General features: G+C 34.2%; 41 protein-coding genes. 5 read left to right on the forward strand and 36 right to left on the reverse strand.

The annotated features are described in order from the left end of the window. The first annotated feature begins 740 nt into the window (after positions 1-740). Entirely contained in the window at positions 741-1625 is an 885-nt protein-coding gene (locus tag JC605_RS16430) for an AraC family transcriptional regulator (protein ID WP_198857237.1), read from the forward strand. Positions 1626-1745: 120 nt separating this feature from the next. Here the strand turns inward: JC605_RS16430 and JC605_RS16435 are convergent, their stop codons facing one another. The 13 genes from JC605_RS16435 to ureA form a co-directional block, all read right to left on the reverse strand. Then, positions 1746-2972, reverse strand: a complete 1227-nt coding sequence (locus tag JC605_RS16435; RefSeq protein ID WP_233074140.1) for a RidA family protein — start codon at positions 2970-2972, stop codon at positions 1746-1748. A gap of 62 nt (positions 2973-3034) precedes the next feature. After that, entirely contained in the window at positions 3035-3841 is an 807-nt protein-coding gene (locus JC605_RS16440) for a DUF2490 domain-containing protein (protein ID WP_198857238.1), read from the reverse strand. Positions 3842-3853: 12 nt separating this feature from the next. Next, positions 3854-5911 (reverse strand): TonB-dependent receptor, encoded by a 2058-nt coding sequence (locus tag JC605_RS16445; protein ID WP_198857239.1) that lies wholly within the window; start codon positions 5909-5911, stop codon positions 3854-3856. A 5-nt stretch (positions 5912-5916) separates the two neighbouring features. After that, a complete protein-coding gene (locus tag JC605_RS16450; protein WP_198857240.1) occupies positions 5917-6801 on the reverse strand; it encodes an urea transporter in 885 nt (294 codons plus the stop codon). 34 nt (positions 6802-6835) lie between these two features. Continuing rightward, on the reverse strand, positions 6836-7534 hold the full coding sequence (locus tag JC605_RS16455; RefSeq protein WP_111424813.1) for a hypothetical protein: 699 nt from the start codon (positions 7532-7534) through the stop codon (positions 6836-6838). 7 nt (positions 7535-7541) lie between these two features. Next, a complete protein-coding gene (locus JC605_RS16460) occupies positions 7542-8339 on the reverse strand; it encodes an urease accessory protein UreD (protein WP_198857241.1) in 798 nt (265 codons plus the stop codon). A gap of 4 nt (positions 8340-8343) precedes the next feature. Further along, positions 8344-8982: an urease accessory protein UreG gene (gene ureG, locus JC605_RS16465; protein WP_144213159.1), complete on the reverse strand. Its 639-nt coding sequence runs from the start codon at positions 8980-8982 to the stop codon at positions 8344-8346. A gap of 20 nt (positions 8983-9002) precedes the next feature. Next, a complete protein-coding gene (locus JC605_RS16470; protein ID WP_198857483.1) occupies positions 9003-9692 on the reverse strand; it encodes an urease accessory protein UreF in 690 nt (229 codons plus the stop codon). Position 9693: 1 nt separating this feature from the next. Next, positions 9694-10197 carry an urease accessory protein UreE gene (gene ureE, locus JC605_RS16475; protein ID WP_198857242.1) on the reverse strand — a complete coding sequence of 168 codons (504 nt, stop codon included), beginning with the start codon at positions 10195-10197 and terminating at the stop codon, positions 9694-9696. Beyond that, positions 10197-10784, reverse strand: coding sequence for a hypothetical protein (locus JC605_RS16480; protein WP_198857243.1), 588 nt, complete (start codon positions 10782-10784; stop codon positions 10197-10199). The genes ureE and JC605_RS16480 overlap by 1 nt, the downstream gene beginning before the upstream one ends. Before the next feature lie 80 nt (positions 10785-10864). After that, positions 10865-12586 carry an urease subunit alpha gene (gene ureC / locus JC605_RS16485; RefSeq protein WP_198857244.1) on the reverse strand — a complete coding sequence of 574 codons (1722 nt, stop codon included), beginning with the start codon at positions 12584-12586 and terminating at the stop codon, positions 10865-10867. Further along, positions 12583-12954, reverse strand: a complete 372-nt coding sequence (gene ureB, locus JC605_RS16490; RefSeq protein ID WP_198857245.1) for an urease subunit beta — start codon at positions 12952-12954, stop codon at positions 12583-12585. Before ureB ends, ureC begins: the two co-directional genes overlap by 4 nt. A gap of 18 nt (positions 12955-12972) precedes the next feature. Further along, positions 12973-13275 carry an urease subunit gamma gene (ureA, locus tag JC605_RS16495; protein WP_198857246.1) on the reverse strand — a complete coding sequence of 101 codons (303 nt, stop codon included), beginning with the start codon at positions 13273-13275 and terminating at the stop codon, positions 12973-12975. Between the two features lie 1429 nt (positions 13276-14704). On the opposite strand from ureA, the gene JC605_RS16500 reads away from it, so the two are divergent. Then, positions 14705-15298, forward strand: a complete 594-nt coding sequence (locus tag JC605_RS16500) for an NAD(P)-binding domain-containing protein (protein ID WP_198857247.1) — start codon at positions 14705-14707, stop codon at positions 15296-15298. Between the two features lie 77 nt (positions 15299-15375). On the opposite strand, the gene JC605_RS16505 is transcribed toward JC605_RS16500, so the two are convergent. The 7 genes from JC605_RS16505 to JC605_RS16535 form a co-directional block, all read right to left on the reverse strand. Continuing rightward, complete coding sequence (locus JC605_RS16505; RefSeq protein ID WP_198857248.1) at positions 15376-16032, reverse strand: outer membrane beta-barrel protein; 657 nt, start codon at positions 16030-16032, stop codon at positions 15376-15378. A 387-nt stretch (positions 16033-16419) separates the two neighbouring features. Next, positions 16420-18798 carry a DUF4982 domain-containing protein gene (locus JC605_RS16510; protein ID WP_233074142.1) on the reverse strand — a complete coding sequence of 793 codons (2379 nt, stop codon included), beginning with the start codon at positions 18796-18798 and terminating at the stop codon, positions 16420-16422. A 139-nt stretch (positions 18799-18937) separates the two neighbouring features. Then, the gene (locus JC605_RS16515) at positions 18938-19969 is read right to left on the reverse strand and encodes an arabinogalactan endo-1,4-beta-galactosidase (RefSeq protein ID WP_233074143.1); all 1032 of its coding nucleotides are present in this window, start codon (positions 19967-19969) and stop codon (positions 18938-18940) included. A 3-nt stretch (positions 19970-19972) separates the two neighbouring features. Continuing rightward, positions 19973-21070, reverse strand: coding sequence for a glycosyl hydrolase 53 family protein (locus JC605_RS16520; protein WP_198857250.1), 1098 nt, complete (start codon positions 21068-21070; stop codon positions 19973-19975). Between the two features lie 92 nt (positions 21071-21162). Further along, complete coding sequence (locus JC605_RS16525) at positions 21163-22230, reverse strand: SusE domain-containing protein (RefSeq protein WP_198857251.1); 1068 nt, start codon at positions 22228-22230, stop codon at positions 21163-21165. A 26-nt stretch (positions 22231-22256) separates the two neighbouring features. Next, on the reverse strand, positions 22257-23864 hold the full coding sequence (locus JC605_RS16530) for a RagB/SusD family nutrient uptake outer membrane protein (protein WP_198857252.1): 1608 nt from the start codon (positions 23862-23864) through the stop codon (positions 22257-22259). A gap of 10 nt (positions 23865-23874) precedes the next feature. Then, positions 23875-26817: a SusC/RagA family TonB-linked outer membrane protein gene (locus JC605_RS16535; protein ID WP_198857253.1), complete on the reverse strand. Its 2943-nt coding sequence runs from the start codon at positions 26815-26817 to the stop codon at positions 23875-23877. 760 nt (positions 26818-27577) lie between these two features. On the opposite strand from JC605_RS16535, the gene JC605_RS16540 reads away from it, so the two are divergent. Continuing rightward, positions 27578-31639 (forward strand): two-component regulator propeller domain-containing protein, encoded by a 4062-nt coding sequence (locus tag JC605_RS16540; RefSeq protein ID WP_198857254.1) that lies wholly within the window; start codon positions 27578-27580, stop codon positions 31637-31639. 8 nt (positions 31640-31647) lie between these two features. Here the strand turns inward: JC605_RS16540 and JC605_RS16545 are convergent, their stop codons facing one another. The 7 genes from JC605_RS16545 to JC605_RS16575 all read right to left on the reverse strand — a co-directional run bounded on the left by JC605_RS16545 (position 31648) and on the right by JC605_RS16575 (position 37651). Beyond that, positions 31648-32163: a molybdopterin-dependent oxidoreductase gene (locus JC605_RS16545; protein WP_198857255.1), complete on the reverse strand. Its 516-nt coding sequence runs from the start codon at positions 32161-32163 to the stop codon at positions 31648-31650. A 17-nt stretch (positions 32164-32180) separates the two neighbouring features. After that, complete coding sequence (locus JC605_RS16550; protein ID WP_198857256.1) at positions 32181-33287, reverse strand: cytochrome-c peroxidase; 1107 nt, start codon at positions 33285-33287, stop codon at positions 32181-32183. Between the two features lie 160 nt (positions 33288-33447). Then, on the reverse strand, positions 33448-34323 hold the full coding sequence (locus JC605_RS16555; protein ID WP_198857257.1) for an ABC transporter ATP-binding protein: 876 nt from the start codon (positions 34321-34323) through the stop codon (positions 33448-33450). Then, the gene (modB, locus tag JC605_RS16560) at positions 34323-34997 is read right to left on the reverse strand and encodes a molybdate ABC transporter permease subunit (protein ID WP_198857258.1); all 675 of its coding nucleotides are present in this window, start codon (positions 34995-34997) and stop codon (positions 34323-34325) included. Before modB ends, JC605_RS16555 begins: the two co-directional genes overlap by 1 nt. Next, a complete protein-coding gene (locus tag JC605_RS16565) occupies positions 34990-35385 on the reverse strand; it encodes a TOBE domain-containing protein (protein WP_198857259.1) in 396 nt (131 codons plus the stop codon). The genes modB and JC605_RS16565 overlap by 8 nt, the downstream gene beginning before the upstream one ends. Further along, positions 35382-36092 (reverse strand): molybdate ABC transporter substrate-binding protein, encoded by a 711-nt coding sequence (gene modA, locus JC605_RS16570; RefSeq protein WP_198857260.1) that lies wholly within the window; start codon positions 36090-36092, stop codon positions 35382-35384. The genes JC605_RS16565 and modA overlap by 4 nt, the downstream gene beginning before the upstream one ends. Positions 36093-36361: 269 nt before the next feature. After that, a complete protein-coding gene (locus tag JC605_RS16575) occupies positions 36362-37651 on the reverse strand; it encodes a S28 family serine protease (protein WP_198857261.1) in 1290 nt (429 codons plus the stop codon). A 186-nt stretch (positions 37652-37837) separates the two neighbouring features. On the opposite strand from JC605_RS16575, the gene JC605_RS16580 reads away from it, so the two are divergent. Beyond that, entirely contained in the window at positions 37838-39049 is a 1212-nt protein-coding gene (locus tag JC605_RS16580; protein ID WP_198857262.1) for a Xaa-Pro peptidase family protein, read from the forward strand. 77 nt (positions 39050-39126) lie between these two features. Here JC605_RS16580 and JC605_RS16585 read toward each other — a convergent pair whose 3' ends face one another. The 9 genes from JC605_RS16585 to JC605_RS16625 form a co-directional block, all read right to left on the reverse strand. After that, positions 39127-42972, reverse strand: a complete 3846-nt coding sequence (locus JC605_RS16585) for a M43 family zinc metalloprotease (RefSeq protein WP_198857263.1) — start codon at positions 42970-42972, stop codon at positions 39127-39129. 257 nt (positions 42973-43229) lie between these two features. Next, positions 43230-44687: a SusD/RagB family nutrient-binding outer membrane lipoprotein gene (locus JC605_RS16590; protein WP_198857264.1), complete on the reverse strand. Its 1458-nt coding sequence runs from the start codon at positions 44685-44687 to the stop codon at positions 43230-43232. 12 nt (positions 44688-44699) lie between these two features. After that, entirely contained in the window at positions 44700-47906 is a 3207-nt protein-coding gene (locus JC605_RS16595; RefSeq protein ID WP_198857265.1) for a SusC/RagA family TonB-linked outer membrane protein, read from the reverse strand. 275 nt (positions 47907-48181) lie between these two features. Next, positions 48182-50341, reverse strand: a complete 2160-nt coding sequence (locus JC605_RS16600) for a DPP IV N-terminal domain-containing protein (protein WP_198857266.1) — start codon at positions 50339-50341, stop codon at positions 48182-48184. Between the two features lie 4 nt (positions 50342-50345). Continuing rightward, positions 50346-51644, reverse strand: coding sequence for an aminopeptidase P family protein (locus JC605_RS16605; protein WP_198857267.1), 1299 nt, complete (start codon positions 51642-51644; stop codon positions 50346-50348). Positions 51645-51647: 3 nt separating this feature from the next. Beyond that, positions 51648-52883 (reverse strand): FAD-binding oxidoreductase, encoded by a 1236-nt coding sequence (locus JC605_RS16610; protein ID WP_198857268.1) that lies wholly within the window; start codon positions 52881-52883, stop codon positions 51648-51650. 55 nt (positions 52884-52938) lie between these two features. After that, on the reverse strand, positions 52939-53949 hold the full coding sequence (locus tag JC605_RS16615) for a 4-hydroxyproline epimerase (RefSeq protein ID WP_198857269.1): 1011 nt from the start codon (positions 53947-53949) through the stop codon (positions 52939-52941). A gap of 1 nt (position 53950) precedes the next feature. Beyond that, entirely contained in the window at positions 53951-55534 is a 1584-nt protein-coding gene (locus JC605_RS16620) for an aldehyde dehydrogenase (NADP(+)) (RefSeq protein ID WP_198857270.1), read from the reverse strand. Positions 55535-55656: 122 nt separating this feature from the next. Next, entirely contained in the window at positions 55657-56571 is a 915-nt protein-coding gene (locus JC605_RS16625; protein WP_198857271.1) for a dihydrodipicolinate synthase family protein, read from the reverse strand. 179 nt (positions 56572-56750) lie between these two features. On the opposite strand from JC605_RS16625, the gene JC605_RS16630 reads away from it, so the two are divergent. Then, the gene (locus JC605_RS16630; protein ID WP_198857272.1) at positions 56751-57596 is read left to right on the forward strand and encodes an AraC family transcriptional regulator; all 846 of its coding nucleotides are present in this window, start codon (positions 56751-56753) and stop codon (positions 57594-57596) included. Positions 57597-57671: the final 75 nt, after the last annotated feature.

Genomic DNA, 57671 nt, shown 5'->3' on the forward strand with positions numbered 1-57671 from the left:
GTCTACGAACGTGTCTTTATTTCTTCATCGCTTGTGTTTCAAAGCGGGTGCAAAAGTAGGACCTTTTTCCGCTTATGCAAGCTTTTTTTCAAAGTATTTTCAATATTTTTTAAAACTTTTTCTTAACTAACTGATAACATATAATTTAAATTCCAAAAAAAAATACAGATAATAAGGATTTTTCTTACTTTTATAAATTTAAGGCTAAATACCATCTATAAGAAATTATCTTTTGTTGAAGCAAAATCTGGATAGAACACCTTAATAAGTCAATTAACCATGAAACTATCAAGCTTTTTTAACAAAATTTAAAGTTCTTGCAAAACAATCGAATTAGCTAAGGCTTTACAACTTTAAAAATAAAGCTTAATGTTGCTGCCCCCAATGCTTCTTAATATATTTAAAACCTAAATTTCATTGTATCTATTACTATAACCGTGTAAATTCATTATATCAATTTATAAAATAAAATAACCCAAAATATATTTTATCATATCTTAATAATATATAAGTACATATAATTTTTAAATGAAAACACTTTATCAAACCCAAAAAGCAGATGAAGTCTTTAAGAAGACACTATATATAATTAAAGAGAGTATCATAATTATAGATAAATATAACTTAACTTAGTACTTAATTTTGAGTCCTATTATTTCAGTTTTAAAAATCAACCTCTCATCTCAGATTACAATCAAATATATAATGCTTTTACATCTGTGTTACAAAATCAAGTTTGAATGAAAAACAATCCCAAACTAATTAGCAATTATGAATACAAGAAGTTCTTTCTTCCCGATATAACCACTCACAATCTTTTTAATAATTCTAACGTACAGTTATACCGCATTGAAAACTATTTAAGGAAAATTGTAATACCAGTTAATCCGTATCAAACCACTTTCAACTTTCTAATTTTTGTTACAAAAGGATTTGTAAAACAGCAACTCGAAACATCTGTTTTTGAAATTAATGCTAACCAAGCGCTTAGTATTAAACAGGGAAATTTTACGGCAACCTTAGAATTATCAGATGATGTTGAAGGATTTTTTGTTATCTATGAAAACGAGGTCATCACTGAAATTGCGTTGACTACAAGTGATCTAAACTTTTTTTACACTTCACCTTTCTCTATTTTAAACCCTAACCAAATCAATTGGCTTATCCGTTTATTTGAATTACTGGAAGAGGAATTGAATCAAACCGAACATATTAATGCAATCACTACAGCTCTTCTTCAATCTGCATTATTAAAAATTATACGAACAGAAAACACAGACAATAAATCACTTAGCCGTGCAAGTTTTATCTCTTTTCAATTTAGGGAACTGGTTCAGAAAAACCATATTCAACATAAAAACATCGATTATTACTCCAATCTATTAAAAATATCAGATAATTATTTGAACAAATGCGTTAAAGAAACTACTGGAAAGGCACCAAAACAATGGATAAACGAAATTACAATTCAACACAGCCAAATTCTTTTGCAAGATAATTCTAAAGAAATAGCAGAAATAGCATTTGAGCTGCATTTTCAATCGCCTTCTTATTTTTCACGTATGTTTAAAAAAGTGACAGGAGAGTCTCCTTCTGATTATCGAACACAGTTTCTAAAACATTAAAATTCAAAATTCATTCATAAAAAAAAGAAAACGCTTAAACAGGATGTTTAAAAATCCTGTTATAAGCGTTTTTTGTCTAAAAAAGACTCTACTTAAAAAATATAAATTTTAGCTTATAAATTAAGCTGGTGTACCTTCACTATTAGAAACAACAGCATCAACTTGGATCAAAGCATCCACAGGAATTGCCGAAACTCCAATTATCGTTCTTGCAGGCAAATCTCCGCTGAAAAATGAAGTATAAATTTCGTTGACAGCATCAAGGTCTTCAATATTTTTTAATTGAATATTTATTTTAACAATGTCATCCATTTTATGGTCGATACTTTCTACAATTGCTTTGATATTGTTTAAACATTGTGTAGCCTGTTCTTTAATTCCGCTTCCAACTATTTGATTGTTTTCTGGAACCAAAGGCAATTGACCTGAAATATGATTGTAATGTGAATAAGCAACTGTGTGCGAATACGGAACTTTTGGTGCGTTTTCTGTGTTATTTGCTTCAATAACTAAAAAACGTGCATCTTCTGGAAGTTGCGGAGGAGTTCCGTCACCATGTGATACAGCAGTATCAATCTGCACCAAAGCATCCATTGGCAAAGCAGAAGCACTAACAATTGTTCTAGCTGGAACATAGTTTGGGAAAAATTTTGCTAAAACTTCGTTTACAACTTCAGCATCTGAAATGTCTTTAAGAAAAACGGTCGTTTTAACCACATCATTCATAACGTGTCCAATGCTTTCTAAAATAGCTTTAATATTTTCTAAACATTGTTCAGTCTGTTCTTTTACACCGCCAGCTACAATTTTACCAGATTGTGGATCGATAGGCAATTGTGCTGAAATATTGCTATAGTGAGAAAACGCTACGTTATGCGCATGTATGCTCTTAGGTGCATTTTCTGCATTTCTGGTCACTTTAACAAGATCTAAAGCTTTTTGCGGAGTTGTCCCCTCACCGTTTGAAATAAGAGTATCTATCTGAATTAAAGCGCCATCTAATGGCAGAGCTTCTACAGCAACCGTTGTACGAGTTGGAAGATTGCTTTTGAAGAATGTTTTATACACTTCGTCTACTGCTTCTATATCAGAAATATTCTTTAAGAAAACAGTTAGTTTTACTGCATCATCCATAACATGGCCAATGCTTTCTACAATTGCTTGGATATTTGTCAAGCATTGTTTTGCCTGCTCTTTAATACCGCCACTAACAATTTCTCCCGTTTTAGGATCGATAGGCAATTGCGCCGAAAAATTGTTGTAATGAGAAAACGCTACTGTTTGCGTTGAAAATGGGCTTTTTGGCGCATTTTCTGTGTTTCTCGAGTTCTTTTTAATTTCGCTCATAATTTATTTGTTTTTCTGTTTTAATTATTTCTCTTTTATGGACTAGTCTTGCTAATAACTTATCATGCCCCAAAAGGATTTTTCCAAATTATATCTAAGGCCAGATAATTCACGTCTGAAATATCAGATCCTTTACCAATGAGGTTATACATATAGCCTACATCGAAAATAAATGGAATTTCATGTGGAGTAAGTGAGTAGTAGAGAGTGAGTCTACTTTCTTTATAATCAAATTTTGACCATTCCTTCTCGGGTTCATTTTCTTTGCTTATTGCAAAAAGAACTTCGGCACCTCCTATAATATGATGTGTTTTAGTGCTTCCTAAATCTAGGCTTAACTGTGTTTTAAGACGAGTACGCAACTGAAAATTCTCTTCGGTATTACTAAAATCAGGATTGAAAAATTTCCTAAACTCTTGTCTTATCGTATTTTTCCATTTCAGCCCGTTGCCTTCTGTGATATAAGAATAACGGCCGTATACTCTAAATTCCTGTTCAATTGCAGGATTTAATTCTTCATAAGGCGCTTCAGAGTTATAATTATTAGATCTTCTGTAGCTAAGTGCATACGAGTATTCCCAATTTTTACTGTAACGGTTGGAAATTTCCTCGTTGATTACCAAAATTGCCATTTTAGAAAATGGATTATTCTCATCTGGACTGCTCTTTAATCCATAGCCTACATAAGTTGTCGATTCTTTTTGTTTAAGTGAATCTAAAGACTGCCTAACGCCAAAGGCAAACCAAGCTGCGTTTTTTCCTTCTCCTAAACCTGGTGGACTTAACTGTGCGTATGATTTATTACTAAATGTGACCACAAAAATGACCACTGCCAATAGCAATTTGCTTTTTGCAGACACGTTTTTCATATTTTCTAAATTTTAAAATTTGTAGCTTATTCCTGCTTTTACAGCGAACGGAGTTCCGGGAGTAAAACATAATTCTGATACTGAACTAGCCTCGTCTCTAAGTCTGGTTTCTGTTTCAAATTGCGCTTCATTCCATTTGGTATTAAAGATGTTTTGAAACTGCATATTTACTTCCCAGTTTCTTTTTCCATAAGCCAAGACAAGATCATTAACAAAATAGCCTCGCGTTCTTACCGAATTGTCTTCTATGGCAGGTCGCGAATCCATATAACGGTATCTTAAATTTGCCGAGAAACCCGAAGGTAGTTTTACCGCTACACCTCCAGTGCTTGTAAATGTTGGAACCAACGGAATATAATCTTCTCCTTTTGGCTCATCAATAAAACGGGCATGTGCATAATTAAGATCTCCGTCTAAATAAAGCCAAGAAATCGGTTGGTATCTCAAACTCAAATCAAAACCTAAACGACGTGTTTTTCCTGACGGTTCTACCACAGCTTCGTCTCCAACATATACAAATTCTTGCTGCAAATACATGTGCCAGATCGCTGGCTGAATAATCATATTGGCTGTTGGACGCAGAATAACACCAAAATCACTTCCAAAAGAATAAGGAAGAATGTCTTTTCCATCTTGTGCTACTACAACCCTTACGTCGTTTGAGTGAAATCCAAAACCAGACTTAATATACCATTGCACATTTTGGTTCTGTGTATACGAAATATTCAATTTTGGACTTACTCTAGCAGCCGAAGCTTCTTTCGCCGCAGGTAAACTAGCAAGACGATCATGAAGACTAAAGGTAAAATAGTCTAACCTAGCTGATGGATTGATTAGCCATTTCCCAACTCTATAATCGATTGAGGTATAGCCGTGAACATTGACTTCTGTAGCAGATCCATCAGATAATCTATTTAATAATAAATCGCGCTGATAGACATGATTTAATTGTAAGTCCTTGATATCATCAAAACGAAATCCTGCTCCCGATGTCCAAGTCATGTTGCTATTTTCAAATGCAAATCTTCGGACATACTTATTTTCAAGACCATAAATAGAACGATTGTCCGTTTGCTGAATCTCATCTCCGTAAACAGGATCGTTTAGAAAAAAAGTAAAATTCGAAAACAGATTAAAATTATATTTAGAATAGAATAAATTGCTCGAAAACTCTTCATTCTCATTGGCTAAGTATTTATAATTTACAGCAAGGTTTGTTCTCGAAGTCCTTCCGCCTTCAGTTGGATCTATAGATCCCCATCTGCTTATAATTCCTTCTTCTACAGCTCTTTCAGGAATTTGTCCCGAAGCATTCCAGTTTGAAGAAAAGGTAGATCCTAAAATAGAGATATATTGTTTTTCATCAATCCATTGGCTGTACTTCGCTAAAAAATTAACGCGTGTAAAATCCTGTTTGACATCAAACGGTCCATCGGTATAATTGAATTCGCCTGCTACATAGAAACTTTTGTCTTTGTCATTTTTATTTAAAAGATTAAGCATTGTAACGGCGCGCATCGTATTAAACGAACCACCTTCAATTTTAAAAAGGTTGTTTTCTAATTTGTCATACGTACTAAAATTTACATAGCCCGAGGTATTAAAATCTCCTTTGTCGGCATAATAAGATCCTTTACCAAAATCGATATCTTTGATTGTTTCCGGAATCAGAAAATGCAAATCGGCATATCCCTGTCCATGTGCATGTGAGACTATGTTTACTGGCATTCCGTCAGCCATAACACTGATATCGGTTCCATGATCATTATCAAAACCTCGCAAAAATATTTGTTCTGCTTTACCGCCTCCAGCATGCTGGGCAATAAAAAGTCCAGGAACTTTTCGCAATAGATCCTGTGCAGAATTTACCGGAGCCATTTTTAAATCGACTTTCATTATTTGTTTTCTGAAGTCGATATTACTAATTACTATTTTACTCAGATGCACTGTATCTGCTTCTGATTTGTTTACTTCTATTTTTTTTGCTTCTGGCTTATTTACTTCTTGAGCAAATCCATTCTGCACCGCTAACAATACTATTACAATTGCTGTAAAAAGTTTGTTTCTCATTATTATTAATTTTCTTCTACAATTGCCGTTTTATTTTCAAAACGGCCTACTATTTTTTTTAGGAATACAATTACCCACATCGATAAAACAAATGGAAACGTAAGTGTAATCCATCCGTTATGCATCATAAAAATGTCAAAGTATGTTGCTATGATTACTGATAGCAATACATATAATCCATCTCTTGGTTTTGTTCCGCTGCATGCAATTCCGCATAAAACAGCGTTGAAACTAAACATTCCATCTTCTATTAATTTTACAGAATCCTGATCAAAATGTGCAATTGCCGCTGCAATTACCGCCGCTAGGAATCCGTATAAAGCTGCTGTGGGATTATTGAGAAAAACCCCTATAAAGAAGAGCAAACCTGCAGCAATAGTTCCCTGAAAAATCACTTCACTATAAGCATGCGCTGCTACTGCGAAATCTTCAAGTTCCTTCATTTCTACATTAACTACAGGAATTCTTGCAACCGCTAGTCCAAAATGCTGGATACTCAAAACAGCAATTACCGTAATAACAATAAAAGGAAAGGTGAAAAAGGGAATCTTTTTACGAATGGAAAACTCCATTAGCAATGTGCTTAATACAGATCCTAAAACAAGTAAAAACCATATTAACGGACTGGTTTCAAAGAAGAAAACTAATCCTACTCCAACTAACGTTGCGTTAAATCCGTATAAACCTGCCTTTATATTTTCATCACTGAAGTTGCAAATTTTTGCTGTCGCAGTACCGATTATAGAACTCAGCAAAGCTGCAACTCCCATCAGGATCGAGTCATAAGATATCGCAATTAAAAATAATAATCCTGTCCAAGCACTTTCTTGAAGCATGATTTGTCCAATGCCTTTAAGCACTGTTTCTACTATTGATTTTATTTTTTTCATTTGTGTATACTTCTAGAAATAAAAATTATTTGAATTACCAGCCTAAAAAGACCATCCCGACACCACATGCTAAAACTACTGCACCGCTAATTGCTGGGGTATAACGTTCAAGTTTTTCTGTTTTGAAAAAAGAATATCCATATACTCCTAAAAGCACCATACCAAGCATCGTCAAAACAGTACTGAGAGTAAAAACACCAATAATTGTAGAAATTTCACCAACAGAACGTTTCAATCCAGAATAGAATAATAAAGGAATTAGCGGTTCACTTGGCCCCATTACGAAAATGGCAAACAAAACTAAAGGCGTTACTTTAACTCTATTCGTGGGCATAACCACTTCTCCATGTTTATGCGAAAACACAAATACATCTTCTCCCATTACGTCAAAATGTTTGTGCGCTTTGTTCTTGTATGCAGCCCAAAGCCCGTAAATAAGATAAATTGCACCAAATAACAGCAGTGCCCAGCTTGCAACATTGCCTCTAAAATCTTGGAAAAATGTTATTTTATTGATTTGCCATCCTAAAAAAACTCCAATAAATCCTAAAACTACCGAACTCAGAATATGTCCGAAACCGCAAACTATTGTAAGCATAATTGTCTTGGACATACTCCATTTGCGAGATCTTGACAAAACAATAAATGGCAAATAATGATCAGGTCCCGAAGCCGTATGAAAAAAGCTGATGCTGATCGCTGTAATTGATAATGCTATTAAATTTGAATCCATAATCTGCTTAAATTTGTATTACTGCTTTTTCTTCCCAAAGCACATCCTGCACTTTTCTAAAAAAATCAAACATTTGCTCTCCTCCATTTCCTAGAATTCTAATCACAAAACCATTTGCTTCTAGTTTACTAATTCCGAATGATACATTTTCTAGTCCTTCTAGTTCTTTAAAAAAGTATTCTATACGATCTTCTAAGTCGTCATTTTTTGTATTGAGATATACAAAAGTTCCTTGATGGGTAAAGCCTTCCAGCAAACCCATCGCGGCTAAGGGCATAATATCTGGTCTTAAGAGAACATTGTCTTTTAAGACCAGTCTATCGTGATGAAAAACCTCTAGAAGATTTTGAAAATGAGCATACTTAAAAGTTTCTCCGTGATGTTTACGTCCACAAGTAATGATTTCGCTTATCGTCAAATCACAATCATCTTCGATGTAAATCTTATTATGACTTTTAAATGTTGAATCTTCATGAGGCACCACAGGGTGAGGAACATACGAGAAAGATGTTCCTTTTTCCATTTTGACATTCATGATTTGCGAAGCACTCCCATCCATATTAAACAATCGCTGATAGGATTGTGACTGCAATTGCAAACGAGCATTTTCTTTTACATTCACCTGTATATCGTAAACGTCACCGCTTAAAATTCCAGGTGATGAACTCATGATCATCAAATACGAAGCTCCATCAGATTTGTACTGCCCAACAGGCATAATCCTGAAGGGCTGTGTCACGTATGCATCTCTTAAAAATGATTCGCCATCCCTTTCTTCTACTTCTATTTTTAGAGTACTTAGCATTTGATTAACGAACTAAATTTGGTTCTTCAATATCTTCTAGCAATGCATATTTCTTGATCCAACCAATAACTTCATCAATTCCTTCAGTAGATCTAAGGTTTGAGAATACAAATGGCGCGCCTTTTCTCATTCTACGCGCATCGTTCTCCATCACTTCTAAACTTGCTCCAACGTAAGGCGCTAAGTCAATTTTATTTATCAAAAGCAAATCTGATCTTGTAATACCAGGTCCACCTTTACGAGGGATTTTCTCTCCTTCTGCCACATCAATTACGAAAATCGTCACATCGGCTAAATCTGGTGAAAAAGTTGCTGAAAGGTTATCTCCACCACTTTCAATTAAAATTAATTCGATATCAGGAAAGCGCGAAACCAATTCATCTACAGCTTCCAAATTCATACTAGCATCTTCACGAATCGCTGTGTGAGGACATCCTCCAGTTTCTACTCCAATGATTTTTTCTTTTGGCAGCAAACTGTTTTTTACCATAAATTCGGCATCTTCTTTTGTATAGATGTCATTGGTGATTACGCCTAAATTATAATCGTTTAGCATTTTTCGGCTTAAACGTTCTAATAATGCAGTTTTTCCTGATCCTACAGGCCCTGCAACTCCTACTTTTACATATTTTCTAGTTTCCATTTCTTTATTTTTTTATTTTTTTACGACATGTACAATCTTGAATAAAGTCTCTCATGTTGCATACATCGAATATCAAACGCAATGCTGCAAAGACCAACAAGTTCTCTGTCGATTGTTAAGGTTTCTTTTGCTAATTTTTTAATCAGCGGTTGCAATTCGAATAAAACATCTTGTCCATCTAGTTGCCCTAACGGAACTAGCTTAACCGAATTGGTAATCATTCCGATTGTGGCATTGTAGTAGAATGCAAATAAGGCTTCATCTAGTGGAATTTCTAATAGCTGTGCATAGATTCCAAAAGCGATGCAATAATGTGCTGTTGCTTCTTTATTGGCAATTGCTTGTTCATAATCGCTAATAAGATCAAAAGCTTTTTGTCTTCTAAAAATCTTAATTAATCGAATTCCTAATTTCTGACTTGCCTCTCGTATCTCTCGCGGACTCTTTAAAGCACTGCATTCTTGATCTAATTTTATTATCGTCTCTAAATCATTTTCTGCAGCAGCTACGTAAGCTAATTTTAAGAAAGAGGCATCATTGTATTTTATGTTATACATTAACATGTTTGTTACAAACTCTTTTGCCGAAGCCACCGAATTTACCACTTCATCCTGAACGTAAGTCTCCAATCCGTTAGAGTGCGTATATCCACCAATTGGCAAAGTTGGGTCTGCCAAATGAAGAAGACTTCCTAAATAAGTGTTTTCTATATTAGTCATTTGAAGAAGCCATGTTTAGGATTTTTGTAAAAAGAGACGAATTTCCGTGACCATGAGGTGCTACATTCGATTTTAGCAAATGCAAGAGCTTTATCTCCTGTTTTTCTGGTTTGTATCCACTCGCTTCAAGCCATCTAAACATTGGCATTTCAAAAGGCATCATAATCTGATCATTCTGAATGAATAATGGAAGATGTTTATTTCCAATTTCATAGCAAATGGTTCCCATTTCTAATAAAGATGAAGGTGTCATTACAATCGCTTCACAAGGTTTAATATTTACAACAATCGCTTTTTTATCATCTTGAAAAAGAATGTCATCTTGATTCAATCGCTGTCCTTCCTGAATAAACTTAATCGCTATTTCAACTCCTGAATTTGTTCGCTTGCGCTGAATTCTCTTAGTAGTTTCAAACCATTCAATTTCAAGAAGATCGATCTCAAGACCTTCAATTGAATGTGTTTTTGTATTACCTATTATCTGTTGTATAATCATTATTTCGATTTTTTAAGGGAAATGTTTTTTGAAACTCCTAATCCGAATGTTGATCCATTTATTCCGGCAACAAATGTTCGATTACTCGTTTTATTTGCATCATTTCCTGTAGTATTTTCATATGATAATTCACAGAACTTCGCTTTTAGCGCCCATCCATGACCAAGAAGTACGGCAACAATTGGGTATATTCTTCCCAGATAACCGTTGTAGCTATAAGATCCTGGAGTATTCATAAGCGTATTTCCCCATACATAATACGCGTCAGCCTGAGCGATGATGGCAAAATGATCTCCAATATTCCAAGAGTCACTGTAAAAAGGACCGATTTCGTGTTTAGAGTCGGTAAGATTTCCTGCTGCGTTTTTCTCTTGATCAAAAGCAAAATTCATCCCTGCAACAACATGATCATTAAAAAAATATCCTACTCCAATTGGGTTTGCACCAAAACTACTTCCTGTATTATTATTGTCTTTATAAGTTAAAGAACCATAAAGCATTAAAGATCCTTTCTGTGCATGAACCGTTGTTAAAGATGTGCATACTAAGAGAAGAATTAGACCCAAATTAATTTTCCAACTATTCATAAATTCTTTTTTGTGTTTTTATCTAATCTTACTGCAACAAGATAAATTGCCGCAGTAAGAAGTAGAATAACAGTTATTAATTAAAACAAGTAGTATAATTGTGCTAATGGAAGTTTATCCACAGGTTCGCAAGTGATTTTTTCTCCATCGATTGTCACGGTATAGTTTTCAGCATTTACCATGATTTCTGGAGTTGCGTTATTATGAATCATATCAGCCTTGCCAATGTTTCTGCAATTTGAAACAGCTAGTAATTTCTTTTCCAAACCATATTCTTCGGCAATATTATTGTCGATACCAGCTTGAGAAACAAAGGTGAAAACTGTTTTGGTCAATGCTTTTCCATACGTTCCAAACATATTACGCATAATGATAGGCTGCGGTGTTGGAATAGAAGCATTAGCATCCCCCATTTTGCTTGCGGCAATAAAACCTCCTTTTACGATAATTTCTGGTTTAACTCCAAATAATGAAGGTTTCCAAATTACCAAGTCAGCAATTTTGCCTGCTTCTATTGACCCAACATAATTAGAAATTCCATGCGCGATTGCAGGATTGATTGTATATTTAGACACATATCTTTTTGCACGATAGTTATCGTTTTTGTTTGCTGCATCTTCAGCCAAATATCCTTTCTGTTTCTTCATCTTATCCGCTGTTTGCCATGTACGAGTAATTACCTCTCCTACACGTCCCATAGCCTGAGAATCAGAACTCATGATACTGAAAACTCCCATATCTTGAAGTACATCTTCTGCAGCAATAGTTTCTGGACGAATACGTGAATCTGCAAAAGCTACATCTTCTGGGATTTTTGGACTTAAGTGATGGCAAACCATCAACATATCTAGGTGCTCATCGATAGTATTTGTTGTATAAGGTCTTGTTGGATTTGTAGACGCTGGCAATACATTTGGATACATTGCCGCCTTGATAATATCTGGCGCGTGACCACCTCCTGCTCCTTCTGTATGGAAGGTGTGAATAACACGTCCTGCAATAGCGTTCATAGTATCTTCAAGGAACCCTCCCTCATTAAGTGTATCAGTGTGAATGGCTACTTGCACATCATACTTGTCAGCCACTTTTAAAGAAGCGTCGATTACAGCTGGAGTTGCTCCCCAATCTTCATGGATTTTTACTCCTAATGCACCTGCTTCAATTTGCTCTTCAATTGGAGCTTCTGTAGCTACATTTCCTTTTCCAAAAAAACCAACATTTACAGGAAATGCTTCTGCAGCCTGCAACATTCTCTTAATGTTGTGTTGCCCTGGAGTAACAGTTGTTGCATTTGTCCCATCAGCAGGACCAGTTCCACCACCAATCATAGTAGTAACTCCACTATACAAAGCTGTTTCTATTTGAGTAGGACTGATAAAATGTATGTGTGTATCAATTCCCCCAGCTGTAACAATATATCCGTGACCGCCATGAACTTCTGTCGAAGCTCCGATAATCATGCCAGGTGTAATATTGTCCATGGTATCTGGATTTCCAGCTCTACCAACTCCAACAATTTTTCCATCTTTAATACCAATATCTCCTTTTACAATTCCCCAGTGATCAATAATTGTAGCTCCTGTAATTACAAAATCTAGAACACCTCCATCACGTAAAGCTGTCGAAGATTGGCACATACCATCTCTAACCGTTTTTCCTCCACCAAATTTTGCTTCATCACCATAAGAGCAGAAATCCTTTTCAATTTCAATAATAATCTCTGTATCTCCTAAACGTATTTGATCTCCTACTGTTGGACCAAAAATACTTGTATAATTTTTTCTAGTTACTTCTAAACTCATGATTTCACATTTTTAAATTTCCCTTCTTCTAAGCGTTCTAATGCAAGAGCTTTATTATGCGGTGATAAATCTCCATCCACTAAATTGTTGTGACCATAGATTTTTTGATTTCCTCCAAATTGGGTCAGCTCAACTTCTTTCTCTTCTCCTGGCTCAAACCTCACTGCTGTACTGGCAATAATGTTTAATCGCATTCCGAATGCTTTTTCTCTGTCAAATGACATCATTCTATTCACTTCAAAAAAGTGAAAATGTGAACCTACCTGGATTGGTCTGTCTCCGGTATTGGTAACTTTTATAGTTAACGTTTCACGGCTATCATTACAGATAATATTATTATCTTTTAATATAATTTCTCCTGGAATCATTGTTAGTATTTTTTAGATTTATCGCACAGGATTGTGCACTGTTACAAGTTTGGTACCATCTGGAAATGTGGCTTCAATCTGTATGTCATGAATCATTTCCGCAACACCATCCATTACATCTTCTTTTCGAAGCAAGGTCGCTCCATATTGCATTAATTCGGCTACGGTCTTGCCGTCTCGTGCACGTTCCATTAGTTCACTGCTAATAAGAGCAATGGTTTCAGGATAATTTAGTTTTAAGCCTCGGGCTTTTCTCTTTTGAGCTAGTTCGCCTGCTGTATGCAGCATTAGCTTTTCGATTTCTCTAGGTGTTAAATGCATAATAAAAATATTTTAGTTAAAAAATAACATGTGGCATTGAAAGCTGCATAACTGATTTCTTTAAATCAATTATGGCTTTTCATTTGTAATAAAAATGGAAGGAGGTGAAATCAAGGCAATAATTGCCCAATCCAAATAGAATACTAGTTGGACAACTCTAACGGTGCATTTTATATAAAGGCGTACACCAGCCTTATTTACTGCAAAATATACTATGCACTTAATAGAAAACGTTTATCTTTTTTCTATTAAAATATTGGCATGCTTTTTCACTCCTGATAAAAAAATACATTTTATCAGGAACGCAATGCGCTAAATTTGAATTAAGCAGTAAGGAGAATTAAATGTGGATTTTTAAACTATGAAATAGGATATTTCTTGACATGTTTCGAAAAGGAGTTATGTTTCGCTCCAATAATCCTTGGGTGTTTAATTTTACACTTTCTATGTAAACAAAACAATTGTCTCTTAAACTTTTGCCATTTAAATGTAGTGGAGATGCAAGTACAGTACTAGTACATTTTTCCGTTTCAGAAGTATTCTCTAATAAGACAAATTTTAATGGGTTGGACTCTGAAAGTGCCTTTTCAAAAATTGCTTTACTAGGGGTTGGAATCTCAAAAACCGACTCTGTTGTGATATAACTATTTGCCTTAGTTACAATAGCATTGCTATAACTATTTGGGATAGTTAAAAGACAAATTTGTAAAAAAAGAATATAAGCTAACTTCATCGGAAGACTTCAAGTATTAAAGGATTGTTCCTTTTATACTTGCAAATTTAATGGAGGCGAAATACAATTGAGTAGCACAAATCTTGACTTTTCTTTTCCAAAATTGCAGATAAGAGAATTTTAACACGATTTTCACATGTTTGATCTAACTTATGAAACTCTTCATAACATTGCGTCATTCCTAGTTCCAAATGTTTACTATTTAGAATATCGCATGGATAACTAGATATTTTGTATTCTAATTCTAAATCTTGTGTTTATTTTTTAAGAAATTTCCGTAAATTTAGCTTTTAGAAGCGACACTTAATTAGTCAAATACTTAAACCAAACGCATGTCTTCATTTTTTAGTGTTCACTTTTATTCAAACTGAACACATTGAAAATGAGAAAATTAAGAAAAAAAAAAAAAAAAAAAAAAAAAAAAAAATTTTTAAGTGTTCACTTTTATTAAAACTGAAAAAATTTAAAATTAAAAAATAAAAAAAAAAAAAAAAAAAAAACAGATCTGAAAGGTTAGGCATATTAATGGGGATTTAAAACAATCCTGATGATTCATCAATTCAGTTGGCTAAAAAAACAGATAATGCAAGACAAAATCTAAAAACAGGTAGAAATACCTTACTGTAAATCAGAATCTTACCATATCTTTAATCTAACCTTCTGAATTGGCAACAATACAGAAAAAATCAAAAAAGTATGAAAATAGGAATCATTGGCATTGGAAGCCTGACGTTAGAACTGGCTCAAAGAGCAACATCTACTGGCTATGAAGTACTCATAAATCATCCTCGTGGCAATTCATTAATTCAAGAAACAGTAAATCAAACCATAAAAGGTGCAAAACTTGTTTCATTGGAGGAAGCTGCTTCAACTGATATCACTATACTTTTTGTACCGAGAGAAAGTCTAGAACATACTATTAGCAGGTTGCCAGATATGTCTGGAAAAATCATACTGCATACGAGCGGACTTATTTTTAATCCAAAACTTCTGGTGTCTAGTGTTACCAGTTCTCTTACTTACCAAATCACCGCTTCACTCCTTCCTGAGGCTAATGTGGTAAAACTATTTAATCCTGTCGTGCTAAATCAAAGAAAAACGGCTCTTTTGACCGAAAAGAAAGATGATATTTATTTCGCTGGCGAAAATGAGCTATCAAAAAACAAAATCAAAACTTTTTTAAATAATTTAGAATTTCAGCCTATCGATCTTTCTGTAAAGCTGAAACTTCAATCTGCTCTAATCAAAGAAAACAATACTTTAATAAATCACTGGCATAAGCTCTCATAGTGCATTATATAATCATCACAATAAAAAAGCCTGAGAATGCTCAGGCTTTTTTATTAGCAATTTTATCGTGACAATTACTATTTACTGAAATCGTAGCTAAGTACAGCACCAAGTCCAAATTGAAACGTCGAAGCATAATCGGTAACTGCTACTGGCCCCCAATAATAGTCCCAATAGTAATCATATCCAACAGCTGCCGACATTGATTGCAGATATGCATGAAGATTAACAGATAATGGTGAACTCGTTTTTACTTTTACACCTGCTTTAATTTCCCACGCAAAATATGTTCCGCTGCCGCTCCTTGGTGTTTCAAGAATTGCGACCCCTGCGCCTGCGCCAAGAAATGGAAGAGCTTTTTGTGAACTTGAGCCAAAATAATACGTGTAATCTGCTAGAATGTAATTAATAGCTCCCTTATCGTCGCCAGCATTAAGTTGAGTTCCTGCAGGAATAGTGTTACCGCCATTAGCTAAAGTAACTTTTGTATATAAAGGCATTCTTGAATCTAGTCTATTATATTTTAATTCTATTGAGGCATTATCCATTATAAAATATTCTAAACCTATACCATATTCAAAACCATCTTCTACTCGCGCATAAGAGGAATCAAAATCTACCTTATCCGAAAAGGTATAACCTCCATATAAATTAAGCAAAAATGACTGAGCGCTTTGTGCTGACATCGCCAGTGACAAGAAAAAAACAACAATTAATAAATGATACTTTTTCATAATTTTTAATTTAGATTCATAATAAGTGATTTATTTTTTCCGAGCCCTTATCTTAATTAAAATATTTCTGTTTTTTATGGCTTCGGTTGTACAGAGGAAAAAAACGCATTATAAAATTTATGATTAATTTGACTGGGCCAAAGTTATCTCACAAAAACATTTTACCATAAATAAATGCAGGTAATCATGTTGCAAATTATAAAATGAAACCATTTTCTTATTCTCTATATATCAACTGGTTAACTAAAAAAATAAAAAAGTTTATCTGTTTTTTGCTAAATTAAATTTCACTCTATACACATAAAAAAAGCCACAAATGAATTTGTGGCTTTTTTTATGTGTGACTTGGTGCTTAATTTGGTTTACTAAAAAATATATTATTTGTTATTAAAGTTCAGCCTTTAAGTTAATTTTTCCTGTTTGTAGTCCATTTCCTTTTACTTCTAACTGAATCTTGCCTGCTGTTTTGATTGATTTAACAAGTACAACAAGTTTACCACTGAAAAGCTTCATATGATTCTCATGAAATATTTCCAATGATGTTGCATCACCGTTACATGCAGCTCGATAAGTTGCAGCACCAGTTACTTTAAATTGCAATTCATTATCTGCTGTAGGACATGGAATTCCGTTTTTATCTACTACCGAAACCGTTACAAAAGATATATCCTCGCCATCCGCTTTAATCGTTTTTCGATCTGCATCAAGAACAATTTTATAAGGATCTCCCGCAGTTTTAACGGTGTTTTCTGCAGCTATTTTACCATTTGAATCGAATGTAACAACTTTTACAGTTCCAGGCTCATATTTAACATCATTCCACATCAAACGGTAACGGTTTTGAGGAGTTGCATTATTCTTTTTCTGAATTCCCATACTTTTTCCGTTTACAAAAAGTTCTGCACTGTCATAATTTGTATAAACGAAAACTGGAGTAATTTCTCCTTCTCTGCCTTTCCAATTCCAATGTGGCAATATGTGGAGCGTGTTATCTTTAGTATTCCATCTGCTTCTATAAAGATAAAAACGATCTTTTGGCAATCCTGCCAAATCAGAAATTCCGAAATAAGAACTTCTTGAGGGCCATTTTTCATCGTAAGGCGTAGGTTCTCCTAAATAATCGAATCCTGTCCAAACAAACTCTCCAATAACCCATGGTTTGTCGTCTTGAAGCACAAAATCATCATCAGGCACATTTGACCAACTGCAAGCTTCTAAATCATAAGACGAACATTGCAAATCATCATATTGTTTGTTTTTTTCTTGTACAACAGGAAATTTATAAATTCCTCTTGAGCTTACTGTAGAAGCTGTTTCTGAACCTAAAATGAATCCTTGCGGAAATGCTTTATAAGCTTCTTCGTAAAGATGAACTCTATAATTTAATCCCGGAATATCCAAAAGAGATCCAAAACCAGAAGCCATAGTTTGCTTTACTTGATCCATTCCAACTGTAACAGGACGTGTTGGATCTTCTCTATGAAAAACATCTTGTAAAAATTTAGCTCTGGTTAGACCTTCTGCCCCGTATTGATCTGGAACTTCGTTTCCTGAACTCCACATTACGATACTAGGATGATTTCGTGTAGCTCTAACTAAATTTACAATATCTTTTTCTGCATATTCTTCAAAAAAACGATGATATCCGTTTTCTACTTTTGGCTTTGCCCATTCGTCAAAACTTTCTGCAAGAAACATAAAACCCATTTCGTCAGCCAATTCTAATTGCTCAAAAGAGGGCATATTATGAGAACTTCTTATTGCATTACATCCTAAATCTTTAAGAATCGTTAACTGTCTTTTAAGTGCTGCTTTATTAACAGCCGCACCAAGCGGCCCTAAATCATGATGTAGACAAACTCCTTTAAATTTCGTCACTTTACCATTAAGACTAAATCCTTTGTTAGGCTCGTATTTAATATAGCGAATACCAAACTTTATATTTTGCTCATCTTTTAAGCTACCATCAGCTGCAAATAATTTGGTTACTGCGGTATATAAATAAGGCGTTTCGGGACTCCATAAATGAGGATTTCCAACTGAAATTGTTTGGTGAAATTTTCCATCTTCCGTTTCTGTGCTCTTTTGTGTTGCTACAATCTTATTCTTTGCATCCTTTATTTCAGTTACCATTGAAACATTGCTGCCATGAAACTCTGCTTTAATATCAACAATAGCATTATTATCTTTCGTGTCTGGAGTCGTTATAAAAGTTCCCCACTGCGCAAAACTCTCGTCCTCTTTTACAACAATACTAACTTTTCTGTAAAGGCCAGCCCCAGGATACCATCTTGAAGAAAAAGGTTCGTTAGTTAATTTTACAGCCAATACATTTTCTGAACCTGCAATAAGATCATTAGTAATATCAATAAAAAAGTAACTATATCCATACCCCCAGTTTCCTATTTTTTTTCCATTTAAAAAAACTTGAGGCTCGCTCATTGCTCCTTCAAAAACAAGAAGCGCTTTTTTTCCTTTTCTGAATTCTGGAATAGAAAATATATTACGATACCAACCCGTTCCTATATGTGGCAATGATCCTGTTCTTCCTGTTTTTTCAGTTGCTTCCTTTTCTCCATTTTGTTCAATAATTCCCGTCTGAATGTCCCATTTTTTATCAAAAGGTCCATAAATAGCCCAATCATGAGGCACACTAACTTTTTCCCATTTAGACGCGTCATAATCTGTCGAAAAAGCTTCCCCTTTTACTTCTTTAGAAAAACGCCAGTTGTCCTTTAAAATAACAGTAGTTGATTGTGACATCATTTTTTCTTGCGAAAAAACGAGTAGAAATAAGAATAATGTTGATTTAAAAATTAGTTTCATTTTTCTATCTATTCTCTTACCATTAAGCAATTAAACCTAAAAGGCTAAATTGCTTAATCGTAAAATTTTAATTATTTATTTAATTTTTGAAAGCATCCAATGCAGGTGATGGTTTTCCGTCTGGCAACCAAGCGTTTAGTTGATATCCGCTCCAGCTTTTTTCTCCTTGTGGTTCCCAATAAATAACGCCTAGACCTTTATTATTAGGTACACTTTTTACAGCTTTTATAGTAGCTTCAAGCATTTCTTTGGTATTTTCTTCTAATATATAATCTCCTCCAACTTCAACTACCATAACTTCTTTGTTGTAACGTGAAGCCATGTCTTTTAGGTTATTTTCTAAATCTGAAATATTTTCTTTATAATCGGTTTTTAGCCAAAACGGATAATACGATAGACCAATTACATCATATTTTACATTATTCTCGGTTGCTTTATCAAAAAACCATCTAAATTTTTCGTTTTTATTTCCTTCGTCCAAATGAACAATGACCTTCATTTTTGGATCGACAGCTTTTGTCGCTTCGTATCCTTTATTAAGCAATTGTGCCAACTGACTAAAGTTATCTGTGCTTCCTTCTGGCCAAAGCATACCTCCTGGTATTTCATTTCCAACCTGAACCCATTCTGGAGTTACGCCAGCTTTTTTAAGCATTTTTAAAACATCATAAGTATGCTGATACACATCTGTCAACAATTCTGGAAAAGAGTGTTTTGCCCATGCAGCAGGTTTATTTTGTTTTCCAGGATCTGCCCATGAATCGCTGTAATGAAAATCGATCATGATACGCATTCCCATTTTCTTTGCGCGCACAGCCATAACAACCGTTTCTTCTGGACTACAGTGTCCACTAGCTTTATCATCATTTGGATTAACCCAAACGCGCAGCCTGATTGTGTTTATTCCGCGGTCTTTTAGTAACTGCAGACAGTCTTTTTGAGAACCGTCTGCATCATAAAATTTATAGCCTGTTGCTTCCATTTGCGGAAGCCAGCCTACATCTGCTCCTTTCGAAAAAGAATCTTTTTCACTTGCCATCTTAGATTTACATGAAGTAAATAAAATGGCAGTGGTAATTAAAAAAGAAATAATTTTAAGTGATTTTTTCATGTGTTAGTCTTTACTGAAGGCTTGCATTACTGATAAAGCATTATTATCAAAACTATACAAGGCTTGATTTTCGAATGTAGAACCTGTTGTTGATTGTGGTCCTTTAAAAGCAACCCATTCGCCGCCCCAATAGGCAAATCCTTGTCCAAATTCTGATGTTTTTACAATATTTTTAATATCTGTGACAAAAGTTCTTTGTCCCGCAGGAGTTGCTGGATAACCTGGCACCAACTGATCGCTTGTTCCAACAATATTATTTGTCTGATCATTATGTAGTAAAGTAAAAGGATAAGCTGTTTCTGCTATCAGAACTTTTTTGCTGAATTTTTTTCCTAAACCATCAATGGTATTTTTTACTACATTCAAATCTTTTCCGTGCCAAACAGGATAATATGATAACCCAATATAATCGTAATCAATGCTTTTCATTTTATTGAAGAACCAATCTGTCGCACCGCCATCAACACCTGCATAATGAATCATTATTTTTGTGTTTGGAGCTTTACTTCGAATCGTTGCACTTGCAGCGCTTAATAAAGCTAAACATTGTTCTTCGTTATTAATTAAATGTCCTTGTGGCCATAATAATCCGCTATTGATTTCATTTCCAATTTGAATAATATCTGGATTTATTTCTGAAACTATAGTTGCTGTATAATCGGAAACAACCTTTTTTAAATCGGTAAAGGATAAATTTTTCCATTCTTCAGGAGTTGTCTGCATACCTGGATCTGCCCAGTCATCAGAATAATGAACGGTAAGCCAAACTCTTAAACCAGCTTGTCTTGCTTTTTGAGCCAATTGTTTTACTTCGCTTAAGCCAGAACGCCCATTTACAGGATTTTTCCATAAACGAATTCTAACGGTATTACAACCGGCATTTTTTAATGTTGTAAGCATTTCTTCTGCTTTGCCATTGCTGTAGAATTTAGTCCCTAAAGATTCCATTTGAGGAAGAAAAGAAACGTCTGATGCTCTAATAAAAGTGTCACTTGCATCTGGCGGATTAACAATTTCTGTGTCTGCAGAATCATTATTTGAGCACGAGATTTGAAATGCAAGTACCGCAAGTAATCCAAAAATCTTTATATATTTTTTCATGATATGAATTGTAATTAGTGAAGTTTTGATTTTAAAGTAAGAAGAAGCCTCGAAGCATGCTTATTGAGGCTTCTCTTATTTTTCAATTCAACTTATGGAATTGTTATGAACATATAACGACCATCTAAGTCATTGAACCAGATTTCATATTTTCCTGCTTCAACAAAAATGTCTCCACCGTTATCTCCCCAGCTAACATCCCAGCTATTGTTTGCTTTGAACTTCATTTTTCCTGCTTTCAACGTTTGAGTAACTTTCCAGATATGTCCATCAAAATCAGATTTCACTAAAGGAACTTCAGTATCCCAACCAGTATCATCACCTGTTAAAACAGATCCTGTCAAACCAATTGTAGCATACGTTGTCATTGGTCCTGTATATGGAGTAATTTTATATGTCAATTCTTCTAGATTAATTTCAAAACTATAATAACCTGCAGCTGCCGTTGGAAATACACCTGGATCAGCATCACTTTCTGTTGCTCTGTATTGTACTGCAGCACCATTTGTTCCATACATTGGAGCCCAGAAGCCAATTTGCTCAATTAGTTTAAAGCCATCTGCATTAAAATATCCTGTATAATATTGTTTTGCGTTTTCTTTAGGATCTCTAAAAATTGGCATATTGTTGTTATCTACACTCCATCCTGCGGCGGTACCAGGTCCTACTAAGAACAAATTAACTTTAGGAAATTCACCTCTATAAGGAGTCACTGCAATGGTAATTGGAGTAGAAAGTTTTGGTTCTGAAAGAGTTGTTCCAACAGTCGATTTAATTCTAATATCTATTGTTCCTTCAGTATCAGCAGTAAGTCCAAGTGCTAAAGCTTTTGCATTAAGTTCTGCTACTGTAATAGTTGCGTGAGTAGTTGTAGAAGTTGTAATATCTACCGGTGCAGCAAATTCAGTATTGCTCGCCGCGAATTGTACTGTATAAGTAACAATTGTTGGAGTTCCGTAACTTACTTTTTCCCAAGTTAAAGTAAGCGCAGTATTATTTGGCGTTTCTTTATTTAGAATAATAGAAGAACCGTTTTCTGGAGTTATAAGCCCAAAAGCTGCTTCTTGAGGTTCTAAAATCATTAAATTTTCTTCGTTTTCACAAGACCAAAATCCTGTAAGCAATACTACAGCTATAAATATTTTATATATAAGTTTCATTTTGTATATCGTTTAAGTTAAAAAAATTAGTAACCCGTGTTTTGAGTTAAATTTCTATTTGCTCCCAATGATCCTTCTGGAATTGGAAAAACACTCATGTAAGTAGGAATAGCAATTCCTTTTGAAGAATTTCCTTTCCAAGCCCAGTTATAAGACCCTCCAGTATATTTTCCAAAACGGATTAAATCTTGTCTTCGGTGAGCTTCCCAATGTAATTCACGGGCTCTTTCATCAATAAGAAAATCAAGCGTTAATTCGCTTAAAGTAATGTTTCCAACGGTCGAATTCGAATTGGCTCTCTGTCTTAAAGCGTTTACATAATTTAAAGCCTGAGTCGTTGTTCCGTTTCCTCCCCTTAAAGTAGCTTCTGCGTACATTAAATAAACATCGGCTAATCTAAATAATGGGAAATCAGTATCTGCATAAGTCGAACTGCTGCCGTTAACTCCTGTTGACGTTTTATTAGAAAATTTAGATAATATATAACCTTGCGTTTTTACTCCAATATCATCAATATCAATAGATCTTTGTTTTGATGGATCGCCCTGAACACCTTTTCCTATTGTATTTCTGGTATCTTGACTAAATTTTGAACCATCAAATTTTTGAACAAACTCTTTTCTAATTCTAAGCGCTCCTGTCCAGCCGCCAATTCCAAAATCGGCACCATTATTTTCCCAAGCACCAATTTGTCCGTTTGTTAAAACAGTTGTAGCGCCCCAGTTTTGAGAAACTGCTCCGTCTGACTGAATTCCGAAAATAATTTCCTGAGAAGTATTATTGTCTGCCTTGAAATTGTCAAGATATTTTGGTTTTAAAGTATAACCACTCTCTATAATTGCGTTACACATTGCAATACAGTCATCAAAACGATTGGCCTGAATATAAACTTGTGCATTCAAATATATTTTAGCCAAAATCATTCGTGCCATAGATTGATCTACTCTACCATATTCATTTGTTCTTGCCGCTTTTAAATCGGGCAAAACTGCTTTTAATTCAGATTCTATATACTCAAACAATTGCTTTCTGTTAAACTCTGGTCCAGCAAAATTTACAGGATCATTTTCAGTATACATAGGTGCTTTTCCAAATAAATCCATCATGTTATAATAAGCATATGCTCTTAACACACGAACTTCTTGGCGGTAAAGCGCAATATCAGTCAAAGTTGCAGCATCTGTAATACCTCTTGAACTTAATTTTTCTGGTGTACTCTGACGCAAAAATTCATTTGCATAGGCAACAGAAACCATCGTTCTACTAAACATTCCTAAAATAATAGGATTTGCAGCTGTCCAGATATTGCGTTGTAACTCTGCTGTTCCAGCGTCATTTTCGTAACTCCAAACCAATTCGTCGGTAGTTAATTCCTGCATGTACAATAAACATCTTGTAAACTGACTTGTTCCTGCATCTACACCTTCAAGCGAAGAATTATCTGGTCCAAGCACTCCTGTTAAAGTTAGATTTCCATACACTCCTGCAAATGCTTTTTTGTATCCGTCAGGTGTAGAAAACAATACATCAGAAGAAAGAACGTCGTCGTCTTTTGAAACTACATTCAAATCATCTGTACATGACTGAAAAATCAAAGTCAATGCAACGATTGCTGTTACTATATATTTTTTCATGATTTCGTTATTAAAATTTAAGATTAAGACCAAACAAAATTGATCGCTGTCTTGGATAAATCGTTTTATCTACACCATTATTTGTAATTTCAGGATCTAAACCGCTGTATTTTGTTAGTACAAAAACATTCTGCATTCCTGTAGAAACTCTTAATGTAGCTTTACTGTTTAGCCAGTTACTTAATGTATATCCTAACGTAATGTTGTCTAATTTTAAAAATGAAGCGTTCTCAATATAAAGATCTGATAACACAACATTTGACGTTGTGTGAAAATTAGTTTCTAAAACTTGAGATGGAATATTACTCAAAACTCCACCGTTTTCCATCGCATCATATTGCGCTCTACTTGCATCTACCGCGTTAAAAATTCGGTTACCAATACTTGCTCTTAAATTGAATGAAAAGTCAAACTTTTTGTAATTCATGTTAGAAGCAAATCCTAATGTAAAATCTGGATCTGGGTTGTTATAGATGTATTTATCTGAATCATTTTTAATATTATCTCCATTCAAATCAGCAAAAGCTCCTTCGATTGGTTTTCCTTCGTTGTTGTATAATTGTTTGTATACATAAAAAGAATATGGAGTATAGCCTTCTCTAAAAATTTGTCCTGGAGTTCCAGTTCCTGCAATATTATCCCCTAAAAAGATATCAGTTCCGTTAACCAGATTTTTAATTCTTCTTTCAAATTTTGAAATATTGAAGTTCATATTCCAATTAAAATCTTCTGTTTTAATGGCATTCGCATTAACCGTAAACTCAACACCTTTTGTTGTAAAACTTCCAACGTTTTGATACACACGGTTAGAAAAATTACTACCGTCAGATATTGCTGCATTTACTAATAAATCTTTAGATTCTTTGTAATAAACATCAAGACCAGCAGAAATGCGATTATTTAAAAACCCGAAATCAAGACCAGCATTGTAAGAAGAAGTTTCTTCCCATTTCAAATTGTTTGTTCTTTTTGAAGGAAGTGCAACCGGCACAGGACTATCACCAAAATAGTATTCAGAGTTTCCGCTTCCCACTTGGTATTTTTGCAAATATCCATTTGGCTCAGGAATATCCTGTTGACCTGTAATTCCGTAACTTAATCTTAATTTCAAGTCTGATAAGGTTGTACTGTCTTTAAAGAAATCTTCTTTGATCTTCCATGCAAAGGCTGCTGAAGGGAAATTACCCCAACGATTAGCTTCTTCAAATCTTGACGAACCATCTCTTCTGTATGACAGTGTCAATAAATATTTATCTCTAAAGTTTAAATTTGTTCTAGCAAAAAATCCTATTAAGACAACATCTGTATCAAGAGTAGTTTCAGGAAATGTTGACGGTAAATCTGGATTTAAAATATTACCCGTTTCAAATTTTGAACTTTGAAATTTTTGATACGAATAACCACCAGTCAATTCAAAATTTAAGGCACTAAAAGTTTTATTATAAACTAAATAACCGTCTAATAATTTGTTTTTTCTGGTTGCTTCTGTATATTCATCTGTTCCGTATGGAATGTTGTTATTTGAAGGAGCAGAACCAGCATCAGCGCCAACCAATCTTCTTCTTTCTCCATTCGATTCATCATATCCAACATTTACAACGGCTCTTAAAGCAGGGAAAAAGTGGAATTTATAATCAATTTCAAAATTTCCAAAAATTCTGTCGTTTGTTCCTCTATCATTTGTGTTCAGCAATTGCGAAACAGGATTTCTTGCTGCTGTCGAAACTAACGGATAATTTCCATTAGAATCAACTCCTGTAGTATATTCAAAATAGCCTCCATAAGGCGCACCTTCAACTTTTATAGGCTGTGTTGGATCAAAACCAATAGCTGCTCCTTCAACAGCATCTGTAAATCTGTTTTTTTCGTCTGTATAATTAGCCGAAAGTCTCATTTTTAAATGATTGTCAAGAAACGTTGGGTTCATCACTAAACCAACCGTATTTCTTTTAAAATTATTAGTTAAACGCAATCCCTGCTGATCGGTATTTCCTAAAGTTAAACTTGTCGGAATAATATTGAACAAATTTCCTCTAACAGCCAAACTTTGATCGATTGTCCCTGTGTTTCTATAAATTGCTTTTTGCCAATCTGTATTTGCAGTTCCTAATTTATTTAAATCATCGCTTCTTCTATCTGCAATAACACTTCTAAATTCGTCTGCGCTAAAAACATCAACAGTTTTAGTCAATGTACCTGCTGCATATTGCACATTATAGTCTACAGATAATGTTTTGCTTCCTTTCTTAGTTGTTATGATGATAACACCATTAGAAGCTCTTGAACCATAGATCGCAGATGCTGATGCATCTTTTAAAACCGTAATAGATTCTACCGTTGCAGGGTTTAATGATGCTAAAAAAGAAGAGGATCCTGTATTTGTCGTATTATCAAGAGGCAATCCGTCGATAACAATAAGCGGATCATTACTCGCAAAAAGCGAACTTCCTCCACGAATTCTAATTTGAGAACTAGAACCTGGTGCTCCAGTTGAATTTACTGTTAAACCAGCAACTCTTCCGCTGAATAGATTTTCTGTTGTAATATTATTTCCTTTATTAAAGTCTTTTGTAGAAAGCGCAGTTACGGTTCCTGTTGCATCTTTCTTTTTTACGCTTCCGTAACCTACTTGAACAACTACTTCTTTTAGTTGATTAGTATCTTCTTCAAGATATACACTTATGTTTTTTTGCGTGCCAACTGCAATGGTTTGAGTGACATAACCCGTAAATGAAAACACCAATTTACTATCTGATTTTACACCAGACAATTGAAATTTTCCGTCAAAGTCTGTAGAGGCACTGATATTGGCCCCAGCTACTTTTATGTTTACTCCTGGTATGGGCTGCTTGGACCCGTTTTCCAGAACTACACCGCTTATTGTGCTTTGAGCAAACACACAAAAAGGAAGCAAGAGTAATAAAAGTAAAAGTTTGGATTTAATTCTTTTCATGCTTTTTAATTGGTTTGGTTTTAAGTTAGTTTTATTAATTAATGTCCCAACAAAAATATTGTAGGGATAAAAACTCATAAAAAAGCAAAGCTTATTCTTTTAATATCTGTTTTGGGGGATATCGTCTATTAAAATTACAAACTGCTTTTAAATAAGTTTTTCTTAATAGAATGAGAAAAGGTTTCTCCGATAAATCTTAATTGGAATGTTGGTCATGTTTAAGTTTTTTTTGGTTAAGATAATTTAGTTAAGTTTTTTTACTGACTCACTTTGAACAAAAATTAAAAAGTCTTATTCAAACGTTATAGCTTATCAGCTCACATTGCAAATTAAGGATACAGGGAGTTTTTAAGACGGGGAAAAATTCATTTATAAAAGGGGACAATTTCGTAAAAGCTCATCTAGAACATAGAATAAAAACATATTTTCTAATTTTTAGCGCCAAAAAAAACGATTAAAAAAATAATTAGCCTTATAAACTCATTTTCAATAATCGTATAAATTGTAATTTTTTAAACCACTATTCTTAAAACAATACCGCCTATTTTAATCTATAAAATAGAAGAAAAAGGCAAAAAAAGCGATTGGTACATTTCAATTAAAAAACAAATGTTACTTCTACACATTATACAATAAATTATTACTTTCGCAAAGCATACAGATTTAACATTTATTGAAACAAAAAAACAATTCAGCTTTCAGGTCACAACGTTCTATTTTTCATATATAAAAGAGCCATCAGCTTTTTAAACCACAATCTATGAATAAGCTAAAGTCTTTTCTAGTTATTAGTCTTCTTTCTCTAATTTCATTTGGACAGAATTACCCAATAAAGCATCTTGATATTTCATCAGGGCTTTCTAATAATTCAGTTGCAACAATATATCAAGATCAAAATGGATATATGTGGTTTGGAACTTTTGACGGACTAAACAGATATGATGGAAATGATTTTAAAATTTACCGTCATGTTCATACTGATCCAAATTCTATTCAAGGAAATGCAATTAGCTGTATTGAAGGTGACTATGAAAATAATTTATGGATAGGAACAACTGCTGGCCCTGTTGTTTTTAATGCCGAACGATCTTCTTTTAGTCCGTTGAAATATTATGATACAAACAAAAAGATCAAGCCTTTAAAAATTACTGCTTACGAAATAATTGCCGTACATTCTTTACATATTATTCTTGTTGCCACAAAAGAAGGAATTGTTGTTTATAAAGAAGGCGAACAAATTGGAACTGCAATACCATTTAATGGTAAATTAGATTACATTGCAAGATCTATTTCTTATAATGCAAAAAAACAAATCTTCTATGTTTTTATAACAGGAACTGGTCTTTGCCAATACGATATCAAATCAAAAAAAATAACAGTCTTAAACGATACCATTACTGGCGCAAATTGTATCAAACTAACAAATGAAGGACTCTGGATTGGATCTGACGAAGGAGCTTATCTATATAATCACAGTCTAAATACCTATTCTAAAAATTACTTCGAAGAAAAAACAGTTGTCCGTGATTTTTTTCAGCAAGAAAACAGGCTTTGGATTGCCACTGATGGTGCAGGTCTTTTTACACTTTCAAAAAATCAAACCACTCCTGTTTTATATCGTGCTAGCGGTCCTGTTTCATTGCTTAACAGTAAATCGCTTTATGATATATTCCAGAGCAAAACTGGAGAAATGTGGTTTGGAACTCTTCGCGGAGGCGTAAGTATGATGGGAAAAAAACCGCTTTATTTTAATCATTTTAAAAGCAAAAATCCGCTAACCCATAAAGAAGACGAAGATCCTGCTGCAAATTTTATGCTTTCTTTCTGCGAAGATGAAAAGAAAAATATCTGGATAGGCACAGATGGCGCTGGAATGCGATACTGGAACAGAAAACAAAACACCTATGATGTTTACTCGACAACATCATCTGCTGGACGAAAAATTCAGAGCAATTTTGTTACAAGCATCGTCAAGGATTTTGATAATGCCATTTGGGTTGCCATGTGGAAAGGCGGAGTCTGTCGTATCGATCCCAAATCAAAAGCCATTCAAAATTTTTCAATTTATAATCAGTACACTAAAAAAGCGGAGCAAGAATCATGGCTGCTTTTTTTAGATTCAAGAAATACGTTATGGCTTGCTATAACCAATTCAGGCGCATTATATCAATTTGACCGAAAACAAAAAAAATTCATTTGCTACAGTAATACATTACGCGATGTTACTTGCTTATACGAAACCAAAGACGGAAAAATCTGGGGAGGAACATTCAACTCTTTTTTTGAGATCGATCCAAGAACCAAAAAAGTAAAAAATTACCATTCTGATTATACCGTTAGATGCATAACCGAAGATCAAAACAAAAATCTTTGGGTTGGTACTGTAGAAGGCGGTCTGCTTTTGTTTAATAGAAAAACAGGAACTTATAAAAAGTATACTACTCAAAACGGCCTTTCGAGCAATACAATACTTCGTCTCTTAGAAGATAAAGATGGTAATTTATGGATGAGCACCTATCACGGAATCTCTAGATATAACCCAAAAAACAATACTTTTAGAAATTTTGGTGTAACAGATGGACTGCAGGGCAATCAGTTTAGCTGGAATGCCGGCACAAAACTTTCTACAGGAGAATTTATTTTTGGAGGTCTAAACGGTTTCAACGTTTTTTATCCTGAAAGTATAAAAGACAAAAAAAATACAGGTAAATTTTTATTGAATGATTTGTTTGTAAATAACCAATCTTTGCCTTTAAGCAGTCCTTATGTAACAGGGAAAAAATTAGAAATGATAACTGCTGCTGAGCTTCCTTATGAAAAGTCGGCGCTAAGTTTTGATTTTGTTTATCTTGATTATGTTAATTCCGAAAAAATCAGTACCGCTTATTTTCTTGAAGGCTGGGATAAAAACTGGAATTATACCACAAAAGACAATAGAGCAAACTATTCCAGATTAACGGAAGGAACTTATTTCTTTAAAGTTAAAACAACAGATGTTTTTGGAAATTGGACTAATGAAGTGACATTGGCAACAATAAAAATTCTTCCACCTTGGTACAGAACGTGGTGGGCTTATACATTCTATTTAATTTGTGCAATAGCAGCGATTTATGTTTATGTAAATTACCATAAAAATAAAGAAAGACTTCGCTATGAAATAAAACTTGCCCGAATGGAACATAAAAAAGATAAGGAACATGCTGAAAAGCAGTTTTCTATGTTCACTTATATGGCTCATGAATTGCGTACTCCATTATCTTTAATTATAAATCCGCTTAAAAGCGCAATTGAAAGAAAAAAACAGTCTGAAGATGATCTAGATCTAAATCTCGCTTATAAAAATGCTAAACGATTATTAAGTCTTACAGATCAATTATTACTATTCAGAAAAGCAGAGACTGATCTTGATGAACTTAAAATTTCGAGAATTAATCTGAATGCACTTTGCCGTGAAATCTACGAAAGCTTTACACAAATGGCGGCGGCAAAAAGCTTAAATTATAATTTTATCGAAGAAAAAGCACCTACCGAAATATATGGCGATTACGAAAAAATAGAAATTACTCTTTTTAATCTAATCTCGAACGCTTTTAAATTTACTCCTAATAAAGGATCGATAACTATTGAAATAACAGAAAACGTTAATGACGTTTCCATAATTATATCAGATACAGGAAGCGGTATTAATGAAAATGATATTGATACTATTTTTGAAAAATTCAAACAAATACAGTCTAAAAGCAGCAATGGTTTTGGAATAGGGCTTTATGTTGCAAAATATTTTGTAAATAAGCATCATGGACAATTAACTTGTAAAAGTAAAGTTGGAGAAGGCACTTCTTTTATCATTACTCTTCCTAAAGGAAATAGCCATTTTGCAGAAATGAACATAAACGAAAATTATCCGCATATGTCACCTCTTGTAGGAGAACTTCTAGAAGGATTACCAGCTCAAAATACGTATGATAAAGAAAACAAACCGCTACAGCCAGAAAATATTCAAGAAGAACTAATTAGTACAAAAAAAGTACTTCTAATCGTTGAAGATAATCCTGAAATGAATCACTATCTTGTGCAGCTTTTTTCTAAAAATTATATAGTTTATTCTGCTTTTAATGGTCTTGAAGGATTAAAACTTGTAGAAAAACATATGCCAGATATTGTACTAAGCGATATTTCTATGGAAGGCATGAATGGTTTAGATTTATGCAAAAAAATCAAGCAAAATGACGATTTGAGCCATATTACCGTAATACTTCTTACCGCTACAACCAGTAACGACATTCATTTGCAAAGTATTACAGAAGGTGCAGATGATTATGTTACCAAACCTTTTGATAGCGATATTCTTCTGGCAAGAGTTGATTCTGTTCTTCGAAACAGAGGTCAGCTTCGCAAGTATTTTCTTGACAGCATAACGCTTCGCGAAAACATAAATAAAGTTCCGCTTGAGTACAAAGAATTCCTTGATAAATGTATCGAAATCGTCGAAGCCAATCTTGAAAATAGTGAGTTTAATCTAAAGAGTTTTTCTGCTGCAATGGGTATGAGCCATTCAAGCCTTTACAAAAAGATTAAAGCCATTTCTGGACAAACCGTAAATGTTTTTATCAGATCGATAAGAATTCGCAGAGCTGCAGTAATTATGCTTACCGAAAATATAAATATCGCTCAGGTTGGACCTCAAGTTGGCATAGAAGATCAGCGCTATTTCCGTCAGCAGTTTGTAAAGCTGTTTGGAATGAAACCTTCAGAATACATTAAAAAATATAGAAATTCTTTTAATAAAGAATTGAATGTCATTCAAAAAGGAGACGCATAATTCCTAATTTATTCCTTCGCAAAACGAATAATTAAATTTGAAACTTCATGAACAGAACGCGCAGGTCTATTTTCATCAGGTACAACCAAACGAAATGGTCCTATCCCATCTTCTAGTGGTTTTCCGTCTTTTTTATCTGCTAGAATAATTACTCTGTTTGTAAAAGCTGGATCTAATTCTGCTAACGAAAAAATAACTTCGTAGCCGTCACTTGCTCGTACTAGCATATATTTCGTCAAGTTTTCTCCTTTGAGTTCTTTTCCAAGTGTTACTCCAGCTTCTTTTAACAATTCAATGACAGGAACTCCCGAATAATGCTGTATTTTTCCATCGCGATCTTTCATGTTTTGTTCTACATGTGGCATTTTTCCGAAGTCAGAAATACTAATCGAAAGTGTTTTTAAAACTTCTCCTTCAATTTTTACGACAGGTTCTTTAGAAGAATTTTGTGCATACAAACTGTCTGAAATGTTAGCAAAAAATAGTGTTGCTAAAAAAATAATAGCTAAAAAACGTTCTCTCATTTTTAGTTGTTTTTAATTTATTTAATTCTCTTTAAATGCGGATTAGAAAATTTTGGATCATTAATAAAAGTAGAATCTGTCAGCATTTCGAGAAAAGCGATAACATCTGATTTTTCATTTGCCGTTAGTCCCAGATTTTTTCCATTCAAATTGTTAGAACTACCTTTCAAAGATATGCTTAACGATTTACTTGGCTTAATATGTTCATTATAATGATCTAATACTTCCTCAAGGCTTTTAAACCTGCCATCATGCATATAAGGTGCAGTAAGTGCAATATTGCGGAGCGTTGCCACCCTAAATCTTCCTCTATCATTTGCCATTCCTGTCTGCTCCTCACGTCCTATGTCTTTTGGCTCTTCATCAAGGCCGTTGTTATGAAACAATTCCATGTACATTTTGGGTGTTCCGTGACATTGCGCACAATTGGCTCCTCGACTATTTTTTTCTGGCTGTGGCGAATTCATAAAGAGTTCCATGCCATTTAATTCTTGTTTAGTAGGTTTATATTCACCTCTAAGATATTTATCATAATTTGAATTCGCAGATATTAAAGTGCGTTCAAATTGTGCAATTGCCTTGGTTATTTTATCTGATGTAATTTCTGCTGTGCCAAACGCATCTCTAAAAAGTGGCGGATATTCTTTTGTTTTCTGAAGCTCCTTAGCTGCTTTATCCAAATAAGCACCCATTTCGTGCGGATCATTAAGCGGAAATTTGGCTTGTTCCTCCAGACCTTTCGCTCTTCCGTCCCAGAAAAAATTTCGAACCCAAAGCAAATTGGCTAATGACATTGAACTACGCTTAGTTGGCACATTATTCACGCCTAGACTAAAAGCTTTTCCGTCTGTAAAAGCAAGTTTCTGCTGATGGCAGCTTGCACAGGAAATTGTTTTATTTGAAGATAATTTCGTTTCATAAAACAACATTCTGCCTAGAAAAACACCTTGTTTTGTGGTCAAATTATCTTCTGGAATACTAATTCTGTTTCCAAAATAATCTGGATATTCCAACTTGTAAGGATCTGTATATGGAGGTTCTATATCGGTAACAGCCATAAACAATACAGCTGTTGCCAACACAAAAAATAATGTAATTTTTTTATGATGCGATTTAATTTGCATTATCTTTTTTTAAAAGAACCCATTTAGTAATTCACAATATCCTCATTATGTTTTTAAATGAATACTGCTGATTAGAAAAACCCTAAGTACTTAGTTTTTTCATATTGCTAAAATAAGTATTAATACTTAAAAAAGATGTTTTTAATCGATCTTTTTAAGATCACTTCAAAATCTGAATTACAGGATTGAATGCTTTAGAAGCGATCAGTACCTTTTGCCCAATCTTATATTCCCTTCCCTCTTCTTCTGTAGCAACAACTTTTACAATAGTGTTACCGGAAGAAACCTGAACTATATAAATAATATCACTTTTAGTAATGCTGATAATTTCTCCCGTTAATTGAAATTTACTGCTAATTTTCTGTTCAGAAAATACATTTTCTGGAGTTCCTTCTTTTACGATTTTACCTTTATCAACAACAATTACTTTGTCTGAAAGTTTAAAAATCTCAGAAATAGAATGACTGACCATCAGAGTAGTCAATTTATATTTTTGATGAATTTTTAAAATATAATCTTGAAGTTTAAATCGCATTTCATCGTCTAATGCAGATAAAGGTTCGTCTAATAAAAGAATCTCAGGCATACGTACAATTGCTCTTGCCAGTGCTGCACGTTGTTTTTGTCCTCCCGATAAATTCTGCGGTTTACTATTCTGGAGTGATTGCAATTCCATAAGTTCTATCAACTCTGGAATAATTTCTTTGGAATCATTTTTAGATAAAGCAAACTCAAGATTCTCTTTTACAGTTAAATTTGGAAACAAAGCAAAATCTTGAAATACAAAGCCAATAGAACGATTTTGAACAGGGAAATGGATTTTTTTTATAGAATCATCCCAAACTGATTCCCCTACTTTTATAACTGCTTTCTCTGCTCGAGTAAGTCCTGCCAAAATTCTCAAAATGGTTGTCTTACCGGCTCCCGAATTTCCGTAAACAGAAACAAACTCTCCTTTTTTTATCGTCAGAGAGATATCTAATGGCAATTCGCCATCTGCTGTCTGTAGCATTTTATAAGCATCTAACTGTATCATTAATAAAGAGTTGTTTTTCTAGATTTATTATTGATTAAATGAACTGCTAACAAAATTGAAAAAGAAAACGCAAACAATATTCCAGCATATATATTGGCATTATGATAATTCATGGATTCTACTTCTTCATAAATCGCTATAGAAACTACTTTTGTTTCTTCTGGAATACTCCCGCCAACCATTAAAACAACTCCAAATTCTCCCAAAGTATGGGCAAATGTCATTATAATTCCAGTAAACAATGAAGCGCTAATATTTGGAAGTAAAATTTTGGTAATCGTAGTAAATCTTGATTTTCCTAAAGTAAAAGAAGCCTCTTGCAAAGTTGGAGAAAGATTTTTTAATCCTGATAAAATCGGGTTCACCATAAAAGGCAAACTGTATAAGACTGAAGCCAGAATTAATCCTTCGAAAGTAAAAACCAATCTCACATCAAAATAATCTGAGAGAAACTTGCCAAAAGCGTTTTCTGGACTAAAAGCTATTAAAAGATAAAAACCTAAAACAGATGGCGGTAAAACCAACGGCAAACTAATTAGTGCCTCAATAATGGCTTTTAATCGAAATCGACTGTAGCACAACCAATAACATAGCGGAATTGAGACTATAAAAAGAATCAATGTGGTAATCAAAGCCAATTTTGCAGTAAGCCATAAAGGGTCTAGATTAATCATAGGCAGATAAGCTTACTTCGTTCGTTTTTATTAAAGCCAATATGTTTTGGTTTTCTTTTAGATCTAATTGTTCGCAGGCATTCGTAGTAATAATAGATTGTATTTTATCTTCTCCAATCGATAACGTAATTTGACTCAGAATTACTCCTTTTTTTATAGATTCTATACGGCCGTATAGCTGATTCTGAACACTAATAGAAGGATTTAAATCTTTAGATATTATTACTTCTGTTTCCTTAAAAATGATTTTAACTGTATTATTTTCTTTTAAATAATCCGGCACGTCTAGAATGATCGAAGTAAAGATATTTTCATTCGATTTCAGCTTAACTAATGAAATGCCTTCATGCGATTGAATTTTAGTTATAATTCCTTTTAGTACATTCATTTTGCCTTTGTATCGTATCCGTAATATTTTAAAATAGCAATTGCTTTTTTTGAAGATATAAAATTATAAAACTTTACAGCATTCACATTGTCTTTTCCATGTTTCAATACTACGCATCCTTGTTCTAACGAAGAATGGCTTTTTTCTGGAATAATATAATACTTTCCTCCTTCTTTTTGCATATTAGGAGTTAGCACAAGAGACAAGGCTGTAATTCCAATATCAGCATTTCCGGTAGTTACAAACTGAGTGGCTTGTGTAATATTATCGCCAAAGACCAATTTGTTTTTTACTTTATCATATATTTTGTAGAATTTTAAGCACTCCACCGCTTTTTCTCCATATGGCGCAGTTGACGGATTTCCGATAGCTATTTTTCTAATAGAAGCATCTAAAAGGCTATTCATTTTCGCTTTATTCGGATCCATTTTTTTGCTCCAAATAACCAATTTACCCACAGCATACATTTTTACTTTTGAGGCTGTCATTTTTTTATTTTCCAGTTTATTAGCATAATCCATATCTGCTGAAAAGAATAAATCAAATGGCGCTCCACTAGAAATCTGCTCATAAAATTTTCCAGAAGCACCATAAGTAATCTGAGGATTTATATCTGGGTTTTGAATTTTAAAAACATTATTTATAGAATCTAAAGCGACTTTTAAATTCGCCGCCGCCACAATTGTAAATTTCTGTTGCGCCTGCATATTCCCGAAAGATAATACGGAAAACAGCAACAGATAAAACAAAAATCTCTTTCTGATTTTATACCGTAGTGACTTGTTTCTCTTTCTCATAACAAACGAAATAAATAATATTATAATTGTAAAAATAAGCATTCTCGCGTAGATTGAAAAAACTAATCTTTTAAAAGAAAAATAGCATGTAAATATATTCCATAAATAAAAAAAGCCCAAGAAGTATATTCTCAGGCTTTAATACTATAATAGACTTTAGTACGATACAATCTAGATTTCTAATTCAACCATTTGTTCAAAGTATTCATAATTAAAATTCTGTCATTTTCAGAAAAATCTCTTACTCTGGTGGAGTGACTTCCATTAGGAAGCACCATTTTAAGAGCATCAACATTTGGTTTAGGAGTTGGAGAACAACAGAACCAAGTATCATAACCTCCGTAGATATATAAAATTTTGTCTCCTTTGTTTTCAACATATTTACGAACTTTTTTAATGTATTTTGGGTTGTATTTAATTGCAACATCTTTAGGTGCGAATCTTGCATTCGAACTGCTTTTTACAATAGTCAGTAAATCAGCAACAGGCTCTAGATCAAATCCGTAGTAACCCAATTCACTTAAATGCTGATAATAAGACGGTAAATAAACAAAAGACATTTTATCACTGTAAGTTCCCACTCCAACAATTTTATTCAAATAATCAAATAATTCTTTTGCAGAAGCATTTGCTGACGGAATCTCATCGCATTTTCCTCCCCATTGCCAAAAAGAAAAAGGGAATTCTAAAACGGCATATTCCAAAGATTCAGCAAAAGGAACTTCTGTAAATTGCATTTTTTTTGTAGTTGCATAATCCTGAAAAACGGCTAAAACGGCTTCTTTATCTTTTAAAACAGTTCTCTGAAAAGCGGTTATTTTTGCTCTACATTCTGCTGTTCCAACTGTTCTTGTATGATTTATCGTTCTAGGATCTTCGCAAGAATTAATTAACGGAGCCACATAAGGCATTGCAACATCAACATCATTCGGATAAATAGATTTATAAATCAGAGCTGTTTCTCCTCCTTTACTAATTCCTGTAGAAATCCATTTGCCAGAATATATTTTTTTCAACTTAGTTACAATATCATGATAATCTGCAATAGCTTGATCATTGGTTAAATATTCCCATTGAATCGGATTTGGTCTTGATTTTCCATAAAAACGATATTCAACCGCAACTTGATTTGCTTGCAAAAGACTGCTTACTTCACTCTTTATATTTTCAGTATTATAACCATGAGTTTCAATTACCGTTGGCCTGTCAAAACCAAGATGAGAAAGATAAATATAATGCTGAAAAGTTCCCTTTTCAGGATGTTTATGATCTAAAGGTTCATCTAAAATGATCTGATACGATTCGGTATAATTTTCCAAATTTTCAATTCGAGTTATAATCGCTTTTGGAAATAATTCATTCAATCTTTGCTGTAAATTCTCTGATGATTCTTCTATCTTTTGCGCAGCTATTGTAAAATAGTTCAACAAAAGAAAAAACAATGAGGTAATAAAGGTTTTTGAATTCATTTTAATCTTAATTATTTAAGTTTTTAAAAGTAAGCGCAATGTTAAGCTGAAACTGATATTATATTACCCTTAAAATGTAATATTTTATCTAGTTTGCATCAACATAAGACAAAATCGAAATAATGCCTTAATTTTATTGAAAAATTGAAGCATACAGCGATTTAATATTAACTAAAAAAATAAAAAATGACAATTGGAGTTGGCGGATCAACTATAGATATCGAATTGGGAAAAATACAAAACATGACACTTGGTGTTGTGCCAATTGCTTTATCAGAATACAAACAGCGTATCAAAAATGCGGTCGAATTAATGAAAGAGCATAACTGTAAAGCGCTTTATGTAAATGCGGGAACGAATCTGTATTATTTTACAGGGACAAAATGGAATGCTTCTGAACGTATGGTTGGAGCGCTCCTTTTTGACGATGAAACGGTTGAATATATTGTTCCGAAATTTGAAGAAGGAACTTTTAAGACTTTTATGAAAGTTGAAGGAAACTTAAATTTCTGGGAAGAACATGAAAGTCCATACGAGCTATTTGGAAGCATTTTGCAAAACAAAAATGTCATTGATGGAAATATTGCGCTAGACGAATCGGCTTCTTTTTTCCTGATTGATGGAGTTGCAAAAGCGAATCCAAAATTTAGTTTTGTAAATGCACAGCCTATTACAGCAGGATGCAGAATGCATAAATCGGCTAACGAAATTGCTATAATTCAGCAGGCTAAAAATATAACCATGACGGTTCAAAAAGCGGCGGCAAGCATTTTATATCCAGGCATTGAAGTAAGCACTGTTGTCGACTTTATTCATAGAGCGCATATTAAGGCTGGTGTTTCATCGGGTTCTTATTTCTGCATTGTTCTTTTTGGAGAAGATTCTCAATATCCGCATGGTGTTACATCTCCACAAAATTTAGTGGATAATGATATTGTATTAATTGATACAGGATGTCGCTTAGAAGGCTATTTGTCTGATATTACAAGAACTTATGTTTACGGAACTCCAAATGAAGAGCACCGAAGAATATGGAATCTTGAAAAGGCAACTCAAAAAGCTGCTTTTGATGCTGCGCAAATTGGAGCAACATGTGGTTCTGTTGATGATGCAGCTCGAAAAGTTCTGGCACAAGCCGGACTAAGCGGTGATTATGAAATTCCGGGTCTACCTCATCGTGTTGGACACGGAACAGGACTTGATATTCATGAATATCCTTATTTGGTAAGAGGCAATCAAACTGTTCTAAAAGAAGGAATGGTTGTTAGCAACGAACCAATGATATGCATGCCAGGACAATTCGGTATTCGTCATGAAGATCATTTTTACATGACTGCAAATGGCCCTAAATGGTTTACTGAACCTATGCAGAGTATTGAAAATCCTTTTGGCCTATAGGTTTTTAAACACTTTATCTTTTTAATAAAAAAGGGATGCTAAAACAAGCATCCCTTTCTTTTTGAGCAAATTAACTCTTATTCAACCAATAATTTTTTCTTTTCCACAAACTTACCATCTGTAGCTACAACAATATAAACTCCTTTATTTAAATATTTAAGAGAATAAACTGTTGTATTATGCATTGTAGCAATTAAATGTCCTGTACTATCGTAAATTGATACTTTAACTTTATTTATATCAATATTTTCAAAAGTAAAGTTTACCACATCAGAAGCTGGATTTGGATACATGGTGAATGTTTTTGCTGTATTGATATCTGAGCCTGGCAAACCTAAACTTCCAGATTGTAAATCAATAGTATGCGATGCGCTCCAATCGCTAAAAGCATTGCCATTTTTTGCTTTCACTCTAAATTCATATACCGTTTGAGTTCCTTGTTTTGGAATCCATAGATAATATGTTGTCGAAGTTCCAGCTAATGACCAACCTGAAGAAGTATTCAATTGCACTTCATAAGATGTCGCATCTGCTGATGTTGCCCACGAAGCATAAAATCCTGATGTGTATACACCTGCATTACCAAGATTAGCAGGAATTGTTAAAGTTGCTGGATTTGGTGGTACAGAAGTTCCTGCACTAACAGTATAATCTTCGATTTCACCATCTCCTAGATTTCCACAAGTTGAAGATGGATTGGCATTATACTTCATTACAACTCTCATTCTAGTTGTTCCTGTAAATGATGCAGGTGTAAAACTTGCTGTTACAGCACCATTTGACGAAATATTATTAACTACTTTTTCAGATTCTTCAAACTGATTGTTTTTATTGTAATCAATCCAAACTCCCCAATATTCGGTGTAAGCAGATCCTGTAAAACCTGGTGTCAAAGTAATACTCGTATTTGCATTTGGAGTCAGTGTAATTACTTTTGAAGTATAATCGGCATAACCATTTGTTTCTTTTCCTGATGTGTTTACAAAGCTTCCTACCGCAATCGAGCTTATATACTCGTAACTATTTGCTCCTTGCGCACTGCATAGCGAAGCTGCAGGAATCGTAACCGTAGCCACATTCGAATAAGCCGAATAATCTGTTCCTGATTTTGCTCTAACTCTATATTTATAAGTGCTGCCTGCTGTTAAAGCTGTATTGGTATAAGTAGATGCTGTATTGGCTAAAGTAACAATTTCGGCATATACATCATCTGAACCTGCTCTTTCTATTATTACATTTGTGGCATTAGTAGCATTATTTGTCCAAGTAAGAGAAGCTTCTAAATTAGTAACTGTTGCTGTCAAGCTTGTTGGAGCCAATACTACATTTGCAGTTTGTATTCCTGCCAAAATCGGCTCGTTTGGTTTAGTATTATAAGCATAGTCCAAAACGGTATAGCCTACTCCTCCAGCCTCTACTTTAATATGCATCCATCCGTAACAAATACGACCTCTGCTAGTATATTCAAAACCAACATAACCTGTTTTATTGTCCCAAGTAGTATAAGTAGCTGTTCGCAAATCCAACTGATTCGGATAATTTCCTGGAGTAGCAAAATTACTCGAAGCGCCAATAGAAGTTCCTTGTGCTAAGAATGAAATATTTCTTGTTCCAGATTCAGCAACTAGCCTTTTTCCGTACGTCTCTATTTTTAAAGCCGCAGCGGCATATTGCCATGCACCATATTCTGTATTATCTCCAATGCCCAAATCAAAATATTGCCAAGTCGATGCTGCGTTGGCAGTATAATCTGGATTATTTACGTAAAATACACCATAAGGAGCATCAAACTTCAAGTTGATTGTTTTGGTTGCAGTATCTAAAGTCGCTATACCACCTGTAATTGCTGCATCTTTAAAAGTAAGCGTAACAGCAGCATCATTTGTTGTATTATGTGCAGTTGCTTTTCCTGTAAAAGAAAGTACTGTTTTGGTATTGCTTTCTAAAGTTAAAACTGCTGTTAATCCAGCTGGAACGCCTGTAATGGTATAATCTGTTCCTGCAGTAAAAGTTCCACTGCTTTTCGTGAATGTTCCATTATTGGTCGTCAATGCAATTGTTGCAGTAGATGTAATGCTTCCGTCATTAGTTACAGCTTCGTATAAGGTATCTGCTGATAAAGTTGTAGCAGTCTTATCGGTCATTCCTGTATAAATTGGAGTATTTGGCTTGGTATTATAAGCATATTCCAAGATAGTATATCCGTCACCATCAGCGTTTACTTTTACTTTGAACCATCCATAACAAGTAAGACCATCCATTAAATAATCAAATCCAACATACCCTGTTTTTCCATCCCAAGCTGTGTAACTTGCCGTTCTTAAATCTAACTGGTTTGGATATGCGCCTGGAGCAGTCATATTACTCGTTGGACCAACAGCTGTGTTTGAATTTAATAATGAGATATTTCTAGTGCCTGTTTCACAAACTAGTTTCTTTGCATAAGTTTCTATTTTTAAAGCATTGGCCGCATAACGCCAACCTCCAAATGCTTTATAGTCTCCTTTTGCAATTTCAAAATATTTCCATGTCAGTGCAGATGATACAGTAACATCAGGCATATCTACAAAAAAGATTCCGTAAGGATCTGAAAATTTAAAGTTAAAATAGAGAGAACTACATGATAAATTGGCTGTTCCGCCTGTAAAAGCCGCAGGTAAAAAACTAATTCCTCCTGAAGCATTATTACTTGCTGCATGATTAGTGGCTTTTCCAGTTAATGTAACCGTAATTTGATTGTTTGAATTTACAGTAAGTACAGGAGTTATTCCTGCTGGAAAAGTATGTGTAAAATGAGTACCAGCTGTTAAAGTTCCTGAAGATACCGTAAAAGTTTTTGTTCCGTTTAAGTTTATGATAGAAGAAGTATCAAAAGAACCATCATTTATAATAGCTTCTTTAAAAGTTACTGCCGAAGCAACTAGTGTACTTCCTGTTGCATTAACGCCAGTATCAATTAAATTTTGCGGTTGCCATAAAGATTTTCGAGCAGGATGTTCTAAAGCCGCCAGCATTCTGTCGATCTGACCTTGTGTATACATTTTATAACAACCTTGAGCGCCGTTATATCCCATATAGTTTTCAAAGTTTACTTTGTCACCGCTGCAGTTTGTTCCTGGAGTACAGCCTAAGGTATGATTTCCGTCTTCAGCTGGAGTATCTGCAACCTCATCTGTGCCAGAGCATCCTCCTTCAAAAGTATGAATCAGGTTAAGAAAGTGACCAAACTCATGCGTTAAAGTTGCCGAGAATTCTTTACTATAGGAGTTATCATATAAGTAAGCTCCGTTAAAAACAACACGAGCGGTATTGCTTGCTGTCATATCTGAACTTGGATACCAAGCAACACCCGAATTATTTGTAGCTCCATCATTATACAAATCATTCTGAATATAAACATTCATGTATTTAGTATTATCCCAAGCGTCAGCAGCAATTTGATCATCGTAACCGCCGCCATTTCCATATCCGTTTTTTGTTGGATGGAATACAACTCCTGTTGTACAACCGCCATTAGGATCTTTTTTAGCTAACTTAAATTCGATATTCAAAGTTCCACGTCGTGACTGAAAGAATGGTTCTACGGTTTGATAATCGGCATTGCGTCCATTAAAATCATCATTAAGTTGGGCAAGGTGATTTACAATTTTTTCATAGGTTACGGTTTTACCTCCTTGCACATCTCCATAAATATGGAAAACTACCGGGATTGTATAAGTAACGGCAGCCGTTTTTGAGGTTTGAGATTTGCGTTGTGCAGCAAAGTTTTTACTAAAAACATCAAAGTTCTTTTTTTCTTCAAGTGCATGTGGATTATTCCGATACACTTTGGCATTTTCTTCGCTTGTTCTGCAGGGCAAAACTTGCGAACTAACTTTCAATACACTGAAAATCAGTAAGCAGATTAGTAATTTTAATTTCATCTATTTAGGTTTTATAATTAGTAACAATCAAAATTACCTTACATGTTTATATGTTTCTGATATTATTTTAATCAGAATTAATACATAATTATCATGTTTTTAACCTTAAAAAAACATATCCTTAAAAATTCCAATTTTAAAATACAGATAACAACACACATTTAACTTTATAAGAATATTAATCTAAAAACTTTGAGCAAAAAAAAACCAGCACTTAAAAGTGCTGGTCTCAAAAAACAAATTAAACTAACTCAAAATTAAAATTTGTCCCAAAAAATTCTTGTTGTCATTAAATCTCCTCCAATAGCCGATGAAGCAGCTTCGTAATTTGCTGTATTAAGCGTTTTATCAGATGTAGAATAAATATTTCTAACAGGAACTTTCCCTTCAGCTTCTTGAACTGCTGTAACAGGCGCTGTAAGTATAGGATAATCTAATCTTCTATATTCTGTCCAAGCTTCAAAACCACGATTGTAATATGCAATCCAAAGCTGATAAGCGATTTTTTGTTTGTCTGTTCCTGCAGCTGTTGCAAAAGCGACATCTGGTCTATTCAAATACGTTTGGATATCAGTGTCTGAAACTCCCCAAAATTTCATACTAGCTTCAATTCCTTTTGTATAATACGTTGCTGCATTTGCTCCTACGTTAAAGCCTCGGTTTGCCGCGTCGGCCAATAAAAAACAAGTTTCTGTGTAATCGAATATAACACCTGGATTTGTTTTCTGTCTAAGTCTTAAACCTGTATTGCTATAATCAGCATAATTAACTTGCTGCGCATATGGAGCGCCTTTGTATTCTCCATTTATTTTTGAATTTGGATTGAAGAAAAAATCACGTCTTGGATCTTCTTTTCCGTTTAATTCATTCACAAAAAATGCGGCAATATTAATCTGGCTTGAGTTAACCAAATCATCATATAATGGATTCATGTCTGTTATTGAAGAGAAATACTGAAACAAAGCAGTATCAGTTTCTTTACTCATAACTCCTGAATTGAAAGCGCTTTCTACCATTGTTTTTGCTTTTGCAGCGTCAACATCTGCTAAATGCAATCCCATTTTTAGTTTTACACTATTTGCTAAAGTTTTCCATTTAGCCACATCGCCATGAAAAATTAAATCAGCATTTCCGAAACTATCATATTGATCATTTAAATCTAAAATGGCTGCATCTAAACGGGTAGCCAAATCAAAATAGATTGTTTTTGCATCATCGTATTTAGGAAGCGGAAATTTTTTGATATCTAAAGCTTCAGAATAAGCTACATTTCCAAACAAATCAACCAGCGTTTGGTACGCCATTACAATTTGCACTTCTAAAATAGCAAGTCGGTTTTTCTTGATTCCCTCTTCAATAGGTCCTAATGCTTTGCTATCTTTAATCTGCTTTTTTGAATTGATCAAATCCTGCAATACATCTCTGTACAATAACACCGAATGCGAACTTCCTAAATTTCTTTTTGCCTGATTATAATTGGCTTCATCTGTATAAGTAGATGTAGACCAATGCTGTGCATAGGCTCTAAAGTTGTTTGAATTTACAGAAGCATTCGTTAAAAAATAAGCATAATTTACTTGTGCACTAGTCATTAATGCGCTTGGCAAAGCGGTTTCATAACCTTTTTCATTCTTATTCATGTTATCTAGATTGTCACATGAAGCAATTGCACACAAAACTGCGCCTGCAAAAAATATTGTTTTTATAATTCTCATGTCTTTAATTTTTTAGAATTGAACTTTCAGGGTAAAACTATACTCCTTTGTTGTTGGCAGCACTCCTGTTTGAAAACCTTGCAAATTACCTGAAGAAGCTCCTGCCTCAGGATCTGCATAAGGCAAGTTTTTGTGGATTATCCAAAGATTGCTTCCGTTTATAGCAAAAACCATATTGCTAATAAATGTATTCTCTAAAAATCTTTTTGGAAGCCTATAGCTCAATCCTACTTCACGAAGTTTTACATAAGAAGCATCATAAACATATTCTTGCTGTGGCATAGAATTATAAAAATAATAACCATCTGTTCCTGTCACGCTTGCTACAACATCGTTACGTGAACCGTCTTGTTTTACACCATCTAACAACACTCCACCACCTTGAGAAACTGGCTCACGCTGAGGAACTCCATTATGGTTTTTTGAAACAGTACTTTCATAAATTCCAGTCGCATGACCAAATTGCTGATCTAGAGAATAGACATCTCCGCCTTTTTTAACATCTATTAAAAAATTGAAAGCGATATTTTTGTACGTCAAAACGTTATTAAAACCACCAATCCAATCTGGAGCAACATTGCCTATTACAGCTCCCGCAGTTTGTAGATATCTTCCGTTTGAACGAATTACTTTTTCTCCGTTTAAATAGGTATAACCAGAACCAACTAACTGTCCAACTGGTTTGCCAACTTCTGCTACATAATTAACTCCCTGAAAAGATCCTAACGAAATTTGATTGGCTCCTCCTAAAGAAATTACTTCGTTTTTATTCGTTGACCAGTTTACAGTTGCCTGCCAAGAAAAATCAGTTGTTTTTATTGGTGTTGCATTCAAGGTTAACTCATAACCTTTATTCTGAACATTTCCTGCGTTAATCCAAGCTCTTGTATATCCTGTCTGAGTTGGTGTTTCGATAGAAAGGATTTGATTTGTGGTATTGGTTTTATAATAAGAAAAATCAAGTCCTAATCTGTTTTTAAAGAATTTAAGTTCAACACCTGCTTCAACTCCTTTTGTCAACTCACTCTTCAAGTCAGAATTACTTCTGCTGTTTTCTGTAGAAAAACGAATTCCGCCAGGTCCAAAATTGCTGTTTTTAGGATAAAGTGCCGAAGTTACCGCAAATGGCGCATCGTTTCCGGTTTCAGCATAATTCAAACGTAATTTTCCGAATGACAGCCATTCTTTTTTAATATGATTGCTAAAAATATAAGTAGCTGTAACTGATGGATAAGAATAGGTATTATTGTCTTTTGGTAAAGTAGACGACTGATCTATTCTATAAGTTCCTTCAAGAAAATAAGTGTCAAGGAAATTGAAACTTGCCATACCATAAACACTATTTGTACCTAAAGTCTGCTGTATCTCGTCTGGACTATTAATTTGATCAATTGAGTTGGTTAAGGCATAAATTCCAGGCACAACCAATCCTCCATTTGTTACTGCGTAAATAGAATTGTTAACAGAACGTCTTGTATTACCTCCTAACATACCATTAAAACTAATTCCTTCTGCAATACCAGTTTTAAAGTTCAGCACTAAATCCAAGTTGATCTCTCTAAAATTTTTATCAAATCTAGAATATTGTCCAAGAGCATTTGGAGTTCTTTTAGATCCAACAGCAATACGCTCTTCTTGCAATTGGTGGTAAAAATCGACTGCACCTCTTCCCATAATATCAAACCAGTTCGTAACATCGGTTTTTACAACTACATTACCAAAGAAACGATCTCTTTTTAGAGAGTTATAATTGTTGTAACGCTGAAAATAAGGGTTGTCATGAAATTGAGCTTTTAAATCATCTGGAGAACCAACATTCCATGTTGTATTATTACCAGTCAATTCATAAGCCTCTTTAAGATCTTTAAAATCGGCATTAGTTGTATACCATTGTCTCACACTACTCAAATAGTTATTTCCGCCATCTCCATATCCTGTTTCGTTCATTCCGATAGCATCTGATGTTAGATAATTAGCTGTAGTCGAAATTCTAGTTTTTGGCGTGACCTTAAAACTTCCAGAAAAGTTAAAATTGTCTTTTCTGTTATTACTGTTTGGCAAAATTCCTTGTTGCTGATTGTAATTGGTGTAACCAAATCTAAAATCTCCCTGATCATTTCCTCCCGAAAAAGCGATATTATTTATATAAGTAAGACTGTTTTGGTAAAAACTGTTCGGATTGTTTCTTACCGCTTTATATGGAGTTGCTTTTCCATAAGTTGGTAATTCTGGATAAAATGAGTTCCAGTTGTAAACCAGTAATGAAGGATCAAATTTTGGTCCCCACGCTGCGTCATCTGTCGCTACGTAAGGATGAACTCCGCTTCCTAGATCAACTGTTCCATAAAAATCACCATAACCTCCACCATATTGATTTTGATATTCTGGCAATGTTTTTTTATCTACTACCCCAACATTAACTCCCGAACTAAAACTAAATCCTAATCCGCCTTTAGATTTACTTCCTTTTTTAAGCGTAACAATAATAACTCCATTTGATGCTCTAGAACCATACAATGCCGTAGCCGCCGCCCCTTTTAAAACGTTCATGGTTTCGATATCATCAGGATTAATATCAGACGCTGCATTTCCGTAATCATAACCGCCTACATTTCCACCAGATTTTTGATCTTCTTTATTCGTGTTGTCATTGTTCAATACAATTCCGTCAACAACCCATAAAGCTTGATTATTTCCTGTTAATGAAGTGGTACCACGAATCACAACATTGGTTGAACCGCCTATATTATTATTTCTTCTAACCTCTACACCTGCAATTTTTCCTGAAATATTATTAGAGACGTTCCCAGTATTTATCTTTGTAAGCTGGTCGCCACTTATTTCTTGGGTAGCGTAACCCAGCGATTTTTTCTCTCTTTTAAGACCTAATGCGGTAACAACAATTTCTTGCAATTGTGTAGAACCAGCAGTCATTTTTATATTAATGCTTTTATCTCGCGCTTGAACTTCTCTCGTTTGCATTCCAATAAAAGTAAACACTAACACAGCGTTTGCATCAGCTTTTATTGAATATTTCCCGTCAAAATCAGTCTGAGAGCCAGTTTGAGTTCCTTTAACTAGAACACCCACACCTGGTAGAGGTATTCCATTCTCATCTGATACAATTCCTGACACTATCCGTTCTTGCGCAAATGTCAGTTTGGTCAACAGTACAAAAAAGAGTACTGCAATTTTTCTAAAATTAATCTTCAATTTCATAAAATGGTTTTATAATTAATGAGGCAAATATTTTGCTTTTTAGATAATTTTTCTGATAATATATTACCGAAAAACCTGCTTATATTACCCTATAATTATCAAATTCACATTTTAAAAAACATCTTTACAAAAACAAATAATCATTTAAAAATCAATAAACTAAGCATAATGTCTTAAACTTTAAATTCAAGTGCACTTAAATTCTAATTTTATAAAACAAAAAAGGAGGATTTCAAATTAATGAAACCCTCCTTTTTCTATAAATATTTTTTTTTCTATTTCGCGCCAGGCGGACAATTTTTTTCTATGTAATGAACAAAAGTATCTACTAAATGTTTGGTTGTTCCTTCGCCTTCATAAATACTATGCGAACGATTTGGATAAATCATTAAATCAAACATTTTATCGTATTTAATTAATTCATTAATTAAAACCTCAGCGTTTTTATAATGTACATTATCATCGCCTGTTCCGTGAATGTACAGTAAATTTCCTTTTAAGTTCTTGGCATGAGTTACTGGAGAAGCTTTAATATAAGTTGCTTCATTTTCGTCTGGTAACCCCATATAGCGTTCGGTATAGATATTGTCATAAAAATGCTGATCTGTCACCGCTGCAATGGCAATTCCTGTTTTGTATATGTCTGGATATTGGAACATTAAATTTAAAGTTACAGCACCTCCGCCACTCCATCCGTGAATTGCTACTCGATCAGAATCAATAAAATTCCATTTTAAAACTTCTTTGGCAGCCATTGCCTGATCTCGTGTATTGATAATTCCGATGTTTTTATAAATCGATTTTCTCCATTGCGTTCCTTTCATTGCTGGAGTTCCTCTATTGTCCATTGCAATTCCGATATATCCTTTTGGAATCAATTCACTAATAAATTCATTAAAATAAGGTTGGTCATTAGCCACTGTAGCCATTGGCTCACCGTACACGTAAAAGAAAACTGGATATTTTTTTGAAGGATCAAAATCTAACGGTTTTGCCATTATTCCGTCAATATCAATACCATCAACTGTTTTTACTTTAAATTTTTCTAAAGTATAATTTCTATCAGGAGCAGTAAAAACATCTGCTTCTTTTGGATAAACTTTTTGATGTCCAGACAAAGCGATTAATCTCTGGTTGTAATCTCTCGAAATACTTGCGTTGGCATGTTGTGCGTAAGCTGCATCTGTAGAAAAAATATATCTGTTTGAACCATCAAAAATATTTGGAGTTACTCTTTTTGTTTTTTTAGAACCTAAATTCGTTTCATACAAATAACGCTGTGTAGCATCAGTTGGACTAGCAATGAAATAAATTGTTTTTGTTTTTTCATTATAAGCTTTATAATAAGCATCAAAATTAGTTTTGGTTACTAATTCTTTTGATTTTCCGTCTAAACTTATTTTATAAATATGCATCCATCCATCAGCATCAGAACTCCATAAAAAGGCTTTTCCGTTGTCTACAAATTGGCAAGGAAAAGTATCGTATTCTCCCGAAGAAATGTCAAAAACATCTATCCAAGCACTAGATTCTTCTTTGTAAATAACTCTAGCTGCTCCAGATTTTGTATTGCAATCGTACATTGTAACCTGATTCTGATTTCGGTTTAACTGAATCACCATCACAGATTCGTTATTTAGCCATTTCATTCGAACCAAATAATTATTATCTGGTTCTCCTGGAATATTCAACCAATTGGTTTGAAGTGAATCAATATTTACAATTCCAATTTTAACCGACGATGGTTTTTCGCCAGCTTTTGGGTATTCTACAGGAATAATAACCGGATACAAGGAATCGGTATTATTGATCATGAAATGAAATTTAGTCAAAGTTGCGTCTACTCTCCAAAAAGCAATACTTTTTCCGTCTGGACTCCATCTAAATCCATCACGTGCCGCTAGCTCTTCTTCATAAACCCAATCAAAAGTTCCGTTAATGATTTTATCTGTACCGTCTGTAGTTAAAAGCGTAATTTTACCTGAATTTACATTCTCCACATAAATGTTATGGTTGGAAACATAAGCTACATTTTCATTATCGCTTGAAAATTTTGCAAACATTAACGACGATGCGTCTAAGTTCTTCCCTAGTTGCTTTCCTTTACCTGTAGCCAAGTCAAAAAACCAATAGTCACCTTTGGTATTGTCTCTCCATACTTTTTTAGAATTGGTGTAAACCAAAACTTTTGTTTTTAAGTCATTCCAGACTAAGTTCTCAATTTCTCCTGTAAATCCGGCAGCATCCAATTGTGCCTTAGACAAAATCGCGGTTTGTTTATCAAGCTTATCAACATCGTAAACCACCACATTATTATCTTTGTTTACCCAAAAGGAATGAGAATTAGGCAACCAATTTAGATTGTTAATGTCAATATCCTTCTGTGCAAAAACAGATGTGCATATCAACAGAAGAAACAATAAATGTTTTTTCATCTTATTATTTTTTATTTTTAATTAAACTTTCAATATCAGCAATTTCAATTGGCATGGCTTCACTCAAATTTACGTTTCCATCTTCCGTTATCAAATAATCATTCTCTAAACGGCAGCCAATTCCTTCTTCTCTAATATAAATTCCAGGCTCACAAGTTAGAACCATTCCTTTTTCAAAAGGTCTAGAATAAAGACCAACGTCATGAACATCCAGACCTAAATGATGCGCGGTTCCGTGCATGAAATATTTCTTGTAAGCAGGTTTTTCTGGATCTTGAGCTTTAATTTCGTCCTCTGTGATCAATCCTAATTTGACTAATTCGGTTTCAATTAATTTTGCCATTTGAAGTTCATAATCTTTAGATAAAACTCCTGGCTTCAATAATTTTGAACCTTCTTTCAAACAATGTAAAACAGATTCATAAACCTGTTTCTGCCTTGGACTAAAAGTTCCGTTAACCGGAATACATCTTGTTGTATCTGAATTATAATTGGCATAACAGCTTCCAAAATCCAGCAGAACCATTTCATTTTCTTCACAAACATCATCATTGGAATTGTAATGCAGCGAACAGGCATTTCCGCCAGATGCTACAATAGATTTAAATGCTTGTCTTGTCCCTCCGTTTTTTGCGGTCGCGTATAACAATTCAGCTTCTAATTCGTATTCTTTTACATTCGGACGGATTGCAGCTAAAACTCTATGGAAACCTTCGACACTCAACGCAGTCGCTTTTTTGATTAAGTCAATTTCTTCGTTTGATTTAATAGGTCGCAATGCTCGAGTTATTTTTGCCACACGATCATATTGATGCAACGGATATTTTTCTTTGCACCATTTAATCATTCTATCCTGTCTGGTTTCCATTTCAGAAGTTACTCTTTTGATGTGCTCATTATGGCCTAAATAAAAAGTATCGGCTTCAAAAGCAAAAAGCTGCAAGGTCTTTTCAAATTCATGAATCCATTTGATATTCTGTATTCCAGAAATAGCAGTTGCTTGCTCTTTGGTTAAAAAATTACCATCCCAAATTAGTGTATGTTCGTTGGCTTCTTTTACAAAAAGTATGGCTTTGTTTTCTTCTTTAAAAGCATCTGGGAAAAGTACCAAAATAGTTTCGTCTTGATCAATTCCAGACAAATAAAACAAATCATTGTTTTGTGCAAAGCCCATAACATCATCTGCATTATTTGGCATTACATCATTTGAAGTCAAAATAGCTACACTATTTGGCTTCATTTTTTCGGTAAATCTTTTTCGGTTTTCAATAAACAAAGAAACCGGAATTGCATTGTATTTCATAATTTATATTTGGAATCTGTCAATAGCTACAGAAACAGGTTTGCCAGAAATAATCTCTGTTACGATTTTTCCTGTTGCTGGCGCGAGACTTAATCCCATCATGGCATGTCCTGTTGCTAATGTCAAATTTACGATTTTTTTGTCTTTAGCAATAATCGGCATTCCAGTTGGCGTACAAGGTCTAAAACCAAACCAAGTATCTTCTTGCTTTGGCATTTCGACTTTCATATCAGGATAAAAATCGTTAATGCTGTTTATGATTCCCTGAAGCCTGTTTGCGTTTATTTTATTGTCTTTGGTATGTGTAATTTCCATCGTTCCTCCAAATCTTATGTCATTTGCCATTGGAGTCACGGCCACTTTTCCTTCACACAAAATAGACGGAATACTTGGTTTCTGGGTTTTGTCTTTTAATGTAAAACTGTATCCTTTTCCTGGAAGAATGGAAATCGAAATATTTAGCTTTTTGGCCAAGAAAGGGCTCCAAGATCCTGATGCCAAGACCACTTCATCGGCTCTAAAGAGTCCCTTATTGGTTACTATTTTTTCTATTTTATTTCTTTCTAAAACAAAATCTTTAACGCTCGTTTGAGAATGAATTTCGACTTTTAAACGAGCCAATTCTTCTTTGATGAAAGTCATAAATTTTTGAGGATACAAATGTGCATCGCTTTTATAATGAACTCCTCCAATTATATTCGTATTGGTTCCTTTTTCTAAAAGCGCAACTTCAGATTTTGACAGATAATCTACTTCCAACCCTAAACGTTCTGCTTCTTTTCCTTCGTGATGCATTTCTTCTCCTACTTTATCGCTTTTATAAAGCATTAAAAGTCCTTTTTCTTCGTAAAAAAAAGAATTATTCTCTTTAGCAAAATCCTGATAAAGCTCTTTACTCAAAAGAGAAAGATCTCGTAAAGCTGGCATTGCATTTTCTAAATGACGTAAATTGGCATGTTTATAAAACTGCATTCCCCAGTTTATTAAATCTTTGTTCAAACGTGGTTTTACATAAAACGGACTGCGGCTATCGAACATCCATTTTATTCCTTGTGCTATCATGCCAGGCTGCGCGAGCGGTATAATATGTGAAGGCACAATCATACCTGCATTTCCGTACGAACAGCCATTGTTCATATCAGATTCGTCAAATACGCTCACCTCATAACCTTCTTTTGCAAGATAATAAGCAGAACATAAACCAATAATTCCGCCGCCTATAACAGCTACTTTTTTCATAAATTTTAATTCGTTAAGAGTTTTTAAACTTCTAGTTATACTATAAATTAATTCATTAAATAACCTGAAATCCAAATGCATATGGATCGTCATTTTCATCAATTATAATATTATTATATCCGTATACTTTTGCCCAACCTTGAATACTTGGAACAATAGCTGGAATATCTCCAATAGAAGTTTCTTCTACGACTTTACCAATAAACTTACTTCCAATATAACTTTCGTGAATAAACTCTTCCTCTTTTTTTAATTTTCCTTTTGCGTGCAATTGTGCCATTCGGGCCGATGTTCCTGTTCCGCACGGCGAACGGTCGATTGCTTTATCTCCATAAAAAACAGCATTTCTGCCTGAAGATGTAGGATCTATTGGCGTTCCTGTCCATAACATATGCGACACATCTCGAATGGTATCATTCTGTGGATGAATGAAGTAATCAGGATATTTTTCATTAATCTTTTTGCGCACTTCCTGACTGTATTGAATAATTTTACTCGCTGTATAATCCTGAACACCAGAAAAATTCTTCTGCGGATCGACAATCGCGTAATAATTTCCTCCATAAGCCACATCAAAAACAATCTCACCCAATTCTTCACAATCAATAGTAAGACCTTCGGCTGCTAGATACGATTTTACGTTGGTCAGACGTACCCAATCTACCTTTTTGCCAGTTTGCTGATATTCTATATGCACTAAACCTGCAGGAGCTTCCATTTTTATAATACCTGGAGTTTTTGGCGTTACCAATCCTTCCTCAACAGCAATTGTGATGGTTCCAATTGTTCCGTGTCCGCACATTGGCAGACAGCCAGAAGTTTCTATAAACAAAATTCCAACATCGTTGGCAGGATCGCTTGGCGGATACAAAATGCTTCCGCTCATCATATCATGTCCTCTTGGTTCAAACATTAATCCTTTACGAATCCAGTCATATTCTTTTAAAAAATGCTGCCGTTTTTCGCTCATCGAATTACCTTGTAGATTTGGTCCTCCACCGGCAACAACCCGAACTGGATTTCCGCACGTATGAGCATCTACGCAAAAAAAAGTTTTCTTTACCATTTTATATTTGAGATAGTGTTAGTTTATTATTTATTGTACGAACAATTTGTAATGGATTCTCATTTTGCAATTCAGCAGGCAGCAATTCGTTTGGCCAATTCTGATAACTTAATGGTCTAACCCATCTGTAAACCGCGTGTATTCCTACGGCAGTATAACGTGAATCTGACGATGCAGGATAAGGTCCGCCGTGAAGCATAGAAGCGCAAACCTCAACTCCTGTTGGCACGCCATTGTATATTAAGCGACCTACGCGATTCTGTAAAGCGGCAATTATTCCTTTGTGCTTGTCAATTTCGTTCTCTTCACTTATAATTGTTCCTGTCAGCTGTCCTTCCAGTTTAGAAATAACTTCTATTAATTCCGTCTCATTTTCACATTCAATTAAAATAGAAAATGGACCAAAAACTTCGTTATGCAATATTTTATTCTCTAAAAACTTTTTCCCATTAACCTTTAAAACTGTTGGAATGCCATGATTTGGAATTGTTTCTCCTTTAAACTGAGCAATTTTCGAAATCCCATTCTGTTCTTCTATTTTTGAAATTCCGTTATTAAAATCAGCATAAATAGAAGGATGCAACATACAGCCCGGCTGAGTTTTTTCAATGGCTTGATTTAGGTTCTCTTCAAATTCTTTTAATTCTTCACCTCTTAAAGCTAATAATAATCCTGGATTGGTACAAAATTGTCCCGCTCCTAAAGTGATCGAATTTGCATAGGCTGTTGCCCATTTTTGACTGTTTTTTTTCAATGCATTAGGCAAAAGCACTACCGGATTTATACTTCCCATTTCGGCAAATACCGGAATTGGCTCTGGACGCTGTGCGGCCAAATCGCATAAAGCACGGCCACCTTTTATACTTCCTGTAAAACCAACACCTTTTATTAATGGATGTTTCACCAAACTCGTTCCGAGCGTTCTTCCGTCTCCTATAAGATTAGAAAAAACTCCTTCAGGCATATTGGTTTTCTGAGCCGCTTTTATAATAGCCGAAGCGACCATTTCGCCTGTTCCTATATGCATGGAATGGCTTTTTACAATAACCGGACAACCCGCAGCCAAAGCCGAAGCTGTGTCTCCTCCGCTTGTAGAGAATGCAAAAGGAAAGTTACTCGACCCGAAAACCACAATTGGTCCTAGAGGAACTAACATTTTGCGCAAATCTTCTTTTGGTGCAGGTTGTCTGTCAATTATTGCAGTATCTATTGTTGCTTGAACCCAATTTCCTTCTGTAAGCATTTCGGCAAAGGCTCTTAATTGACCGATCATTCGACCGCGTTCACCTTCCGCCCTGCCTCTCGGATAACCCGATTCGGTACAGTATTGTTCTAAAAGAGTATCTCCCAAAGCTAAAATTTCATCAGCAATTGCGTTTAAGAATTTAGCTTTTTCAATTCCTGAATATTTTTTATAACTCGAAAATGCTTGATTAGCTAAAGTAACTGCTTCCTCAATTTCATCCTGAGTTGCTTCTGTAAAAACCCAAGGATTTTCTTTGTTCAATAACGGATTAAACGTTTTTAATATTTTTGAACCGCTCGCTTTTAGCTGGCTTCCTATATAATTTTTTCCTGTAATCATGTTTTTGTCTAATAAATGAAATGTATTGAAGTCACAGTCCTTAGTTATAGCCTCAGTAAAGAATTCCCTAACAATTCTCACTGAGACTGATAACCAAAAGAGCCAATCTTGGCAATAAGATGCTATAAATTTTTGTAATCTGGCAAAGTTGGTCTTGTTCTTAGTCCTTCGGCAATAATGGCAAGAACTCTTTCTCTTTCTGCCCCTTGCAATGGCAATCTTGGAGCACGGACATTTTCAGTTCCAATTCCTGTTGCTACTTCTGCTAATTTTATATTTTGAACTAAAAATGAATTAATATCCAATTCTAACAAAGGCAAAAACCATCTGTAAATTTTTAGAGCTTCATCGATTCTTCCGGCTTTAGCCAATTTATAAATGGCTACTGTTTCTGCAGGAAAAGCACAAACTAATCCAGAAACCCATCCATCAGAACCCATTAATAAACTTTCTAATGCTAATGTGTCCACTCCAGATAATATTTTTAAACGATCCCCAAATCGGTTAATCATTCTTGTAACATTAGAAATATCTCTTGTAGATTCTTTTACTGCTTGAATATTATCGAATTTTAATAACTCTTCAAACATATCCAAAGAAACTTCGATTTTATAATCAACTGGATTGTTGTAAACCATAATAGGAAGTGTTGTACTTTTTGCCACTTCACTATAAAAAGCAACCGTTTCAAAATCAGATGCTTTGTAACGCATTGGAGGAAGCATCATTAATCCTTTTGCTCCATCTTGTTCCGCTTTATTAGCCGCTAAAATGGCTCCCTTTGTAGTTTGCTCTGCAATATTCATTATTACAGGCACTTTATTTTCTGTAAGTGAAACGGTATGTTGTACTAATTCTCTTTTTTCTTCTTCCAAAAGTGTACTGGCTTCACCCAAAGTGCCTCCTAAAATAATCCCTGACACCCCAGCATCTAATTGTGCCTTCATATTAACTTCAAACATTTTGAAGTCTAATTTATCATCTGCAGTAAATTTTGTAGTTACCGCCGGCATCACGCCATTCCATTCAATGCTCATAATTTTAATTTTTTATTTAAGCCAAAATTATCTAGAAACGACAGAGCTAAGCCTTCAAAAATTACCACAAAATGATACTATATTACCCTATATAAAGACAAATGTCAAAAAACAGAACATTATAACATCATTTTTTTAATCAAATACAATATATTTGATAGTAACTAACTAACCACTATATGAAAGTTTTTCCATTCAAAATTCCAAAATCTGGAGAAGATCCCCTTATTTATCAAGAAGATATAGAAGTATCATTTTATGATAAACTGCACCAGCATGAAGAAATTCAAATTAGTTTTATAGAAAAAGGAGAAGGAGCCGTTTTTGCCGGCGATACTATTTCGCAATATCGCGAGGGCGATATATTGGTAATTGGAAGCAATCTGCCCCATGTATTTAGAAGTGATGTTCAAGAAAATGTAATTTCTGTAATGCGAACTTTATTCTTTACTTTCAATTCGTTTGGGAAAGATTTTTTTGAGTTATCTACTTTCCGAAACATTCATCCTATTTTAGAAAGCAGCAAAAATGGATTTATCATTCATAACGCACCAAAAAAAGTAGTCAAATATTTTAAGAAGTTACGAAAAGCCGACAGTTATACACGATTTATATTATTTCTTGATATTCTAAAATGGCTCTCAACATCTGAAACTACTCCGCTTTCTAATTATTTATATCAAAAGAAAATAACTGATAATGAAGGGAAAAGAATGCAGATTGTATTTGAATATGTTATGACTAACTTTCATAAAAACATAACGCTTGATGAAATTGCTTCGATAGCCAGTATGACCAAAAATGCTTTTTGTCGGTATTTTAAAGTCCGGACAAACAAATCTTTTTTTCAGTTTCTAATTGAAGTACGCATTGAGAGAGCCGCAAAATTATTATCTAATAATGAAGAACTCTCTGTTTTGGAAATTGCCGAATTATGCGGGTTCAATAATATTTCCAATTTTAATCGAAAGTTTAAAGAATTAAAACAGCTTTCTCCTTTGCAATATAGAAAGCTGAATTTGTAATTATTCATTAATCAATATTTACAGCTATACGATTCGTAGACAAACTGTTGTTCTAAAGACATTCTTTGGGCTAAA

Source organism: Flavobacterium sp. IB48 (assembly GCF_016405855.1).
GTDB lineage: Bacteria > Bacteroidota > Bacteroidia > Flavobacteriales > Flavobacteriaceae > Flavobacterium > Flavobacterium ginsengisoli.

Coding starts and splice junctions, on each gene's coding strand:
- ureG (WP_144213159.1), bottom strand. CDS start 8,982: ATGGAAACTAGAAAATATGTAAAAGTAGGAGTTGCAGGGCCTGTAGGA.
- JC605_RS16550 (WP_198857256.1), bottom strand. CDS start 33,287: ATGCAAATTAAATCGCATCATAAAAAAATTACATTATTTTTTGTGTTG.
- JC605_RS16595 (WP_198857265.1), bottom strand. CDS start 47,906: ATGAAATTGAAGATTAATTTTAGAAAAATTGCAGTACTCTTTTTTGTA.
- JC605_RS16515 (WP_233074143.1), bottom strand. CDS start 19,969: ATGAAAAAATCACTTAAAATTATTTCTTTTTTAATTACCACTGCCATT.
- JC605_RS16510 (WP_233074142.1), bottom strand. CDS start 18,798: ATGATGTCACAATCAACTACTGTTATTTTAAAGGACAACTGGCGTTTT.
- JC605_RS16620 (WP_198857270.1), bottom strand. CDS start 55,534: ATGATTACAGGAAAAAATTATATAGGAAGCCAGCTAAAAGCGAGCGGT.
- ureA (WP_198857246.1), bottom strand. CDS start 13,275: ATGCATTTAACACCTAGAGAAATCGAAAAGCTAATGCTGCATACAGCA.
- JC605_RS16525 (WP_198857251.1), bottom strand. CDS start 22,230: ATGAAACTTATATATAAAATATTTATAGCTGTAGTATTGCTTACAGGA.
- JC605_RS16505 (WP_198857248.1), bottom strand. CDS start 16,032: ATGAAAAAGTATCATTTATTAATTGTTGTTTTTTTCTTGTCACTGGCG.
- JC605_RS16555 (WP_198857257.1), bottom strand. CDS start 34,323: ATGATACAGTTAGATGCTTATAAAATGCTACAGACAGCAGATGGCGAA.
- JC605_RS16445 (WP_198857239.1), bottom strand. CDS start 5,911: ATGAGAAACAAACTTTTTACAGCAATTGTAATAGTATTGTTAGCGGTG.
- ureE (WP_198857242.1), bottom strand. CDS start 10,197: ATGATTATACAACAGATAATAGGTAATACAAAAACACATTCAATTGAA.
- JC605_RS16625 (WP_198857271.1), bottom strand. CDS start 56,571: ATGAGCATTGAATGGAATGGCGTGATGCCGGCGGTAACTACAAAATTT.
- JC605_RS16435 (WP_233074140.1), bottom strand. CDS start 2,972: ATGAGCGAAATTAAAAAGAACTCGAGAAACACAGAAAATGCGCCAAAA.
- ureC (WP_198857244.1), bottom strand. CDS start 12,586: ATGAGTTTAGAAGTAACTAGAAAAAATTATACAAGTATTTTTGGTCCA.
- JC605_RS16430 (WP_198857237.1), top strand. CDS start 741: ATGAAAAACAATCCCAAACTAATTAGCAATTATGAATACAAGAAGTTC.
- JC605_RS16455 (WP_111424813.1), bottom strand. CDS start 7,534: ATGGATTCAAATTTAATAGCATTATCAATTACAGCGATCAGCATCAGC.
- modA (WP_198857260.1), bottom strand. CDS start 36,092: ATGCAGGCGCAACAGAAATTTACAATTGTGGCGGCGGCGAATTTAAAA.
- JC605_RS16520 (WP_198857250.1), bottom strand. CDS start 21,070: ATGAAAAAATATATAAAGATTTTTGGATTACTTGCGGTACTTGCATTT.
- JC605_RS16600 (WP_198857266.1), bottom strand. CDS start 50,341: ATGAAAAAACATTTATTGTTTCTTCTGTTGATATGCACATCTGTTTTT.
- JC605_RS16605 (WP_198857267.1), bottom strand. CDS start 51,644: ATGAAATACAATGCAATTCCGGTTTCTTTGTTTATTGAAAACCGAAAA.
- JC605_RS16440 (WP_198857238.1), bottom strand. CDS start 3,841: ATGAAAAACGTGTCTGCAAAAAGCAAATTGCTATTGGCAGTGGTCATT.
- JC605_RS16590 (WP_198857264.1), bottom strand. CDS start 44,687: ATGAGAATTATAAAAACAATATTTTTTGCAGGCGCAGTTTTGTGTGCA.
- JC605_RS16580 (WP_198857262.1), top strand. CDS start 37,838: ATGACAATTGGAGTTGGCGGATCAACTATAGATATCGAATTGGGAAAA.
- JC605_RS16545 (WP_198857255.1), bottom strand. CDS start 32,163: ATGAGAGAACGTTTTTTAGCTATTATTTTTTTAGCAACACTATTTTTT.
- JC605_RS16565 (WP_198857259.1), bottom strand. CDS start 35,385: ATGAATGTACTAAAAGGAATTATAACTAAAATTCAATCGCATGAAGGC.
- JC605_RS16610 (WP_198857268.1), bottom strand. CDS start 52,883: ATGAAAAAAGTAGCTGTTATAGGCGGCGGAATTATTGGTTTATGTTCT.
- modB (WP_198857258.1), bottom strand. CDS start 34,997: ATGATTAATCTAGACCCTTTATGGCTTACTGCAAAATTGGCTTTGATT.
- JC605_RS16480 (WP_198857243.1), bottom strand. CDS start 10,784: ATGAATAGTTGGAAAATTAATTTGGGTCTAATTCTTCTCTTAGTATGC.
- JC605_RS16615 (WP_198857269.1), bottom strand. CDS start 53,949: ATGGTAAAGAAAACTTTTTTTTGCGTAGATGCTCATACGTGCGGAAAT.
- JC605_RS16500 (WP_198857247.1), top strand. CDS start 14,705: ATGAAAATAGGAATCATTGGCATTGGAAGCCTGACGTTAGAACTGGCT.
- JC605_RS16535 (WP_198857253.1), bottom strand. CDS start 26,817: ATGAAAAGAATTAAATCCAAACTTTTACTTTTATTACTCTTGCTTCCT.
- JC605_RS16630 (WP_198857272.1), top strand. CDS start 56,751: ATGAAAGTTTTTCCATTCAAAATTCCAAAATCTGGAGAAGATCCCCTT.
- ureB (WP_198857245.1), bottom strand. CDS start 12,954: ATGATTCCAGGAGAAATTATATTAAAAGATAATAATATTATCTGTAAT.
- JC605_RS16460 (WP_198857241.1), bottom strand. CDS start 8,339: ATGCTAAGTACTCTAAAAATAGAAGTAGAAGAAAGGGATGGCGAATCA.
- JC605_RS16575 (WP_198857261.1), bottom strand. CDS start 37,651: ATGAATTCAAAAACCTTTATTACCTCATTGTTTTTTCTTTTGTTGAAC.
- JC605_RS16540 (WP_198857254.1), top strand. CDS start 27,578: ATGAATAAGCTAAAGTCTTTTCTAGTTATTAGTCTTCTTTCTCTAATT.
- JC605_RS16585 (WP_198857263.1), bottom strand. CDS start 42,972: ATGAAATTAAAATTACTAATCTGCTTACTGATTTTCAGTGTATTGAAA.
- JC605_RS16450 (WP_198857240.1), bottom strand. CDS start 6,801: ATGAAAAAAATAAAATCAATAGTAGAAACAGTGCTTAAAGGCATTGGA.
- JC605_RS16530 (WP_198857252.1), bottom strand. CDS start 23,864: ATGAAAAAATATATAGTAACAGCAATCGTTGCATTGACTTTGATTTTT.